The sequence below is a fragment of the Mycobacterium sp. genome (genome assembly GCF_039583785.1).
In the GTDB taxonomy this organism is placed as follows: Bacteria; Actinomycetota; Actinomycetes; order Mycobacteriales; family Mycobacteriaceae; genus Mycobacterium.
This window is the reverse complement of the sequence record NZ_JAVKSG010000002.1, coordinates 114,789-168,854: the sequence shown is the minus strand read 5'-3', so window position 1 is coordinate 168,854 and position 54,066 is coordinate 114,789. Positions and strand designations below refer to the sequence as shown.

Sequence of the window (54,066 nt, the reverse complement as noted above, 5' to 3'; positions counted from 1 at the left end):
TGGAGAATACGGCCGGTGGCGAGTACGCGATGGCCCGCCACTTCGACACCATCGCCCGGTTGTGGGATCACATCGGCGACGCCGGCGCCGGGTTCTGCCTGGACACCTGCCACGCCTGGGCGGCGGGGGAGGGACTCCTCGACGCGGTCGACCGGATCAGGGCCATCACCGGTCGCATCGACCTGGTGCACTGCAACGACTCCAAGGACTCGGCCGGCTCGGGGCGCGACCGGCACGCCAATTTCGGCACCGGGCAGATCGATCCCGAGTTGCTGGTGGCGGTGGTCAAGGCCGCCGATGCGCCGGTGATCTGTGAGACGGCCGAAGAGGGCCGCAAAGACGACATCGCTTTCCTGCGGGAGAAGACGAGCGCCTGACATGCGCCATCAGATCGCGATGCTGTTGGGCGTCGTGCTGGTTCTCGCGGGGTGTTCGGTCCTGCACCCGAAGCCACCGTCGGGCTTTGTCGTCGGCGCCAGCATCCACACCATCAGCGTCGGCGGTCAGGACCGGGTTTACCGGCTACACAAGCCGTCCGGTCTGCCGGCCTCGGCGAGTCTGGTGGTGGTGCTGCACGGCGGCTTCGGTAGCGCCGAGCAAGCCGAAAGAAGCTATGGCTGGGACCAATTGGCCGATTCGGCCAAATTCGTCGCGGTCTACCCCGACGGTGTGAAGCGGGCGTGGAACGTCAACGGCGGCGGCTGCTGCGGCAAACCGGCCCGTGAGCACATCGACGACGTCGCATTCATCAGCGCGGTCGTCGCCGACGTCGCCAAGCACATCGGCACCGACCCCTCGAGGGTGTATGCCACCGGCATGAGCAACGGCGGCATCATGTCGTACACGTTGGCCTGCGACACCACGCTGTTTGCGGCGATCGGCCCGGTGGCCGGCACGCAACTGGACCGGTGCACGTCGCCACATCCCCTCTCGGTGATGGCTGTTCACGGCACCGCCGATCCGGACATTCCCTACGGCGGCGGCCCCGGCCACGGCTTCGCGCACATCAATGGTCCGGCGATGCCGGAGTTGAATGCGTTGTGGCGCAAGGTCGATCAATGCCAGCCGCCCACCCAGACGACCGACGGCCGGGTCACCACCTCGATCGCCGCATGCGCCGACGGACGCGGCGTCGCCCTGGTCACTGTCGCTGACGGCGGACACCACTGGCCCGACTTCGCCACCGCCAAGCTCTGGGAGTTCTTCGCCGCCCACCACCCATGAGTATTACATCTCTTGTGCAGTTGCAGAAAAAATGTAATATTGTGGTCATGTCAGATACCCATGTCGTCAGTAACCAGGTGCCGCCGTTGGCGGAGCACAACCCAGCATCATCTCCGGTGCTCATCGAGGCGCTGATCCGTGAAGGCGGGCAGTGGGGCCTGGACGACGTGACCTTGGTCGGGGCGATCTCCGGCGCCAAGCAGGCCCAGCGCTGGGGCGAGCTGGCCCAGCGCAACCGGCCGATCCTGCGCACCCACGACCGCTACGGCAACCGGATCGACGAGGTCGAATACGATCCGGCCTACCACGAGCTGATGGCTGTGGCGGTCGAGCACGGACTGCATGCGGCGCCCTGGGCCGACGACCGCCGCGGCTCGCACGTGGTGCGCGCGGCCAAGACCAGCGTGTGGACCGCAGAACCCGGCCACATGTGCCCGATCTCGATGACCTACGCGGTCATCCCGGCGCTGCGCTGCAACCCGGAGCTGGCCGCCATCTACGAGCCGCTGCTCACCAGCCGCCAGTACGACCCCGAATTGAAGCTTGCGACAACAAAAGCCGGCATCACCGCCGGTATGTCGATGACCGAGAAGCAGGGTGGCTCCGACGTTCGCGCCGGTAACACCGAGGCCGTCCGCACCGGCGCCGGCACCTACCGGCTGACCGGCCACAAGTGGTTCACCTCGGCCCCGATGTGCGACATCTTCCTGGTGCTCGCCCAGGCGCCGGGTGGGCTGTCCTGCTTCTTGCTGCCCCGCATACTGCCCGACGGCAGCCTCAACCGGATGCGGTTGCAGCGCCTCAAGGACAAGCTCGGCAACAACGCCAACGCGTCCAGCGAGGTCGAGTACGACGGCGCCACCGCCTGGCTGGTCGGCGAGGAAGGCCGCGGCGTGCCGACCATCATCGAGATGGTCAATCTCACCCGCCTGGACTGCACGCTGGGCAGCGCCACCAGCATGCGAACCGGGCTCACTCAAGCCGTGCACCATGCCCAGCATCGCAAGGCGTTTGGCGAATATCTGATCGACCAGCCGCTGATGCGCAACGTGCTGGCCGACCTGGCCGTCGAGGCCGAGGCCGCCACCATGGTCGCGATGCGGATGGCCGGTGCCACCGACAACGCGGTGCGCGGCGACGAAACCGAGGCCCTGCTTCGCCGGATCGGGTTGGCCGCCGCCAAGTACTGGGTGTGCAAGCGCGCGACACCGCATGCCGCCGAAGCCATGGAATGCCTGGGCGGCAACGGATATGTCGAGGAGTCCGGCATGCCGCGGCTGTACCGCGAGGCCCCGCTGATGGGCATCTGGGAAGGCTCGGGCAACGTCAGCGCGTTGGACACGTTGCGTGCCATGGCAACTCGCCCCGAATGCATCGAGGTGCTGTTCGGCGAGCTGGCCAAGAGCGCGGGCCAGGACGCCCGGTTGGATCGCCACGTCGAGCAACTGCGTCCGCAACTGGGCGAGCCGGAGACAATCCAGTACCGGGCCCGCAAGGTCGCCGAGCACATCTGCCTGGCGCTGCAGGGTTCTTTGCTGGTGCGGCACGGGCACCCGGCCGTTGCCGAGGCGTTCCTGGCCACCCGGCTGGAAGGCCAGTGGGGCGGCGCTTTCGGGACCATGCCCACCGGGTTGGATCTCGCGCCGATCATCGAGCGTGCTCTGGTAAAGGGATGACTCACGCGATCCGACCGGTCGACTTCGACAACCTGAAAACGATGACCTATGAGGTCACCGACCGGGTTGCGCGAATTACCTTCAACCGGCCCGAGAAGGGCAACGCGATCATCGCCGACACCCCGCTGGAACTCTCTGCTCTGGTCGAACGCGCTGATCTGGATCCGGGCGTGCACGTCATCCTGGTCTCCGGTCGCGGGGAGGGATTCTGCGCCGGCTTCGACCTGAGCGCCTACGCCGATCGCACCGGCTCGGCGGGCGGCACGGGCGGCTATCACGGCACCGCGCTGGACGGTAAAACCCAGGCGGTCAACCACTTACCGGACCAGCCGTGGGATCCGATGATCGACTACCAGATGATGAGCCGCTTCGTGCGCGGCTTCTCCAGCCTGCTGCACGCCGACAAGCCCACGGTGGCCAAGATCCACGGCTACTGCGTGGCCGGCGGCACCGACATCGCGTTGCACGCCGATCAGGTGATCGCCGCCTCGGACACCAAGATCGGCTATCCGCCGACCCGCGTCTGGGGTGTGCCGGCGGCCGGCATGTGGGCCCACCGGCTGGGCGACCAGCGCGCGAAACGTCTTCTGCTGACCGGGGATTGCATCACCGGCGCGCAAGCCGCCGAATGGGGGCTGGCTGTCGAGGCGCCCGAACCGAAAGACCTCGACGAGCGTACCGAACGCCTGGTGGAGCGGATCGCGGCCGTCCCGGTCAACCAGCTGATGATGGTCAAGCTCGCGCTCAATTCCGCTCTGCTGCAACAGGGTGTGGCCACCAGCAGGATGGTCAGCACGGTGTTCGACGGCGTCGCCCGGCACACACCCGAGGGTCACGCGTTCGTCGCCGACGCGGTCGAGCACGGCTTCCGCGAGGCGGTCAAACACCGCGACGAACCGTTCGGTGACTACGGTCGGCGAGCGTCGCAGGTCTGACCTCATGCCGAAATCACTGGCCCGCATGACAGCTCGGTCGGTGGTGCTGAGCGTGCTGCTCGGCGCCCACCCGGCGTGGGCCAGCGCAGCCGATTTGATCCGGCTCACAGGAGACTTCGACATCAAAGAGGTCACGCTCCGGGTGGCGCTCACACGCATGGTCAGCGCCGGCGACCTGGTTCGTTCCGCCGACGGTTACCGGCTCTCCGATCGGCTGCTGGCCCGCCAGCGCCGACAGGACGATTCGATGCGGCCCCAGCTGAGGCCGTGGCAAGGGAGCTGGACGACATTGATCGTCACCAGCGTCGGGACCGATGCCCGCACCCGGGCAGTCCTGCGGACTACGCTGCACCACAAGCGTTTCGGCGAGCTTCGTGAAGGTGTCTGGATGCGGCCGGACAATCTCGAGCTCGACCTGGACTCTGATGTCCGCGAACGGGTGCGGATCGTGCAGGCCCACGACGAGGACCCCGCCGAGCTGGCCGGCCAATTGTGGGACCTGCCCGCTTGGGCGCACACCGGCCAGCGGCTCCTCGACGACATGGCCGCGGCGACCGACGTGCCCGACCGGTTCGTGACGGCCGCCGGGATGGTGCGCCACCTGCTGACCGATCCGGTGCTGCCCGACGAGTTGCTGCCGTCGACATGGCCGGGCCCGCGACTGCGGGCCGCCTACAACGACTTCGCCGCCGAACTGCTCGCGCGGCGCGACGACATCCGACTAGTGGAGGCGACATGAGCGATCCGGTACGGGTAGACCGACGCGGCCCGGTGACCACCGTCATTCTCAACCGGCCCGAGGCGCGCAATGCCGTCAACGGGCCCACCGCGGCGGCGCTGTTCGAAGCGTTCGAGGAATTCGACCGCGACGACTCCGCATCGGTGGCGGTGCTCTGGGGCGACCGCGGAACCTTCTGCGCTGGAGCCGATTTGAAGGCCTTCGGCACACCGGACGCCAACGCGGTGCACCGGACCGGCCCCGGACCGATGGGTCCGAGTCGAATGGTGCTGTCGAAACCGGTGATCGCCGCGGTCAGCGGCTACGCCGTCGCTGGAGGACTGGAACTCGCGTTGTGGTGCGACCTGCGGGTCGTCGAGGAGGATGCCGTGTTCGGGGTCTTCTGCCGGCGGTGGGGCGTTCCGCTGATCGACGGCGGCACGATCCGACTGCCGCGACTGATCGGGCAGAGTCGCGCGATGGACATGATCCTCACCGGGCGTGCGGTCGACGCGGCCGAAGCGCTGGCGATCGGGCTGGCCAATCGTGTTGTGCCCAAAGGTCAGGCGCGCCAAGCCGCCGAGATGTTGGCTGCCGAATTGGCCGCGCTGCCGCAGCAGTGCCTGCGGTCGGACCGGCTGTCGGCGCTGCATCAGTGGGGTCTGCCCGAATCCGAGGCGCTGGACTATGAATTCGCCAGCATCTCGCGGGTGGCCGCCGAAGCCAACGAAGGCGCCGGGCGTTTCGCCGCCGGCGCGGGACGCCACGGTGGGTCGGCTAAGGCATAGCCGGGCAGGTCTATCCGGCTTTGTTGATGGTGTTGCCGCCGCCCAGGTTCTCGACCTTTGGCTCGCCGGCCTTGTAGGTGATCGCGTTATGGGAGCCGACCACGTTGACGCTCTTGTCGATCTTGTCGACGGTGATCTTGTTGTCGCCGCCGCCGACGCTCACCGTGCCGCAGGTGCCTGTGACCGTCAGCGTGTTGTTGAACCCGCCCACGTTGAGCGACTTGCCGTCGCCGCAGTCGAGAGTGGTTGTGGTGCCGGTCGATACGTAGTTAATCGTGTTGCCGATATCGAACTGGGCGCCGGTGCTGCTGGTCGACGGAGCCGGCGTCGACGACGAGCCGCTCGAGGGAACCGTGCCGTTGGTACCGCTGTGTCCACAGCCGGCCAGCCCGAACGCCGCTACCGCAAACAGTGCGACACCGGTCAGCCGTCGAGAGTTGTGCGCGCGCATACTGCTAACTTCCCACGTGACTGATGCGATTGGTCATGCCGAGTTCGCGACCGCGGTCCCAGACGACCGGGTCGCCGTTCTTGAAGAAGACCGACTCGTTGGACCCGTACACGGTGATGTCGTGAATGACGTTGTCGGCGACGACGGTATGGCCCGAGCCCATCACCGATACCGCCCAGCACGTTCCCAGGGCGTTGACGGTGTTCCTGGTGCCGTCTACCAGCAGCGTGGCGCCGTTACAGTCGACCGTTTCCTCGACGCCCTCGCCGGTGATGTGGGTGTCGCCGTTCTTGGCGTGCCCGCTCGGCGCGCCGGCAGCGGAGGCGAAGGCGATCGCGACGGCGGCGGCCGCCACGGCGCGGCAGGGGGTCGACCATTGCATCGCGGGTTCCTCTCGCCATGGCGCGCGATCTGCTGGGCAAGAGCCTACGTGCTCGCGTCACCGGCAGACTAGAGTTCTTCGTTCCGGGGACCCGTAACTAGATTTCGTGGTCAACGCAACCGAAGGGCGACCGCCATGCCAGCTGAGCCTGAGTCAGCGCCCGGCCGCTCGGGCACCGGGGCGAGGCCCGGAACCCGCGGGGCCAGGCTCAGCCGCGAGGCCATCGTCAACGCCGCGCTCACCTTCCTGGACCGTGAGGGCTGGGACGCCCTGACCATCAACGCGCTGGCGACGCAGCTCGGGACCAAAGGCCCATCGTTGTACAACCATGTCGACAGCCTGGAAGACCTGCGCCGCACGGTGCGGATCCGGGTCATCGACGACATCATCGGGATGCTCAACCGGGTCGGCGAGGGCCGTGCGCGCGATGACGCCGTGTTGGTCATGGCCAGCGCCTACCGCAGCTACGCGCATCACCACCCCGGCCGTTATTCGGCCTTCACCCGGATGCCGCTGGGCGTCGGCGACGATCCCGAGTACACCGCCGCGACCCGGGCTGCCGCGACGCCGGTGATCGCGGTGCTGTCGTCGTACGGTCTCGACCTCGAGCAGGCGTTCTATGCGGCGCTCGAATTCTGGTCGGCCATGCACGGATTCGTGCTGCTGGAGATGACCGGCGTGATGGACGATATCGACACCGATACGGTGTTCTCGGACATGGTCCTGCGACTGGCCGCCGGCATGGAGTTGCGTAGCGGGTCCGGCGCCCGCGACGCCCCCTGACGTCGCGCGGTAGGTTGGACTATCGGAGGTCGACGTCGTCGCTTTGACCTGCCTTGCCAGCGGCGGGTATTGTGAAGGCTCGTGCCTGGCGGTTTTAGGCGCTCCACCTAAGACGCGTACGCCGGGCCAATTCGCATGCCAACTACGCAACGGATTGATTCCGCCGCGGGCGCGTGCGACACACCCGGACGCGGGGGACCGCGAAAGGGCATAACTGAACGACAGAGACTTAGAGCAGCACAGAGACCCTGAACACCAGAATCGAACAGCGACACAAGAACGAAGTAGGAAGCCGGTAGATGCCAACCATTCAGCAGCTGGTCCGCAAGGGTCGCCGTGACAAGGTCGCCAAGGTCAAAACCGCGGCCCTCAAGGGCAGCCCGCAGCGCCGCGGGGTCTGCACCCGCGTGTACACCACGACCCCGAAGAAGCCGAACTCGGCGCTTCGTAAGGTCGCGCGCGTCAAGCTGACTACCGGGATCGAGGTCACCGCCTATATCCCAGGTGAGGGTCACAACCTGCAGGAGCACTCGATGGTGCTGGTCCGCGGCGGTCGGGTGAAGGACCTGCCGGGTGTGCGGTACAAGATCATTCGCGGCTCGCTGGACACCCAGGGTGTCAAGTCCCGCAAGCAGGCTCGCAGCCGTTACGGCGCCAAGAAGGAGAAGAGCTAATGCCGCGCAAGGGGCCCGCGCCTAAGCGCCCGCTCGTCAACGACCCGGTCTACGGGTCGCAGCTGGTCACCCAGTTGGTCAACAAAGTCCTGCTGGACGGGAAGAAATCGCTGGCCGAACGCATTGTCTACGGTGCGCTGGAGCAGGCTCGCGACAAGACCGGCACCGATCCGGTGGTCACGCTCAAACGCGCCATGGATAACGTCAAGCCGGCCCTTGAGGTGCGCAGCCGCCGTGTCGGTGGTGCCACCTACCAGGTGCCGGTCGAGGTTCGTCCGGAGCGCTCGGTGACGCTGGCCCTGCGTTGGCTGGTCAGCTTCTCCAAGCAGCGTCGTGAGAAGACCATGATCGAGCGCCTGGCGAACGAGATCCTGGATGCCAGCAACGGCCTGGGTGCCGCCGTCAAGCGACGCGAGGACACCCACAAGATGGCCGAGGCAAACCGCGCGTTTGCGCACTACCGCTGGTGAGACCCCGGCGCAGTAGCCGGGGCGCTGAGACCGCGAACTAACCGAGTAATCGAAAGAGTGGGAAGACTTCTGTGGCACAGAAGGACGTGCTGACCGACCTGACCAAGGTCCGCAACATCGGCATCATGGCGCACATCGACGCCGGCAAGACGACGACCACCGAGCGCATCCTCTACTACACCGGTATCAGCTACAAGATCGGTGAGGTGCACGACGGCGCCGCCACCATGGACTGGATGGAGCAGGAGCAGGAGCGCGGGATCACCATCACCTCCGCGGCGACCACCTGCTTCTGGAACGACAACCAAATCAACATTATTGACACGCCTGGGCATGTTGATTTCACCGTCGAGGTGGAGCGCAGCCTGCGCGTGCTGGACGGCGCCGTTGCGGTGTTCGACGGTAAGGAAGGTGTCGAACCGCAGTCCGAGCAGGTCTGGCGGCAAGCCGACAAATACGACGTTCCCCGTATCTGCTTCGTCAACAAGATGGACAAGATCGGCGCCGACTTCTATTTCTCGGTGAAGACCATGGAAGACCGGCTGGGCGCCAACGTCATCCCGATCCAGCTGCCCGTCGGCTCCGAAGGTGACTTCGAGGGCGTCGTCGACTTGGTCGAGATGAACGCCAAGGTGTGGCGCGGCGAGACGAAGCTGGGCGAAACCTACGACACCATCGACATCCCGGCCGACCTGCAGGAAAAGGCCGACGAGTACCGCACCAAGCTGCTCGAGGCGGTGGCCGAGACCGACGAAGCGCTGCTGGAGAAGCACTTCGGCGGCGAGGAACTGACGATCGACGAGATCAAGGGTGCGCTGCGCAAGCTGACCATCGGCTCCGAGGCGTACCTGGTGCTGTGCGGTAGCGCGTTCAAGAACAAGGGCGTGCAGCCGATGCTGGACGCCGTCATCGACTATCTGCCCTCTCCTCTTGATGTTCCGCCCGCCGTGGGCCACGCCCCCGGCAAGGAAGACGTGGAGATCACCCGCAACCCGTCGACCGACGAGCCGTTCTCGGCGCTGGCGTTCAAGGTCGCCACCCATCCGTTCTTCGGCAAGCTGACCTACGTCCGGGTGTACTCGGGCAAGGTCGACTCCGGCAGCCAGGTCATCAACGCCACCAAGGGCAAGAAGGAGCGGCTGGGCAAGCTGTTCCAGATGCACGCCAACAAGGAGAACCCGGTCGAGACCGCGTCGGCGGGTCACATCTATGCGGTGATCGGGCTGAAGGACACCACCACCGGTGACACCCTGTGCGACCCCAACAACCAGGTCGTGCTGGAGTCGATGTCGTTCCCGGACCCGGTGATCGAGGTGGCGATCGAGCCCAAGACCAAGAGCGACCAGGAGAAGCTGAGCCTGTCGATCCAGAAGCTGGCCGAAGAGGACCCGACGTTCAAGGTTCACCAGGACAACGAGACCGGCCAGACCGTGATCGGCGGCATGGGCGAACTGCACCTGGACATCCTGGTGGACCGGATGCGCCGCGAGTTCAAGGTCGAGGCCAATGTCGGTAAGCCGCAGGTGGCCTACAAAGAGACCATCAAGCGCACGGTCGAAAAGGTCGAGTTCACCCACAAGAAGCAGACCGGTGGCTCGGGCCAGTTCGCCAAGGTCCTCGTCAGCCTCGAGCCGTTTACCGGCGAAGACGGCGCGACCTACGAGTTCGAGAACAAGGTCACCGGTGGCCGCATCCCTCGGGAGTACATCCCGTCGGTGGACGCCGGCGCCCAGGATGCCATGCAGTACGGCGTACTGGCGGGCTACCCGCTGGTGAACGTCAAGCTGACGCTGCTCGACGGCGCCTACCACGACGTCGACTCGTCGGAGATGGCGTTCAAGATCGCTGGTTCCCAGGTGATGAAAAAGGCTGCGGCGCAGGCCCAGCCGGTCATCCTGGAGCCCATCATGGCTGTCGAGGTCACCACGCCCGAGGACTACATGGGTGACGTGATCGGCGACCTGAACTCCCGCCGTGGCCAGATCCAGGCCATGGAGGAACGCAGCGGTGCGCGTGTGGTCAAAGCCCATGTGCCGCTGTCGGAGATGTTCGGCTACGTCGGCGACCTACGGTCGAAGACTCAGGGCCGGGCGAACTACTCCATGGTCTTCGACTCCTACGCCGAAGTTCCGGCGAACGTGTCGAAGGAGATCATCGCGAAGGCGACCGGCGAGTGAGAATGCTGCGAGGCGACGGCGAGTGAGCGGAAGCTCACGAGTGAGGAGCCGAGCAATCAGCCGGGGTCGTCGCGGAGTAACCTTGCCCGGTCACCACCGCGGCACAACGGAAATAACAACACTGCTTTAACGAGCACCAACAAGTCCAGGAGGACACAGAAGTGGCGAAGGCGAAGTTCGAGCGGACGAAGCCGCACGTCAACATCGGGACCATCGGTCACGTTGACCACGGCAAGACCACGCTGACCGCGGCGATCACCAAGGTTCTGCACGACAAGTACCCGTCTTTGAACGAGTCGCGTGCATTCGACCAGATCGACAACGCGCCCGAGGAGCGTCAGCGCGGTATCACCATCAACATCTCCCACGTGGAGTACCAGACCGAGAAGCGCCACTACGCGCACGTCGACGCCCCTGGCCACGCGGACTACATCAAGAACATGATCACCGGTGCCGCCCAGATGGACGGCGCGATCCTGGTGGTCGCCGCAACAGACGGCCCGATGCCGCAGACCCGCGAGCACGTGCTGCTGGCCCGTCAGGTCGGCGTGCCCTACATCCTGGTCGCGCTGAACAAGGCCGACATGGTCGACGACGAGGAGCTGCTGGAGCTTGTCGAGCTGGAGGTCCGCGAGCTGCTGGCCGCCCAGGAGTTCGACGAGGACGCCCCGGTCATCAAGGTGTCGGCACTGAAGGCACTCGAGGGCGACGAGAAGTGGGTCAAGTCCGTCGAGGAGCTGATGGACGCGGTCGACGAGTCGATCCCGGACCCGGTCCGCGAGACCGAGCTGCCGTTCCTGATGCCGGTCGAGGACGTGTTCACCATCACCGGTCGTGGCACCGTGGTGACCGGCCGTGTCGAGCGTGGCGTGATCAACGTCAACGAGGAAGTCGAGATCGTCGGCATCAAGCCGACCAGCACCAAGACCACGGTCACCGGTGTCGAGATGTTCCGCAAGCTGCTCGACCAGGGCCAAGCCGGCGACAACGTCGGCCTGCTGCTGCGCGGTATCAAGCGTGAGGACGTCGAGCGCGGCCAGGTCGTCGTGAAGCCCGGCACCACCACGCCGCACACCGACTTCGAGGGCAACGTCTACATTCTGTCCAAGGACGAGGGCGGCCGGCACACCCCGTTCTTCAACAACTACCGTCCGCAGTTCTACTTCCGCACCACCGACGTGACCGGTGTGGTGACGCTGCCGGAGGGCACCGAGATGGTGATGCCCGGTGACAACACCGAGATCTCGGTCAAGCTGATCCAGCCCGTCGCCATGGACGACGGTCTGCGGTTCGCGATCCGTGAGGGTGGCCGCACCGTCGGCGCCGGCCGGGTCACCAAGATCATCAAGTAGTTTGCACGCCCCGAAGCGGCGCTCACCCGAACGGGTGGGCGCCGTTTTCGCGTTGCGCGACGAATCGGTGCCCACCGCTGCCCGGTAAGCGGACGAGGGCACTCCCGCCGCATCGCTTCGCTCTGCATCGTCGGTGGGCGATTAGAACACGTTTCAGTTTCGCTGCTAGCCTGATCGGCAGTCGGCGAAAGGGACAGGCATGTCGGGAAGCTTGCAGGGACGGGTGGCCTTCATCACCGGTGCCGCGCGCGGCCAGGGGCGGGCGCATGCGGCGCGACTGGCCCACGAGGGAGCCGACATCATCGCCCTGGACATCTGCGCGCCGGTCTCTGACAGCATCACCTATCCCGCGGCGACGCCCGAGGATTTGGCGGAGACAGTCCGGGCCGTCGAAGCCGAGGGCCGCAAAATTCTGGCCCGCCAGGTCGACACTCGCGACGACGCGGCGCTACGCCAATTGGTCGCCGACGGCGTCGAAGGGTTCGGCCGACTCGACATTCTGATCGCCAACGCCGGAGTGCTCAGTTGGGGCCGGGTCTGGGAGCTCTCCGACGAGCAGTGGGACAGCGTGATCAGCGTGAACCTGACTGGCACCTTCCGCACCATGCGCGCCGTGCTGCCCGCGATGATCGAGGCCGGCAACGGCGGGGCCATCGTGGTGGTCAGCTCGTCGGCCGGGCTGAAGGCCACCCCGGGCAACGGGCACTACTCCGCGTCCAAGTACGGACTCACCGCACTGACCAATACATTGGCAATTGAGCTGGCGGAGTACGGTATTCGGGTCAACTCGATCCACCCCTACTCGGTTGCGACGCCGATGATCGAGCCCGAGCTGATGATGCAGGTCTTCGCCAAGCACCCACATTTCGTGCACAGTTTCGGGCCGATGCCGCTGCAGCCCCATGGTTTCATGGGACCCGCAGAGGTATCCGACGTCGTAGCCTGGCTCGTCAGTGATGGATCGGGCGCTCTGACCGGAGCGCAGATCCCGGTCGACAAAGGCGTGCTGAAGTACTAGCCCGCCAGCTCGGCCAGGGTCTCGGCCAACCGCTGGATGGCCCAATCGATTTCCGTCGTCGTGATGACCAGCGGCGGCGCGATGCGTATCGTCGACCGGTGGGTGTCCTTGACCAGGACGCCGCGCTCGGCCAGTCGCAGGCTCAACTGCTTGCCGGTTCCTAGTGCCGGGTCGATGTCGACACCGGCCCAGAGACCGCGTCCGCGCACGGCGAGCACGCCCTGGCCGATCAACGCCCGCAGCCGCCAGTGCAGCCGTTTTCCCAGACGCGCCGCGCGTTCCTGAAACTCGCCGCGCGCCAGCATCGACACCACGGTGCTGCCGATCGCCGCGGCAAACGGATTGCCGCCGAACGTCGATCCGTGCTCGCCGGGATGCAGCACCCCGAGAATGTCGCGGTCGGCCACCACGGCCGACAGCGGCACCACGCCGCCGCCCAGCGCCTTGCCGAGCAGGTAGATGTCGGGCACCACGCCCCAGTGGTCGCAGGCGAACGTGCGTCCGGTGCGGGCCAGGCCGGACTGGATCTCATCGGCGATCATGAGAATGTTTCGGGCCGTGCAGATTTCACGCACCGCGGGTAAGTAGTGATCCGGTGGCACGATAACGCCGGCCTCGCCTTGGATGGGCTCCAGCAGGACGGCGACGGTGTGCTCGTCGATCGCATCGGACAGCGCGTCGACGTCCCCGAACGGCACCGAACGAAAGCCCGGGGTGAACGGCCCGAAGCCGGTGCGCGCCGCCGGATCCGAGGAGAAGCTGACAATGCTGATGGTCCGGCCGTGAAAGTTGTTGTCGGCAACCACGATATTGGCTCGGTCGGCGGGTGCGCCCTTGACGTCCGCGCCCCATTTGCGGGCCACCTTGAGCGCGCTCTCGACCGCCTCGGCGCCGCTGTTCATCGGCAGCACCATGTCCTTGCCGCACAATGTCGCCAGCGCCCCGCAGAACCGGCCCAGGGGTTCGGCGTGAAAGGCGCGACTGACCAGTGTGACAAGGTCGAGCTGGGCGTGCGCGGTCGCGGTGATCTCCGGGTTGCGGTGTCCGAAGTTCACCGCCGAATACGCGGCGAGGCAGTCCAGGTAGCGGCGTCCTTCGACGTCGGTGATCCAACACCCCTCGGCGCTGGCGGCTACCACCGGCAGTGGCGCATAGTTGTGCGCGCATGAGCGCTCGTCGATCGCGATTGCTGACTCGGTCAGCGCGCCGTGACCGATGGCGGGGTCGGACGCTGCATCGTCGCCGGTGCGTGTCACGAATACACCTCCAGCGTACAACATTTGACCGATCCACCGCCCTTGAGCAGCTCGGGCATCTCGACACCGATCGGTTCGAAGCCTGCTTCGGCCAATTGCCGTGCGAAGCCGCCGGCCGCGGTCGGGTGTATGACGTGGCGGCCGTCCGAGACGGCATTCAGACCGAATGCGTATGCGTCGTCGGTGTCCACCAGGATCGCGTTGGGGAACAGTGTTTCCAAGTGCGCCCGAGAGACATAGCTGAACGCGGGCGGATAGTAGGCGATGGTGGTGTCGTCGAGCACGGTCAGCGCGGTGTCGAGGTGGTAGAAGCGCGGATCGATCAATTCCAGGCTGATGACCCGTCGGTCGAAGATCCCGGCGATTTCGCCGTGCGCCCGCAGGTCGGTGCGGAAACCGTATCCGGCCAGGATGTCGCCGCCCACCGGCAGCAGGTCTCCTTGGCCTTCGTTGACGTGGCGGGTCTGGCGAGGCGCGTAACCGTGCGCTGCCAGCCACCCGGCGTACGCAACTGACTCCTTTACGCGTTCAGCGTATTTGAAGCGCGCGACGGCGGCCGTACCGTCGATGATCAACCCGCCGTTGGCGGCGAAGACCATGTCCGGCAGACCGGGTACCGGATCCACCAGATCGACGGTGTGTCCCAGTCGACGGTACAGGTCGGGTAGATGCTGCCACTGAGCCAACGCGATGGCCGCGTCGACCGGACTCGTGGTGTCCATCCAGGGATTGATCGCGTAGTCGACCGCAAAGAACCGCGGCGGCGTCATCACGTAGCGCCGAACGGTGGCCCTGCGTTCGACGGTCTGACGCCCGGTTTCGGTTCCGGAATCCGCGAAGGTCGTCATAACTCAACGGTATGGGACCTCGTCGCACAACTCATCGCTGGCTGTTGCTTATGCACAACGTTTTCATTGCGTAAAATAGCATAATACGGTGATTTGTTACGCATGGAGGGGTGATGGACCGGTTGGATGACATCGACGAGCAAATTCTGGCCGAACTGGCTCAACACGCACGGGCGACATTCGCCGAAATTGGCGAGCGGGTGCGACTCTCGGCGCCGGCGGTCAAGCGGCGCGTCGATCGGATGCTGGAGCGCGGAGTGATCCGCGGATTCACCACCGTCATCGACCGCAATGCGGTGGGCTGGAAAACCGAGGCCTACGTCCAGGTGTTCTGCCACGGCCGAATCTCGCCGAGCGAATTGCGTCGCGCCTGGCTCGACATCCCCGAAGTCGCCAGCGCCGCAACGGTAACCGGAACCGCCGACGCCATCCTGCGAGTGCTGGCGCGCGACATGGCGCATCTCGAGGACGCCTTGGAGCGGATTCGTACCAGCGCTGCCGTTGAACGCAGTGAGTGCATCGTCGTGCTGTCGAACCTGATCGACCGGTCACGCGCGCAGGGGTGAGCACCTCCTCGCCACCGCAATCGTGTATGAACTCCAAATGACCACTAGCCCTGGCGCCAACGGAATCCTGATCGTCGGCGGAGGACTTGCCGCGACCCGGACCGCCGAGCAATTACGCCGGGCCGACTTCACCGGTCCGATCACCATCGTCAGCGACGAGGTCCACCTGCCCTACGATCGGCCCCCGCTGTCCAAAGAGGTGCTGCGCAGCGAGGTCGACGACGTGACGCTCAAGCCACGTGAGTTCTACGACGAGCGCAACATCACCTTGCGACTGGGCTCGGCGGCGGTCGGTATCGACACCGAGGCACAGATCGTGACGCTCGACGACGGGGCGACGCTCGGCTACGACGAACTGGTCATCGCCACCGGCCTAGTGCCGCGGCGCATCCCGGCTTTCCCCGATCTCGAGGGCATCCGGGTACTGCGCTCCTTCGACGAGAGTCTGGCCCTGCGCCGGCATGCGTCGGAAGCGCAGCGCGCCGTGGTGGTCGGCGCAGGATTCATCGGCTGCGAGGTGGCGGCCAGTCTGCGTGGATTGGGAGTCGACGTCGTGCTGGTCGAGCCGCAACCCGCGCCCCTGGCGGCGGTCCTCGGTGCGCAGATCGGCGGACTGGTGGCCCGCCTGCATCGTGCCGAGGGGGTCGACGTGCGTACCGATGTCGGGGTGGCCGAGGTGCGCGGTGACACGCACGTCGAGGCGGTGCTGTTGACCGATGGCACCGAGGTGAACGCCGACCTAGTGGTGGTGGGCATCGGGTCGCGGCCGGCGACGGACTGGTTGAAGGGCAGCGGTATCGAGGTCGACAATGGTGTCATCTGCGACGCCGCCGGCCGGACCAGCGCGCCGAACGTGTGGGCACTCGGCGACGTCGCGTCGTGGCGGGATTCGAACGGACACCAAGTACGCGTGGAACATTGGAGCAACGTCGCCGAGCAGGCCCGCGCCGTCGTACCCGCGATGCTCGGTCAGGAAGCGCCGTCCAGTGTGGTCGTCCCGTACTTCTGGAGCGATCAGTACGACGTCAAGGTCCAGTGCCTGGGTGAACCCGCGGCCACCGACACCGTGCACATCGTCGAGGACGACGGCCGTAAGTTCCTCGCCTACTACGAGCGTGACGGTGTGGTGGCCGGTGTCGTGGGTGGCGGCATGCCCGGCAAGGTCATGACGGCCCGAGCCAAAATCGCTGCCGCCGTGCCGATTTCCGAAGTACTCTGCTAACCGGCACCTGCCATCGGTCGTCGATCCGATCGGCGGCGTCGTTATTTCCACCTGACCGGCGGGCCGTGCGGCGAACAAGCGGCGAGCAGTCGATCATCCCCGCCGGGCCAGCAGCGGACACTCACCACGAACTCGATGTCGGCCCCGGGCGCCGGCCGGCGCGGTTCCAGCGTCAGGTGCGCGAACGGCGACGCGGGTGTGGCTCGCGCTCCGATCTTCTCGATGGTGGCCACGATGGTCGACCGCTCTGGCAGCGAAAGGTATTGCCACATAATTGAATGCCACAGCACGGTCAGCGCGCCGTCGGCGAGATCCAGCCCGGCTACGGCCGCGGTGGCGTTGCGGCGATGCAACGTCGCCGGCACCTGACGGGCCACGCTGATCGCGGCACGCAACCGGTCCAGCCGAGCCTGCTGGTCGGGCCAGACGTAGCTCAGCAACGTCAACTCGCCCGTGCTGGCGCTAGCGTCCAGCGGCGCGATGTCATAGCCGTGGCGTTCGACGATGGTCAGGTCGGCAGCGGGCGGCAGGTCACCGCGCCAGGCGTCGTCGATGGTTACCGGTGAATCGGCCGGGCCCCAGTCGCCTCCCGGATGGCGATAGCGGTAGTGGTCGGCACGCAGATTCAGCCCGGCGCTGCAACCGATCTCGAAAAGCCTTACCGGAAAACCGAATTGGTCGGTCAGCGTGAGGAGACCACCGACCAGTGCTGCGGAGCGGCCGACCTCGTTGGTCTGCGGCGGCTGCTCGAGGGCGGCGCGCAGGTACCCGGCGTAATCGGAGGCGGCCTGCAGAATGTCGGGCCACGCCGCCTCGGTGTTCCACTCGCCACCGACACTGGGATACCAGCGGCGCAGCGCCGGGGCGCACCCGTCGAGAGCCAACCGGTGCAAACCGCCCAGCAGTCGCAGCGGCAAAGCCATTCTGCCAGAATCGTTTTCGTGCCCCGCGAAGATACCGGCGAAGATGCCGTCAGCTTCGATATCGCTACCTATCAGGGGCAGCAGGTTGCCGTACATCGCCGAACCCATGGCGGCGCAGACCTGCCCCTGTACCTCGATGGTCTGCAGCAGTCGGCTCATGGCTCTAAATCCTTCAGCCCGGCCTGTACGACGTCAAAGGCATAGCCCAAAGCTTGCGGTAACGAGACCGATTCGTCATCCAGCCAATGCTCGTAGGCGCTCAGCGCCACGCCGAGCATCATCCAGGCGACCGTCTGGGGTCGCAGGTCGGTGGTCTCGACCCGGGTCCGATGTGCAACGAAATCTGCGATCACCGCACGCCATCCCGCGTACATCGTCATCGAATACGCTTGCAGCTCAGCCGTTTGCAGGATAACCCGCATCCGCTGCCGGTGTCGCGCGGTTTCGGATTCGTCGAATGTGTTGAACGACAGCAGCGCTGCCCGCAACGCATCGCCGAGTGGCATGTCCGGGTCGACGTCGCTCAGTAGGTTGCTCAGGTGTTGCAGGTGAGTGTCGAAGTCCCCCCACGGAATTGCGTTCTTCGACGCGTAGTACCGAAACACACTCCGGCGGGCGATGCCCGCCGCCTGCGCCACGTCGTCGACGCTCACTTCGGCGAATCCGCGCTCGGCGAACAGTCCGATCGCAACCTCGGAAATGTGCTCTGGCGTGGTGGACCGACGGCGGCCGACCCGTGGCTGCTGCTGCGCCATCGACCGCACCCTTCCATTCCGGCACTCGATGCCATATCCTGACTGAGATTTTGACCACATCGACGCGACTTGTCGAGCCCCAGCCGAATGAAAGGCCATCTCATGGAGCCGAACCAGCAAACTGAGACCGTCACCGACGCCGAGCTCGTTACCGAGACGCTGGTCGAAGAGGTGTCCATCGACGGGATGTGCGGGGTCTACTGATCGTGAGCGCCCCCACTAAGGGGCGCACCGAGTTCGATCCCCATCACGCGTGGCGCCTGCACCCGCAAGTCGCCGTGCGTCCCGAAAATTTCGGTGCGCTGCTATATCACTTCGGAACTCGCAAACTGTCGTTCCTGAAAAACCGCACCATCCTCGAGGTGGTGCAATCACTGGCCGATCATCCTGACGTCCGGGCCGCACTTCGCGCTGCCGGCGTCGAAGATTCACAGCAGGGGCCCTACTTGGACGCGCTCGCAGTGTTGGCCGGCTCCACGATGCTGGTACGCGCCGAGGCCGAGGAGACAGCATGACATCGACCGTGCCGCGGCTCATCGAGCAGTTCGAACGCGGACTTGACGCACCCATCTGCCTGACTTGGGAGCTCACCTACGCGTGCAACCTGGCGTGCGTGCACTGCCTGTCGTCGTCGGGCAAGCGCGATCCGCGCGAACTGTCCACCCAGCAGTGCAAGGACATCATCGATGAGCTGGAACGCATGCAGGTGTTTTACGTCAACATCGGCGGCGGGGAACCGACTGTGCGGCCCGATTTTTGGGAGCTGGTCGACTACGCGACCGCTCACCACGTCGGGGTTAAATTCTCCACCAACGGGGTGCGGATCACGCCCGAGGTGGCCGCGCGACTGACCGCCAGCGACTACGTCGATGTCCAGATCTCGCTCGACGGCGCCACCGCCGAGGTCAACGACGCGGTTCGTGGCCCGGGATCCTTCGCGATGGCCATCCGCGCGTGCGAGAACCTGGCCGTCGCCGGATTCTCCGACGCCAAGATCTCGGTGGTGGCGACCCGCCACAACGTCGATCAGCTCGACGAATTCGCTTCGCTGGCAAGCCGGTACGGCGCCACGCTGCGCATCACCCGGCTGCGGCCATCCGGTCGGGGCGCCGACGTCTGGGACGACCTGCATCCAACCGCCGACCAGCAGGTCCAGCTGTATGACTGGCTGGTCGCCAAGGGCGAGCGGGTGCTCACCGGCGACTCCTTCTTCCACCTCTCCGGGCTGGGTGAACCGGGTGCACTGGCCGGGCTGAACATGTGCGGCGCCGGGCGGGTGGTGTGTCTGATCGACCCGATCGGCGATGTGTACGCCTGCCCGTTCGCCATCCACGACCGTTTTCTGGCTGGAAACGTATTGTCCGATGGCGGTTTCGACCAGGTCTGGAAACACGCTCCGTTGTTCCGCGAGTTGCGCGAGCCGCAGTCCACGGGAGCCTGCGGAAGCTGCGGGCACTACGACAGCTGCCGGGGCGGCTGCATGGCGGCCAAATTCTTCACCGGTCTGCCGCTCGACGGCCCCGACCCGGAGTGCGTCCAGGGCTACGGCATGCCGGCGCTGGCGCGGGAGCGCGACAAGCCACGGCCGGCCGGTGATCACTCGCACGGCAGGCGCCAGAGCGGACCCGTGCCACTGACGGTGAGCATGCCACCGCAAAAGCTCTGCAACGAGAGCCCGGTCTGACCGTGGCTCGTGACGTCTGGTTCGAGACGGTCGCAATCGCGCAGGAACGCGCCAAGAAGCGACTGCCCAAGTCGTCCTATTCGGCGCTGGTGGCCGCCAGTGAAAAAGGGCTCACGGTTTCCGACAACGTCGAGGCGTTCGGCGAGCTGGGTTTCGCGCCCCACGTCGTCGGCGCGCTTGAAAACCGTGATCTGGCGACAACTGTCATGGCACAAGAGATTTCCATGCCGGTGATCATCTCGCCGACGGGTGTGCAGGCCGTCGACCCGGACGGTGAGGTGGCCGTGGCACGAGGCGCCGCGGCGCGCGGGACGGCGATGGGATTGTCCTCGTTCGCCAGCAAGCCGATCGAGGAAGTGATCGCCGCCAACCCGAAGGTGTTCTTCCAGGTCTACTGGTCCGGGGGACGCGACGTGATCGCGGCGCGCGTCGAGCGGGCCCGGCAGGCCGGTGCGGTCGGGCTGATCGTGACCACCGACTGGTCGTTCTCCCACGGCCGGGACTGGGGCAGCCCGAAGATCCCCGAGCAGATGAACCTGCGCACCATGCTGCGGTTGTCACCGGAGGTGATCAGCCGACCCGGGTGGCTGTGGCGATTCGGCAAGACACTGCGGCCACCGGATCTGCGAGTGCCCAACCTGGCCGGCCGGGGCGAGCCGGGTCCACCATTCTTCGCTGCTTACGGGGAGTGGATGGCGACGCCACCGCCGACGTGGGCGGACATCGCGTGGCTGCGCGAGCTGTGGGGCGGACCATTCATGCTCAAGGGCGTGATGCGCCTCGATGACGCGAAAAGAGCCGTGGATGCTGGTGTTTCGGCGATTTCGGTGTCGAACCACGGCGGCAACAACCTGGATGGGACGCCGGCGTCAATTCGCGCGCTTCCCGCCGTCGCCGAAGCGGTCGGCGATCAGGTCGAGGTTTTGCTGGACGGCGGCGTCCGGCGCGGCAGCGACGTTGTCAAGGCGCTCGCGCTGGGCGCCCGCGCTGTCATGATCGGACGCGCCTACCTGTGGGGTCTGGCCGCGGCCGGACAACCCGGTGTCGAGAACGTGCTCGACATCATGCAGGGCGGAATCGACTCGGCCTTGATGGGCCTCGGGCGCGCCTCGGTACACGACCTCAATCGCGACGACGTTCTGGTGCCGGACGGATTCACCCGAACGCTCGGTGCGAACTCCGGCTGAGCGCCGCCGCCGCGGACGCGAGACCAGCGGGTATGTTGATACTGACGTGGCAGTCGTGACAGTCGTGACAGATTTCGGTCAACGGTCGGCGAAAATAACTTTCTCGATAGCGCCAACAACCTATGCAGTACAGGTGAATTCGGCCTACCATCACCGGGTGGTAGTCCAGCCCGAACTCGGGGGCTCTACGTCGAGCCAGCTCCAGAGCATGCCAGTAGGGCTGGCGATACCTGTCGGCGCAACCGAGCAGCACGGGCCGCACCTGCCCTTGGACACCGACACTCGGATCGCAACAGCGGTTGCCGGTGCTGCCACAACAAACCTGTCCGGGGATCCGGACCTGATGTGGTTGGCGGCGCCGGCGATCGCGTACGGTGCCAGCGGCGAGCACCAGAGCTTCCCTGGAACGGTCTCGATCGGCACCGAGGCCCTGGCCACCCTGCTGGTGGAGTACGGCAGGTCGGCGACCTGCTGGGCGCAGCGCCTGCTCTTCGTCAACGGCCATGGCGGCAACATCGCGGCGCTGAACTGGGCGGTGGGCCTATTACGGCGTGAAGGCCGCGATGCGGCGTGGTGTCCGTGTACGGTGGCTGGCGGCGACGCTCACGCCGGACACTCCGAAACTTCAGTATTGCTCTATATTTCGCCGTCGGACGTTCGCACCGACCGGTGGTGCCCAGGCAACAGCGCGCCACTGACCGAATTGCTGCCATCGATGCGCAGCGGGGGCGTGGCCGCGGTCAGCGAGGTCGGCGTGTTGGGCGACCCGACCTCGGCCACCGCCGCCGACGGCGAGCGGATGCTGGCTGAGATGGTCGACGACTGCGTGGGCCGGATCCGGCGGTGGACACCCGCCGCCGACGGGATGCTCGAGTGAGCCCCGCTGCCGACGACGGCGTCGGCAGGTCCGGTGCGCTGGGGGTACCTCCCGCTTGCGGGGGAGAGTGGCGCCGATGACACAGGCGCGATTGCCGGACGGGTTTGCTGTGCAAGTCGACCGCCGAGTGCGGGTGCTCGGCCAGGGATCGGCTTTGCTGGGCGGATCGCCGACCCGGATACTGCGGCTGGCGCCCGCCGCCCAGGACATGCTCGCCGACGGCCGGCTCAAGGTCCGCGACGCGCCGAGTGCGGAGTTGGCCCGGACGCTGCTCGACGCAACCGTGGCGCATCCGCGTCCCGCGGGCGGCCCGTCGCATCGCGATGTGACTGTGGTAATTCCGGTGCGGGACAACGTATCTGGCTTAAAACGTCTGGTCGCCGCGCTACGTGGATTGCGCATCGTCATCGTGGACGACGGATCGTCGACGATGATCCGGCAGGAGGATTTCGCCGGTGCGCACCCCGACATCGAAATTCTGCGGCACATGCAGAGCAAGGGTCCGGCCGCGGCCCGCAACACCGGCCTTGCCGCCTGCAAGACCGACTACGTCGCGTTCCTCGACTCCGACGTCGTCCCTCGCCGCGGCTGGCTGGAAGCGCTGCTCGGGCATTTCTGCGACCCCACCGTGGCGCTGGTCGCCCCGCGAATCGTCGGACTCGCCCAGACCGACCACCTGGTCGGGCGCTACGAGGCGGTGCGTTCGTCGTTGGATCTCGGTCAGCGCGAAGCTCCGGTGATTCCCTACACCAGCGTTTCCTATGTCCCCAGTGCCGCAATCATCTGTCGCACTTCGACTTTGCGCGATATTTGTGGCTTCGACGAAACCATGCGATCGGGTGAAGACGTCGATCTGTGCTGGCGACTTGTCGAGGTCGGTGCCCGACTGCGTTACGAGCCGATTGCCCAAGTGGGACATGATCATCGGACTGAATTGCGGGATTGGGTTGCGCGCAAGGCATTTTACGGTGGTTCGGCCGCCCAGTTGTCGGTTCGGCATCCGGACAAAATCGCACCGTTGATGATCTCCGGCTGGGCGCTCAGCGCCTGGATCCTGATGGCGCTCGGGTCGAGCTTCGGCTACCTGGCGTCACTCTTCGTTGCTGGACTCACCGGCCGCCGGGTCGCTAAAAGCATGCGGGGCACCGAGACTCAGATGTCCGATGTCGTGACGGTGGCCGCCCGCAGCCTCTGGTCAGCCGCCCTGCAGCTGGCGTCGGCGATCTGCCGGCACTACTGGCCGGTGGCGTTGCTGGCGGCCCTGTTGTTCCGTTCGTGCCGACGGATCGTCGTGGTGGCCGCCATCCTCGACGGGGTGGTGGACTGGGCCAATCGCCGGCGAACCGCCGACGAAGACGCCCGGCCGATCGGGCTGCTGACGTACGTGGTGCTCAAGCGGATCGACGATCTCGCCTACGGGCTGGGCTTGTGGTACGGCGTGCTGCGGGAACGTAACGTCGGTCCGCTCAAGCCGCAGATTCGGGTCTGACTCCTGACCGCAGCTGCGCTGCACAGCGATGTGCTGGTCATCGGTGCGGGAAGCGCTGGATCCGTGGTTGCCAATCGGCTTTCGACCGATCCCAGCTGTTCGGTAACGGTGCTCGAGGCTGGGCTCGGCCTGAGCGATCCGGCATTGCGTGCCGAGACGGCCAACGGACTTCGATTGCCTATTGGCGCGGCGAGTCCGCTGGTGCAGCGGTATCAGACCCGGCTCACCGACCGCCCGGTCCGCCAGCTGGCGATCATCCGCGGGGCGACGGTCGGCGGATCCGGCGCCGTCAATGGGGGATATTTCTGCCGGGGTCTGCGCCGCGACTTCGACGGCTTCGGAATCCCGGGTTGGGGCTGGTCCGAGGTCGTCGAGCACTTTCGCGCGATCGAGACCGATCTGGATTTCACTGGGCCGGCGCACGGCGACTCGGGGCCCATCCTGGTCCGCCGCACGCGGGAAATGATCGGCAGCACAGCGACGTTCGTCGAGGCGGCACGGCAGTACGGGTTTGGCTGGCTGCCCGATCTCAACGACGATGTCGGCGCGGACACGCTGCCGCCCGGGGTTGGGGCGGTCCCGTTGAACATCGTCGACGGAACGCGCGTCGGGCCCGGGGCCGCGTACCTGCTACCCGCGCTGGAACGTGCCAACTTGTCGTTGCTGACCCAGACGCGCGCGCTGCGCCTGCGCGTGGCCGGCGGTCGGGCTGTCGGTGTGGACGTCATCGGGCCGGGCGGGCCGATCACCGTGACAGCGGATCGCATTGTGCTCTGCGCGGGCGCGATAGAGTCCGCGCATCTACTGATGCTTTCCGGTATCGGCGACGAGGCGATGCTGCGTGCTGCCGGGGTGGACGTGATCGTCCCGTTGCCGGTTGGCCTGGGCTGCAGCGATCACCCCGAATGGGTGCTGCCGACCACCTGGACGGTCGAAACCGGGCGGCCGGTGCTCGAAGTTGTGCTCAGTGCCGCGGACGACCTCGAGATACGCCCTTATACCGGTGGCTTCGTGGCGATGGTCGGGGACGGGACGCCGGGGTATCCGGACTGGCCGCATCTCGGGGTGGCGCTGATGCGGCCGCGAGCGCGCGGGCGCATCACGCTGCTCTCGGCCGACCCGATGGTGCCGCCCGTGATCGAGCACCACTACGACAGTGAGCCGGCCGATATCGCCGCGTTACAGTCAGGCTGCTTGCTGGCTCGTGAAATAGCCGGTTCGACAACAGAACTCGGCGATCCGGCATGGTCGACGTCACAGCATCTGTGCGGAAGCGCCCCGATGGGCCGCGCGGAGGATCCGGCAGCAGTCGTCGATCAGCAGTGCCGCGTGCACGGTGTCGACGGGCTGTGGGTGATCGACGGGTCGGTGCTGCCGGTGATCACCAGTCGCGGTCCGCATGCCACCATCGCCATGCTGGGCCATCGGGCCGCGGAGTTCGTCACCTGACGTGGGCACGATCCGCGTAGTCGCTTGTGTACGCTGTCGAGGTTGGACACGAGGAGGTGCTCCATATCGCCGATAAGACCGATCCGCGCCCGGCGCGTTCTCAAGCCCGGCTACTGGAGGCCGCCACCGCGCTGCTGCGCGCCGGGGGGCCCAGCGCGGTGACCGTCGATGCGGTGACGCGTGGCGCCAATGTTGCCCGTGCCACCCTGTATCGCCATTTCCCGAGTGGAAATGATTTGCTCGCAGCGGCTTTCAGCGGTCTGATCCCGCCGGCGCCGATGCCGTCCGACGACGGCGCCCTGCGCGACCGACTGATCGCGGTGGTGTCGGCATTCGGGCAGTCGATCGCCGAGAGCTCGGGCATGGTGATGGCGATGAGCTGGCTGGCACTCGGGCGTGACCTGGAGCAGTTGCCGGAATCGGCACGGACCCGCACGCCCGACAGTCCGGCGATCACTACGCTGCGCGAACGAATCGCCCAGCAGTACGCTGCGCCCTTCGATGCGATCTTCGACAGCCCGGACGCCGCCGAGCTGGGGGACATCGACCGCACCCGGGCGATTGCGCTGCTGATCGGCCCGGCGGTGCTGGGCCGGCTGTCCACTCTGCCCGACTTCGACTATCGCGAGTGCGCGCAAGCCGCCGTCGACGGCTTCCTGCATGTGCAGCGCGCACAGGCGAAACCGCTCAACGAAGCTGGTAGCGAATCGGCAGGTGCGTGACAACGCCGACGAACGTCGTCCAGATCAGCTTTGGGTTGCGGCTCAGCTCAATGGATGTCAACCGGGGTAGCAGCTCGGCGAAAAAGCTGTTGACCTCGATGCCTGCCAGCGCGGCACCCGGGCAGAAGCGCCCATTCTGACGGGCTTCCGATAATCCGTAGGCTGTCGTAACGTGTGGACGCGATCGCCTCGTCGGCGAGTCTGGGCCGTCGTGTTGATGACGGCCCTGCTGGTGGCGGCATGTGGGCAGGATGCCGGCGTCAAGCCGCACGCGGCGGAACCGGCCTACGCGGGCCCGCTGGATGCCGGTGTCGTGCGCACCGCGATGGGATCGGTGCGCGGCCAGATCGCCCTGGATTACCGTGTGTTCCAGAACATTCCGTACGCGGCGCCGCCGCTGGGACCCTTGCGGTGGCAGTTGCCGCGACCGGCCGCGCGATGGTCGGGAATGTTGGACGCCACCAAGGCAGGTCCGCAATGCATGCAGGACACCGGCCTGAAGCCGGGGGTGGGCAAGCCGACCAGTGAAAACTGCCTGACGCTCAATGTCTGGACTCCGCCGCGCGCCCAACATGGCGAGAAGCGCCCGGTGATGGTGTGGATCCACGGGGGAGGGTTCGTCAACGGCAGCGGCGACATCTACCACTCGCGCTGGTTGGCGGCCAGAGGCCAGATCGTCGTCGTCACGGTCAACTACCGGTTGGGCGCCCTTGGCTTCCTGGCGCATCCGGCGCTCGGTCCGCCCGGAACGGTCGGCAACTACGGGCTGGCCGACCAGCAGGCCGCGCTGCGCTGGGTTCGCGACAACATTGCCGCGTTCGGCGGCGACCCGAACAAGGTCACCATCGCCGGCGAATCCGCCGGCGGCATGTCGGTGTGCGACCACCTGATCGCGCCGGGGTCGGTTGGACTGTTCCGGGCGGCGATCATCCAGAGCGCGCCATGTCAGGCGCAGGCCGAGTTGACGTTCGGCCAACGGCAGAGTATCGACTACGCGATCGCGGCCGGCTGCCGCACTCCCGCGACCACCGCGCGGTGTCTGCGTGCCCTGCCGGCAACCAGGCTCGAGCGTCCACCCTGGTACAACTTCCTCGGCGACTCCGATGCGCTCTCCGGTCCGGTGACCGGAACGCCGATGCTTCCGGCCAATCCGCTGGCGGCATCCGCCGCCGACCGGACCGCGCACGTTCCGGTGCTGATCGGGGTCAACCACGACGAGTTCACCCTGTTCGCCGCCCTGCGGGCGGCGAAGGTTCATCGCGGAGTCAGCCCCGGCGAGTATTCGCATGTGCTCGCCGATATTTTCGGCGACAACAGTGCCCCGGTGCAGGCGCACTACCCACCGGATCGCTACGGCGGGGATGTGTCGCTGGCTTACTCTGCTGCGGCAACAGACGGTGTTTTCGCTTGCACTGCAGACAGATTCGCCGAATCGCTGAGCCGGCACGCTCCGGTCTACGGCTACGAATTCGATGATCCGCGCGCACCCGAGCCCGATTTCCTGCGGCGTGCGCCGTTCCCGGTCGGGGCCAGCCACTCCCTGGAGCTGCGATACCTGTTCAGCATGGGCGGAGCGCCGCCGCTGGATCAGGCGCAGCAGATCCTGTCCGACCAGATGATGAGCTACTGGAGCCACTTCGTCACCAACGGCGCTCCGAAGGCCGCCGGCCTGCCCGACTGGCCGGCCCAGGACGGCGACCCCGAGCACAACTTCTGGATGTCGTTGCGGCCCGGCGGAAGTCAGGTCAGCACCGACTTCGAGACCGAACACCAGTGCCCGTTCTGGGCAACGATGAGGGGCGAATCGTGAGCACTCCCGAGCCGGACGACTTTGCCGACGAGTGGGCAGCGGCCTGGAACCGCCGGGACGTCGAGGCGGTACTTGCGTACTTTCACGACGACGCCCTGTTCACCTCGCCGATCGCGGCCGACCTAGTTCCCGGCTCGGCAGGAGTCGTGCACGGCAAAGCGGCGTTGCGTGAATACTGGCGTGCTGCCCTGGCGGCCCTACCCAACTTTCACGTCGACGTCATCGGGGTGTACGGCGGCGCGTCGGTTCTCGTCATCAACTACCGCAACCAGAAGGACGGCCTGGTGTGTGAGGTACTCGAGTTCGACGGCGCACTGGTGCGTCGCGGCCACGGCACGTATCTGGCGCGCAGTTCGCGTTAGCCGACCGTCGGGACCCACGTGGTGGCCGCCGCTTTGGTCACCCGGCCTGCCACGCGGCATATGTGCAGGTCGAGCTCGTCAAGTCGAGATAACTTACTTTGAAGTAAGAACTTGTCGCCGGACTGTCTCACTGTGCGCCTGTCACGTGGTCGAGAGGATTTGGCCGATACCGCGATCTAGGGCATACTGTTCAGGTTGCCTCGAGCCGGGTTCGCGCCTGGCTGGGCATACGACCAGCGCCCACACGGGCGCGTCCGGTCCCAATTTGGAGCGTGACCAATTTCGGTCGCGGACCAGGCTGCGTGAGGGCGACACACCCGACCGCGGGGGCCGGTGGACCAAGACAGGTAAACAGCGGCGCAACAACCGGGCGCGCGCTTGATCGGTGTAGACCGTTCACGGCGATCGGCGATCGGCAGTAAACCGGGTCTCGACCTGGAGAGTGAGGAAGCGTGGCGGGACAAAAGATCCGCATCAGGCTCAAGGCCTACGACCACGAGGCCATTGACGCCTCGGCGCGCAAGATCGTCGAGACGGTTGTCCGTACCGGCGCCAGCGTGGTGGGCCCTGTGCCGCTGCCTACCGAGAAGAACGTGTACTGCGTCATCCGCTCACCGCACAAGTACAAAGACTCGCGTGAGCACTTCGAGATGCGCACCCACAAGCGCCTGATCGACATCCTTGACCCGACCCCGAAAACCGTTGACGCGCTGATGCGCATCGATCTGCCTGCCAGCGTCGACGTCAACATCCAGTAGGAGAGCTGCGAGCAATGGCGAGAAAGGGCATCCTGGGCACCAAGCTGGGCATGACGCAGGTGTTCGACGAGAACAACCGCGTCGTCCCCGTGACGGTGGTCAAGGCCGGGCCGAACGTGGTGACCCGCATCCGTACTCCGGAAGTCGACGGGTACAGCGCGGTGCAGTTGGCCTATGGCGAGATCAGTCCCCGCAAGATCAACAAGCCGCTGACGGGTCAGTACGCCGCCGCCGGGGTCAACCCCCGCAGGCATCTGGCCGAGTTCCGTCTCGATGACGAGGCCGCCGCGGCCGACTACCAGGTCGGTCAGCAGCTGACGGCCGAAATGTTCGTTGCCGGAACCTATGTCGACGTGACCGGCACGTCGAAGGGCAAGGGCTTCGCGGGAACCATGAAGCGGCACGGCTTCAAGGGGCAGGGCGCCAGCCACGGAGCGCAGGCGGTTCACCGCCGTCCCGGTTCCATCGGCGGTTGCGCCACCCCGGCGCGTGTCTTCAAGGGCACCCGGATGTCCGGCCGGATGGGGCATGACCGGGTGACCACCCAGAACCTGTTGGTGCACTTGGTCGATGCCGAGAACGGCGTGCTGCTGATCAAGGGCGCGGTGCCTGGCCGCACGGGCGGACTCGTCGTGGTCCGCAGCGCGATCAAACGAGGTGAGAAGTAATGGCTTCCGATAACGCCGCGAAAGCACTCAAGATCGACGTCAAGACGCCCGCCGGCAAAACCGAAGGCTCCGTTGAATTGCCGGCCGAGTTGTTCGATGCGCCTGCGAACATCGCTCTGATGCACCAGGTCGTCACGGCACAGCTGGCCGCGGCCCGCCAGGGAACGCACTCCACCAAGACTCGCGGCGAGGTCCGCGGTGGCGGCCGTAAGCCATACCGGCAGAAGGGAACTGGTCGCGCACGTCAGGGTTCGACGCGTGCGCCGCAGTTCACCGGCGGTGGCGTCGTGCATGGTCCGCAGCCCCGCGACTACAGCCAGCGCACCCCGAAGAAGATGATCGCCGCCGCGCTGCGCGGTGCGTTGTCGGACCGGGCTCGCAACGGCCGCATCCACGCGATCACCGAACTGGTGCCGGGTCAGACTCCGTCGACCAAGAGCGCCAAGGGTTTCCTGGCCACGCTGACCGACCGCAAGCAGGTGCTGGTGGTCATCGGACGTAGTGACCAGACCGGCGCCAAGAGCGTGCGCAACCTGCCCGGTGTGCACATCCTCTCGCCGGACCAGCTGAACACCTACGACGTGCTACACGCCGACGACGTGGTGTTCTCGGTGGAGGCGCTCAATGCTTACATCGCAGCGAACACCCATAGCGCCGAGGAGGTTTGCACCTGATGGCAACCGTCACTGACCCCCGCGACATCATCTTGGCCCCGGTCATCTCGGAGAAGTCCTACGGTCTGATCGACGACAACGTGTACACCTTCCTGGTGCACCCCGACTCGAACAAGACGCAGATCAAGATCGCGATCGAGAAGATCTTTTCGGTCAAGGTGGCCGCGGTGAACACCGCGAATCGGCAGGGCAAGCGCAAGCGCACCCGGAGTGGGTACGGACAACGGAAGAGCACCAAGCGCGCCATCGTGACGTTGGCTCCCGGCAGCAAGCCGATCGAACTGTTCGGCGCTACGGCGTAGCCAGGGCCGGCCGAGGATAGAGAGACTTAACAGACATGGGAATTCGCAAGTACAAGCCGACGACTCCGGGTCGTCGCGGTGCCAGCGTCTCCGATTTCGCCGAGATCACCCGCTCGACTCCGGAGAAGTCGCTCATCAAGCCGTTGCACGGTAAGGGTGGACGTAACGCGCACGGTCATATCACCACCCGCCACAAGGGTGGCGGGCACAAGCGGGCCTACCGGGTGATCGACTTCCGCCGCAACGACAAAGACGGCGTCAACGCGAAGGTCGCGCACATCGAGTACGACCCGAACCGCACCGCGAACATCGCGCTGCTTCATTTTCTTGACGGCGAGAAGCGTTACATCATTGCGCCGCAGGGACTTTCCCAAGGCGATGTGGTGGAGTCCGGTGCCAACGCCGACATCAAGCCGGGCAACAACCTGCCGCTGCGCAACATCCCGGCCGGTACGCTGGTGCACGCCGTGGAGCTGCGTCCGGGCGGTGGGGCCAAAATGGCTCGCTCGGCGGGATCCAGCATCCAGTTGCTGGGCAAGGAAGGCGCGTACGCCTCGCTGCGTATGCCCAGCGGTGAAATCCGTCGCGTCGACGTGCGCTGCCGTGCCACCGTCGGCGAGGTGGGCAACGCCGAGCAGGCCAACATCAACTGGGGTAAGGCCGGCCGGATGCGCTGGAAGGGCAAGCGCCCCACCGTCCGTGGTGTTGTGATGAACCCGGTGGACCACCCGCACGGTGGTGGTGAGGGTAAGACGTCCGGTGGTCGTCACCCGGTCAGCCCGTGGGGTAAGCCCGAAGGCCGTACCCGTAAGGGCAGCAAGCCCAGTGACAAGCTCATCGTCCGACGCCGGCGCACCGGCAAGAAGTCTCGCTAGCGGCAGCCAGGAGTAACAGATATGCCACGCAGCCTCAAAAAGGGTCCGTTCGTCGACGACCATCTGCTCAAGAAGGTCGACACGCAGAACGAGAAGAACACCAAGCAGGTCATCAAGACCTGGTCGCGCCGTTCGACCATCATTCCCGACTTCATCGGTCACACGTTCGCCGTCCATGACGGTCGCAAGCACGTGCCGGTGTTCGTCACCGAATCGATGGTGGGCCACAAACTGGGTGAGTTCGCACCGACGCGCACCTTCAAGGGACACATCAAAGACGACCGGAAGGCCAAGCGGCGATGAGCACGGCTACGGAATATCCTTCGGCGGTCGCCAAAGCGCGGTTCGTGCGGGTGTCGCCGACCAAGGCGCGCCGGGTGATCGACCTGGTTCGCGGCAAGTCGGTGGCCGAGGCGCTGGACATCCTGCGTTGGGCACCGCAGGCGGCCAGCGAGCCGGTGGCCAAGGTCATCGCGAGCGCTGCAGCCAACGCGCAGAACAACAATGGGCTCGACCCGGCGACTCTGGTGGTTGCCACCGTCTACGCCGACGGCGGCCCGACCGCCAAGCGGATCCGTCCGCGCGCCCAGGGCCGCGCGTTCCGGATCCGTAAGCGCACTAGCCACATCACCGTGATCGTGGAAAGCCGTCCGAGCAAGGACGGGCGGGGCTCGCAGTCCGCGAGCGCCACCCGCGCCCGTCGCGCGCAGGCCAGCAAGGCTGCCAGCACGGCGCCGGCCAAGAAGGCGCCGGCCAAGAAGGCGCCGGCCAAGAAGGCGGCCACCGAAAAGACATCTGAAGTGAAGGCATCCGCCGCGAAGTCCGCTGGGACTGAAGCGACTTCGGAAGCGAAGGAGGGCTCGGAGTAGTGGGCCAGAAAATCAATCCGCACGGTTTCCGGCTCGGCATCACGACCGAGTGGAAGTCGCGGTGGTACGCCGACAAGCAATACGCGGACTACATCAAGGAAGACGTGGCGATTCGCAAGCTGCTGTCGACCGGCCTGGAGCGCGCCGGTATTGCCGACGTGCAGATCGAGCGCACCCGTGACCGGGTTCGGGTGGATATCCACACTGCCCGTCCGGGCATCGTCATCGGTCGCCGTGGCACCGAGGCCGACCGGATCCGCGCCGACCTGGAGAAGCTGACCGGCAAGCAGGTCCAGCTGAACATCCTCGAGGTGAAAAACCCCGAGTCGACGGCACAGCTGGTGGCTCAAGGTGTGGCCGAGCAGCTGAGCAACCGGGTGGCGTTCCGCCGCGCGATGCGCAAGGCCATTCAGTCGGCCATGCGGCAAGCAGGCGTCAAGGGCATCCGGGTGCAGTGCTCCGGTCGTCTCGGGGGCGCTGAGATGAGTCGCTCGGAGTTCTACCGCGAAGGTCGGGTGCCGCTGCACACGCTGCGTGCCGACATCGATTACGGCCTGTATGAGGCCAAGACCACCTTCGGCCGGATCGGCGTGAAGGTCTGGATTTACAAGGGCGACATCGTCGGCGGCAAACGCGAGCTGGTGGCGCCGTCGGCTGGAGCCGAGCGTCCGCGCCGCGAACGTCCCTCGGGCACCCGCCCGCGCCGGAGCGGATCCGCGGGTACGACGGCTACCAGTACCGAGGCCGGCCGAAGCGCACTGAGTGCCGCTGAAGATACTGCGAGCGCGGCCGCGGCGCCGGCGGAGACGCCCGCCGTCGAGGCGCAGAGTACGGAGAGCTGAATCATGTTGATTCCCCGCAGAGTCAAGCACCGCAAGCAACACCACCCGCGTCAGCGCGGGATCGCCAGCGGTGGCACGTCGGTGAGCTTTGGCGACTACGGCATCCAGGCACTGGAGCACGCCTACGTCACCAACCGGCAGATCGAGTCCGCTCGTATCGCCATCAACCGGCACATCAAGCGTGGCGGCAAGGTGTGGATCAACATCTTCCCGGACCGGCCGCTGACCAAGAAGCCCGCCGAGACCCGGATGGGTTCGGGTAAGGGATCGCCGGAGTGGTGGATCGCCAACGTCAAGCCGGGTCGCGTGCTCTTCGAGCTCAGCTACCCCAACGAGCAGACCGCCCGGGAAGCGCTGACCCGTGCGATCCACAAGCTGCCGATCAAGGCACGCATCATCACCCGAGAGGATCAGTTCTGATGGCAGTGGGAACTTCGCCGGGCGAACTGCGCGAGCTCAACGACGAAGATCTGGTCGAGAAGTTGCGCGAATTCAAGGAAGAGCTGTTCAACTTGCGCTTCCAAATGGCGACCGGTCAGCTCGCCAACAACCGTCGGCTCCGCACGGTCCGTCAGGAAATCGCACGGATCTACACCGTGCTACGTGAACGCGAACTCGGCCTGGCAGCTGGGCCCAATGGTGAGGAGTCCTGATGGCTGAGGCGAAGAAGGCGGCCGCGAAAGACGCTAGTGCCAAGGGGCCCAAGCGCACTCCGCCCACCCCGAAGCCGCGCGGTCGTCGTAAGACCCGCATCGGCTACGTGGTGAGCGACAAGATGCAGAAGACCATTGTGGTCGAGCTGGAAGACCGTATGCGCCACCCGAAGTACGGCAAGATCATCCGGACCACCAAGAAGGTCAAGGCGCACGACGAGCACGGTGACGCCGGTACCGGCGACCGGGTGTCGTTGATGGAGACCCGTCCGCTGTCGGCCACGAAGCGCTGGCGGCTCGTCGAAATCCTGGAGAAGGCCAAGTAGTCAGCTGGTCCGTGCGGCGAAGGCCGCACGGTAGGCCGGGTCCACGCGGCGCACGGCGACGATGAACGCCAGTGCGATCAACGGTCCGACGATCCGGTAAACCGATGCGGGCAAACCGATGTCGGCGTGGTTCCATAGCTGCGGGCTGAGCGCGATTCCGGCACCGTCACAACTCTTCGCTAGACGCCACCCGCTGTTGGCGGATCGTTGGTCGCGGCGGTGTACTCTGCATCCGGAATCCTGGGGGCCACTGCGAGACGGAGGCCAGAATGGCAACCGAGTTCGACGGCAAGATCGAACTGGATATCCGTGATTCGGAACCAGATTGGGGGCCGTTCGCCGCTCCGACCGCGCCCGAGGGCGCGCCCAATGTGCTGTACCTGGTGTGGGACGACATCGGCATCGCGACCTGGGACTGCTTCGGTGGCCTGGTCGAGATGCCGGCGATGACGCGCATCGCCGAACACGGCGTGCGGTTGTCCCAGTTTCACACCACCGCCTTGTGCTCGCCGACCCGGGCCTCGCTGCTGACCGGCCGCAACGCCACCACCGTCGGCATGGCCACGATCGAGGAATTCACCGAAGGCTTTCCCAACTCCAATGGCCGCATCCCCTTCGAAACCGCCCTGCTCTCTGAGGTATTGGCCGAGCAGGGTTACAACACCTATTGCGTCGGCAAGTGGCATCTGACCCCACTCGAAGAGTCGAATCTGGCCGCGACCAAGCGGCACTGGCCGACGTCGCGCGGCTTCGAGCGCTTCTACGGCTTTCTGGGTGGTGAGACAGACCAGTGGTACCCGGACCTGGTGTACGACAACCACCCGGTGAACCCGCCCGATACCCCGGAGGACGGCTATCACCTGTCGAAAGACATCGCGGACAAGACAATTGAGTTCATCCGCGACGCCAAGGTGATCGCACCGGACAAACCATGGTTCAGCTACGTGTGCCCCGGCGCCGGCCACGCGCCGCATCATGTCTTCAAGGAGTGGGCGGACCGCTACGCCGGCAAGTTCGACATGGGCTACGAGCGCTACCGCGAGATCGTGCTGGAGCGGCAGAAGTCGATGGGCATCGTGCCGCAAGACACCGAACTCTCGCCGATCAACCCCTATCTCGACGTCAAGGGTCCCGACGGCCAGCCCTGGCCGTTGCAGGACACCGTGCGGCCCTGGGACTCGCTCAACGACGAAGAGAAACGACTCTTCAGTCGAATGGCGGAGGTGTTCGCCGGTTTTCTGAGCTACACCGACGCCCAGATCGGTCGTATCCTCGACTATCTCGAGGAATCGGGTCAGCTGGACAACACCCTGATTGTGGTGATCTCCGACAACGGAGCCAGCGGCGAGGGCGGGCCCAACGGGTCGGTCAACGAAGGCAAGTTCTTCAACGGCTACATCGACACCGTCGAAGAGAGCATGAAGTTGTTCGACCAGCTCGGCGGGCCGCAGACCTACAACCACTACCCGATCGGGTGGGCGATGGCCTTTAACACGCCCTACAAGCTTTACAAGAGATACGCCTCGCACGAAGGTGGGATCGCCGACACCGCAATGGTGTCCTGGCCCAGAGGAATTGCGGCGCACGGCGAGGTCCGGGACAACTACGTGAACGTGTGCGACGTGACACCGACGGTCTATGACCTGCTGGACATCCAGCCGCCGGACACCGTTCGAGGCATTCCGCAGAAGCCGCTCGACGGCGTGAGTTTCAAAGCTGCCCTGACAGGTTCGGCCCTGCCCGACTCGTCCTCCGACACCGGCAAAGAGACCCAGTTCTACACCATGCTGGGCACCCGCGGGATCTGGCACAACGGCTGGTTCGCCAACACCGTGCATGCCGCTACACCCGCCGGGTGGAGCCATTTCGATGCCGACCGCTGGGAGCTCTTCCACATCGAGGCCGACCGCAGCCAGTGCCACGACCTGGCCGACGAGCATCCCGACAAGCTGGACGAGCTCAAGGCGCTGTGGTTTTCCGAAGCCGCCAAGTACAACGGGCTGCCGTTGTCGGACCTCAACATTTTGGAAACCATGATGCGCTCGCGGCCTTTCCTGGGCGGCGAACGCACCAGTTACACCTACTACCCCGACTGTGCCGACGTCGGAATCGGCGCCGGCGCCGAGCTGCGCGGCCGCTCGTTCGCGGTGCTGGCCGACGTCACCATCGACCGCGCCGGTGCTGAAGGCGTGCTGTTCAAACAGGGCGGCGCGCACGGCGGTCACGTGCTGTTCGTCCAGGACGGCCGGCTGCACTACGTCTACAACTTCCTCGGCGAGCGTCAGCAGGAAGTCGCGTCGTCGCAGGCGGTGCCGCTGGGCCGGCACGTGTTCGGTGTTCGCTACACCCGCACCGGCACGGTGGAAAACAGCCACACGCCACTGGGGGAAGTGACGCTGTTCATCGACGATGCGACGGTCGGCACGCTGGCCGATGTGCAGTCACATCCGGGGACTTTCGGATTGGCCGGTGCCGGAATCACGGTCGGGCGAAATGGCGGTTCGGCGGTGTCCAGCCGTTACCAGCCGCCGTTCGTGCTCACCGGGGGCACGGTCTCGCAGGTCACCGTCGACCTCACCGGGCGGCCGTATCAAGATGTGGAAAAGGAATTGGCACTGGTCTTTTCGCGTGACTGAGCCGCCGCCCAGAGCGCTGTGGGCCGCTCTGGGTTCTGCTGCTCTGTTGGCGACGGCTCTGTCCGGATGCGTGCGGAACATCGACGGGGTTGCCGCGTGAAGCGGCGGTTCGGCGCCCGCCGCGCAGTGACCGGATTTCGCGGTCGTCATACCCTGAGTTGATGCCGACCGATCTTGTCGACCTGCCACCGGGGACATTCCGGATGGGCTCGACGAGCTTCTATCCCGAAGAAGCGCCGATCCATACGGTGAGCGTGCCCGCTTTCGCCATCGAGCGCCATCCGGTGACCAACGCCCAGTTCGCCGAATTCGTCACCGCTACAGGCTATGTCACGGTCGCCGAGCAGCCCATCGACCCGGCCCGCTACCCCGGCGCCGATCCGGCCGGACTTCAGCCCGGCGCAATGGTATTCCGCCCAACGCCGGGTCCGGTCGACTTGCGGGACTGGCGGCAATGGTGGGTCTGGGTGCCGGGCGCCAGTTGGCGCCACCCGTTCGGTCCGGGCAGCGACGTCGCCGACCGGGCGAATCATCCGGTGGTGCAAGTGGCCTATCCCGATGCGGCCGCATATGCGCGCTGGGCGGGCCGGCGACTGCCGACCGAGGCCGAATGGGAGTACGCCGCGCGCGGCAAAGCCGCCACGACGTACGCCTGGGGCGACGAGGAGAAGCCGAACGGGACGCCGATGGCCAACACCTGGCAGGGCCGCTTCCCCTACCACAACGACGGTTGGTCGGGCACCTCGCCGGTGGCAACGTTCCCGCCCAATGGATTCGGCCTCTTCGACATGATCGGCAATGTCTGGGAATGGACGACCACCGAGTTCTCCGCACACCACCAGCTCGAACAACCGCCCAAGAGTTGTTGCGCGCCAATAGGACCCGCAGACCCGACCGTCGCGCAGACCCTCAAGGGCGGCTCACACCTCTGCGCCCCGGAGTACTGTCACCGCTACCGGCCGGCGGCACGCTCGCCGCAGTCGCAGGACACCGCGACCACGCACATCGGATTCCGGTGTGTCAGCGATCTGCCGGCCGGATCAGCACGTTCCTAGGTGGCCCGCCGCCTCGAGGACGGCACCGATCTCGATTTCGGAATCTGTCGGTGGGACGATTTATCATCGAATCTATGTTCGATTATTGGTACGCGTCACGACCCACGCCGGAGTCGGTTGCGCTGCTGGACCAAATCTCGGAGGCAGGTCGAGCGGAGGCTCGGGCGGCCGCTGAGCGGTTGGTGGCTGTCGGTGAGTTGTTCGTGGTGCGGCTGCGGGATTCGGGAGAGCAGGCTGATTGGCCGATGGATACCTGGGAGGCGGTGGCCGCGCAGGTGGCCGCTGCGTTGCGGTGCAGCATGGCCATGGGCTCGAGTTATCTGCGGTATGCGATGGCGTTGCGGGATCGGTTACCGGAGGTGGGCAAGGCGTTTCGGGCCGGCGATATCGACTATCGCGCGTTTCAGACCGTGGTGTTTCGGACTGACTTGATTACCGATGCCGATGTGTTGGCCCGGGTGGATGCGCTTGTGGCGGTGCGGCTTTCGCGGCATCCGTCGTTGACGCGGGGTCGGCTCGCCGCCGAGGTTGATCGGGTGGTGGCCCGCGTTGACCGGGACGCGGTGCGGCGCGCGAAGGAGGCTATCAGGGATCGCTTTCTCGATGTCGACTTCGCCGAAACTGGCGTGGCGTTTGTGACCGGAAGGGTGCTGGCCACGGCCGGTCGCGCGTTGGACCGTCGGCTCGATGAGTTGGCGGCCACGGTGTGTGAGGCCGACCCGCGTAGCCGTGAGCAGCGCCGGGCCGACGCGTTGGGTGCGTTGAGTGCTGGTGCGGACCGGTTGGTGTGCGGCTGTGGATCTGCGGATTGCACGTCCGCGGGGCGGCCAGCTACAAGCAACGTGCTGATTCATGTGATCGCCGACCAAGCCAGCGTCGAGGGCCGTGGAGAGTCGCCGGGTGTGGTGGTGGGTGCTGAGGGCTTGATCTCGGCGGAGATGGTGGCCGAGCTGGCCAAGAGCGCGAGGATGCAGCCGTTGATGGCGCCGGTCGATGTGCCTGAGCCGCGCTATACCCCGTCTGCCAAACTTGCTGCGTTCGTGCGGTGCCGCGACTTGACCTGTCGTGCTCCGGGTTGTGATCGCCCGGCTACTGACTGCGATGTGGATCATACGGTCGCCTACCACGATGGTGGCTGGACACACGCGTCGAATTTGAAGGCGCTGTGTCGAAAACACCATCTGCTGAAGACTTTTGGGGGCTGGCGTGACACGCAGCTGCCCGATGGCACCGTGATTTGGCTTCTTCCTGACGGGCGCATTTATGTGACCACGCCGGGCAGTGTTTTGCTGTTTCCGAGTCTTTGCGTGCCGACCGGGGACCTGCCTCCGTCCGAACCGGACCGCGCCGACCCGGACCGCGCCGACCCGCACTGCGCTGATCGCACCGCGATGATGCCCAAACGCCGCCGCACCCGCGCCCAAAACCGCGCCGCTCGCATCGCCACCGAACGTCGACACAACCGCACGGCGCGAGAGTCGAAGCGGCGCTTGCCCGTCGTCGCCAACGACGAACCGCCGCCCTTCTGAGTTTTCGGCCGAGGGGCACCTGCCGGGGGCAATAGGATTTCTACCTGCGCGCTGATAACAACGAGCAGCTACCACCGTTGGCGTTCTCGGCGGCTTGCCGGCGCGGTCGAGGAAGCGGTCTACGCCATCCCGCCTGAGGTGCGCCGAATGCGACCACGTCGGCATGTCTGGTCGGTTGCCGAATATCTATGCCATTTCGCGATGTCTACATCGGCTACACCATCCGACTGCACCGCACCTGTGCGGAAGTTCGGCCCGCGCTTGAGCCGATGTTCAACGACCTGCGAGTGCGCCGAGTCCGCTATAACGACTGCGACCTACCAGCCACGCTCGATGAACTCTCTGCAGCTGTTGCGGGTTTCTGCGAGCATATTGCCCGTACGGAAGAACGGGACTGAGACCGCATCGCGACGCGTCTGCCCGGCGAGGAGCGCACCGCACGTCGGCTGGTCCTTCAGGCGATGCACGAAGGTATCCATCACCTCGGCGACATCCGGCCAATCGGCGGTACACGTGGCTAGACCAGGAATTTTGCTCTGAGCAGGTCTTCCCCTAGACTCGAGGGGTTGCCGTGGGCAGACCTCGGCTGGCATCTCGAGTATCACCGTCAGCCCTGCGTGCCTTTCGACGATGAAGACCAGGCAAGACGGGTCGGGTGGACCATGTCCGCCCTCGTGTCGGTGCGTGGGCGTGTTACGTGAACCAGGTCAGGAGATCGAGTGATTCAGCAGGAATCGCGGCTGAAAGTGGCCGACAACACGGGCGCCAAGGAAATCTTGTGCATCCGCGTGCTCGGCGGCTCGTCGCGACGGTATGCCGGCATCGGCGACGTCATCGTCGCGACGGTCAAAGACGCCATTCCCGGTGGCAACGTCAAGCGTGGCGACGTGGTGAAGGCCGTCGTCGTGCGCACCGTCAAGGAGCGCCGCCGGCCGGATGGCAGCTACATCAAGTTCGACGAGAACGCGGCCGTCATCATCAAGCCCGACAACGACCCGCGTGGTACCCGCATCTTCGGGCCGGTCGGCCGTGAACTGCGTGAGAAGCGCTTCATGAAGATCGTCTCGCTGGCTCCGGAGGTGCTGTAAATGAAGGTGCACAAGGGCGACACCGTCCTGGTCATCTCGGGTAAGGACAAGGGCGCCAAGGGCAAAGTGATCCAGGCTTACCCGGCCCGCAACAAGGTGCTCGTCCAGGGCGTCAACCGGATCAAGAAGCACACCGCGGTCTCGACCAACGAGCGCGGGGCTCAGTCGGGCGGGATCGTCACCCAGGAAGCCCCCATCCACGTCTCCAATGTGATGGTGGTCGACTCCGACGGCAACGCCGCCCGGATCGGCTACCGGGTTGACGAGGAGTCCGGCAAGCGGGTTCGCATCTCCAAGCGCAACGGCAAGGACATTCAGGCATGACGACGACCGAGAAAGTTCAGCCCAGGCTGAAGGTGCGCTACCGCAGCGAGATCCGCGACGCGCTGAACAAAGAATTCGGCTACGCCAACGTCATGCAGATCCCCGGCGTGGTGAAGGTGGTGGTCAACATGGGTGTCGGCGACGCCGCCCGCGACGCCAAGCTGATCAACGGCGCGGTCAACGACCTTGCGCTGATCACCGGACAGCGTCCGGAGATCCGCAAGGCCCGCAAGTCGATCGCCCAGTTCAAACTTCGCGAGGGCATGCCGATCGGCGCGCGGGTCACCCTGCGCGGCGACCGGATGTGGGAGTTCCTCGACCGGCTCACCTCGATCGCTCTGCCGCGTATCCGTGACTTCCGCGGACTGTCGCCCAAGCAGTTCGACGGTTTGGGCAACTACACATTCGGGCTCAACGAGCAGTCGGTGTTCCACGAGATCGACGTGGACAACATCGACCGGCCCCGTGGTATGGACATCACCGTCGTCACTTCGGCGACCAACGACGACGAGGGCCGGGCGCTGCTACGTAGCCTCGGCTTTCCGTTCAAGGAGAACTGATCTGATGGCGAAGAAAGCATTGATCATCAAGAGCCAGCGCAAGCCGAAGTTCGCGGTACGCGCCTACACCCGCTGCAACAAATGCGGCCGTCCGCATGCGGTGTTCCGCAAGTTCGGGCTGTGCAGGATCTGCCTGCGCGAAATGGCGCACGCGGGCGAGCTGCCCGGCGTGCAGAAGAGCAGCTGGTAACAGTGAAAACTCAGACCAACCCAGAACAGTTGCGCGGCAGGCCTTCCCGGAAAATAAACCGAGTGGGAACCGCCGTGAGGAAGGTACCAACGCTGTCATGACCGCGATGTCGACGATGCAGAGCGTAGCTATGAAGAGGAGGAGCGGGCGCATATGACGATGACGGATCCGATCGCAGACTTTTTGACGCGTCTGCGCAACGCCAACTCTGCCTACCACGACGAGGTGACGCTGCCGCATTCGAAGCTCAAGGCCAACATCGCCGAGATCCTCAAGCGGGAGGGTTACATCACCGACTACCACACCGCGGATGCTCGGGTGGGAAAGGCGCTGACCGTTCAGCTCAAATACGGGCCGAGCCGGGAGCGCAGCATCGCCGGCTTGCGTCGGGTGTCCAAGCCCGGTCTGCGGGTGTACGCCAAGTCGACCGGCCTGCCGCGCGTGCTCGGCGGACTGGGCGTGGCGATCATCTCGACCTCCTCGGGCCTGCTCACCGATCGTCAGGCAGCCAGACAGGGCGTGGGCGGCGAAGTCCTCGCGTTCGTGTGGTAGTGGGAACAGGACGGTAAAAAAACTATGTCGCGTATTGGTAAGCAACCGATCCAGATCCCGTCCGGGGTCGAGGTGTCCATCGACGGCCAGCAGGTCTCGGTGAAGGGTCCCAAGGGCACCCTGGACCTGAAGGTGTCCGAACCTATTACTTTGGCGCGCAACGACGATGGCGCCATCGTGGTCACCCGTCCGGACGACGACCGGCGCAACCGTTCGCTGCACGGGCTGTCCCGCACCCTGGTGTCCAACCTGGTCACCGGTGTCACGCAGGGCTACACGATCAAGATGGAGATCTACGGCGTCGGGTATCGCGTGCAGGCCAAGGGCAGCGACCTCGAGTTCGCCCTGGGGTACAGCCACCCGGTGCTGATCACGGCGCCTGACGGCGTGACGTTCGCGGTCGAGACGCCCACCAAGTTTTCGATCTCGGGGATCGACAAGCAAAAGGTCGGCCAGATTGCGGCCAACGTCCGTCGGCTCCGCAAGAACGACCCTTACAAGGGCAAGGGCATTCGCTACGAAGGCGAGCAGATCCGCCGCAAGGTCGGAAAGACAGGTAAGTAGTGATGGCGCAAACACAAGCTGGTACCGCGCAAAAGCCTCCTGCGCAGAGCGTGTCCGCCGTTCGGCGCAAGCAGCGGCTGCGTCGTCACGCGCGGCTGCGTAAGAAAATCTCGGGCACCGCCGAGCGACCGCGCCTGGTGGTGCACCGCTCGTCGCGGCACATCCACGTGCAATTGGTCAACGACCTGACCGGGACGACCGTGGCCGCCGCTTCGTCGATCGAGGCGGACGTGCGCGGCGTGGACGGCGACAAGAAGGCCCACAGCGTGCGGGTCGGCCAGTTGATCGCCGAGCGGGCCAAGGCCGCCGGAATCAACACGGTGGTGTTCGACCGTGGTGGCTACACCTACGGCGGGCGGCTCGCGGCACTCGCCGACGCCGCTCGCGAGGGCGGGTTGGAATTCTGATGACAAGCAACGACTTTGGAAGGACCGCATAATGGCGGAACAACCGGCTGGATCGGCCGGCGGGACGTCCGGCCCCTCGGGAGGCCGCGATTCTCGCTCCGACGGCCGCGACAACCGGGGCCGCCGCGATGGTGGCGGCCGCGGCGGTCGGGACCGTGACGGCGACAAGAGCAACTACCTGGAGCGGGTTGTCACGATCAACCGGGTCTCCAAGGTGGTCAAGGGTGGTCGGCGTTTCAGCTTCACCGCGTTGGTCATCGTCGGAGACGGCCACGGCATGGTCGGTGTCGGCTACGGCAAGGCCAAGGAAGTTCCGGCCGCGATCGCCAAGGGCGTCGAGGAAGCCCGCAAGGGGTTCTTCCGCGTCCCGCTGATCGGCGGAACCATCGTCCACCCGGTGCAGGGTGAAGCCGCCGCGGGCGTTGTCATGCTGCGTCCGGCCAGCCCCGGTACCGGTGTGATCGCCGGTGGTGCGGTCCGTGCGGTGCTGGAATGTGCCGGCGTGCGCGACATCCTCTCCAAGTCGCTGGGCAGCGACAACGCGATCAACGTCGTGCATGCGACGGTCGCCGCGCTCAAGATGATCCAGCGGCCCGAAGAGGTCGCCGCGCGACGTGGTCTGCCGCTGGAGGACGTGGCTCCGGCTGGCATGCTGCGCGCCCGCCGGGAAAGCGAGGCGCTGGTCGCCGGCGCCGCTCGTGAAGGAAGCGCGTAATCATGGCCGCACAAGAGACACAGCCGACGCAGCTGAAGATCACCCAGGTGCGCGGCACGATCGGCGCTCGTTGGAAGCAGCGGGAAAGCCTTCGCACACTGGGACTTCGGAAGATCCGGCAGTCCGTGGTGCGCGACGACAACCCGCAGACCCGTGGGCTGATCGCCACCGTCCAGCACCTCATTGAGGTCCAGCCGGCCGAGGGAGGTAGCGAATGACCATCAAACTGCATGACCTGCGCCCCGCGCCCGGGTCGAAGACCAAGCGCACCCGAGTGGGTCGCGGTGAAGGCTCCAAGGGTAAGACCGCGGGTCGAGGGACCAAGGGGACCAAGGCCCGCAAGAACGTGCCGGCCACCTTCGAGGGTGGGCAGATGCCGATTCACATGCGGCTGCCCAAGCTGAAGGGTTTCCGTAACCGGTTCCGCACCGAATACGAAGTCGTCAACGTCGGCGACCTCAATCGTCTGTTCCCCGAGGGCGGTTCGATCGGGCTGGACGAGCTGGTGGCCAACGGTGCGGTTCGCAAGAACACGCTGGTGAAGGTTCTCGGCGACGGAAAGCTGACCGTCAAGGTCGACGTCACCGCGCACAAATTCAGTGGCAGCGCGCGGGAAAAGATCACCGCGGCAGGCGGTTCGGCGACCGAGCTGTAAAACAACCGGCTATTTTTGCGGTCGTGCGCCCAGGACGTCACCGAACAAGGCCTGTCGCAACGCGAGTTCTCTTGGATCGCTGCACAGGTGAAAACCAGCCGGTCCCGGTGTCGGGGTAAGCGAAGCCGAACGAGCCGCCGAAACCGGGTGTGCCGAAAGCGTTGTCAGACGATCCGAACCGAAGCAGCTGCGCGGGTCTCGACAATCCCAGTGAATAGCCCGTGTCGACGTGCGGCACCCGGTCGCGACGGCGGCGCGCGAAATGCGTCTGCGACCTTGCGATAGCCGTCGTCGACGTTACCGCCGATCAACTCGGGCAACACCGCGACTTGGAGAACCGTTGAGTCGTGATACCGCGGTGGACTGGGGTGGATCGTGTGGTTTGGACATTGTGGGCAAGCCGATCCGGTTTAGATGGCGACCCCGCAGAGGAACAAGCAATCGGTGGATGGGTCCGGGCCAGGTTCGGGTGGATCGGCTGGCGGTGCAGGAGGCAGTGACGGGCGGTCAGGGGGCCGTTGTTGATCCGGATAGCTTGGCGTCGATGGCTCGCGTTGGGCTGGGGGCTGCGGTGGCGGCGAGGTGGCGGTCGGCGCCGGGCTAACCTCCGGAGGAGAAGTCAGGTCCGAAGGTGGCGGCGTCTCGACAGCGGTGGGGTTCGGGATCGCGGTGCGGGTGGGAAGCGGTGTCACGGCGGGCTTGCGCGGAACGGTGGGTTGGTCAACTGACAGTTGATCACCGATCGCGAAAGCCAGCGCGGCGAGGGCGATCGCCAACGCTGCGATGAAAATCCGACGCCGCCGAACACGTAATCGCGTGCTATCCGCCGCCGCGGAGTTCTCCAAAACAGCGAGTTCTGGCTGCGTGAAAATTTCGCGCGCGTCGGCCGGATCCAGGGCGGTGACGTTGTGCAGCCCGGCATCTTCCAGGGCGCCGATGAGCCCGTTCGTTAGGAGTTTATCGGCGCCATCGCACACCACGCCGACCGCGTGAACGCGGTATCCATGAGCAATCGCGATCGCTTCGGTCTGCAGCACGGTGTCGACCGTTTGCCGCAACTGCGATGCGTTTGCCGATGGGTCGTCCTGCATAGGTATTACTACGCGATCGAGCACAGCGCCTCGCGCACCGCTTCCTTGCATTACGACCAGTTCTGCGGTGCTCGGCGTTACCGATAGACCGAGCGTCACAACCGAGTCCGTCACGCCCCCGGCCCCGACCCCTGGAGAAGTGGCTGTTGGGAGATGTCTTCGACGAAGTGCGCCGACGGGGTGGTGAACAGCGCTCGAGCGGAAGAGATGTCCGTGACGGGGACGTTGCGTATAGCCGCGCGCCGTAAAGACCGTTGGAGCAACGGCACCGAAACCCCTCCTCCTGAGGCTTTGAGTACCCGGCAGCCATCCTAGCGGACAGCGTCGCGATAGGTAACGGTGCGAAGCGTTCGACAAGCATGTCAGCTCAATCGTGGAATGACGTCCGCGGCAGGACGTTCCATCTGCCCGCGATCCTTGCCGACGTCGCGGCCGACCGGGTTGAGCAGTATCGTCTCGGCGCCGGCATCGGTCACGGCCCGCAGGCCGGCAACGACGCCAGCGGTAGGCTCGTCGGATGTTCTCTTTCCTGCCCAACCCGCCGGGTATCGACGACGTTCGCGCATTGGCCCGCCGGGTAGACACCGCCCGCCACCACGGTGTGCCCAACGGTTGTGTGCTCGAGCTGGACCTGCGGCTGGCGCCGCCGGAAACCAGCGGTCTGGATCCGTTGGCGATCATCACCGGCGGCGGCCGGCCCTTGGTGCTGAGCGAAGCCGTGGCGGCGCTGCACCGGGCCGCCGAGGACTCCCGCGTCGCCGGCCTGATCGCACGTGTCCAGCTGCCGGCCGTCGCGGCGGGTCCGGTACAAGAATTGCGCGAGGCCATCGCGGCGTTCACCGCCGTGAAGCCGTCGCTGGCTTGGGCCGAGATGTATCCCGGCACGCTGTCGTATTACCTGGCGTCGGCGTTCGGCGAGGTGTGGATGCAGCCGTCGGGGACGGTCGGGTTGATCGGCTTTGCGACCAACGCCCTGTTCCTGCGGGACGCGCTGGACAAGGCCGGCATCGAGGCGCAGTTCGTCACCCGCGGCGAATACAAATCGGCGGCAAACCTTTTCACGCAGGACCGCTATACCGACGCGCACCGGGAGGCCGACACCCGGCTGCTGGAGAGCCTGCGCGGCCAGGTGTGGCAGGCGATCGCCGAATCGCGCGAGATCGGCCAGGACAGCCTCGACGGCCTGGCCGACCGCGCGCCGCTGCTGCGCGATACAGCCCTGGAGTCAGGGCTGATTGATCGGGTCGGCTTCCGCGACGAGGCATATGCCCGAATCGCTGAACTGGTTGGCGTTGAACGTGTCTCACCCGACGACGACGACGCCCCGCCTCGGCTTTTTCTGAGCCGCTATGCGCGGGCGACCGGTCCGGGTGGGCCATCGATTCCCGGGCGCGGACCCAAGTCGACGATCGCCGTCGTCACCGTCTCCGGTTCGATCGTCAGCGGCCGTGGTGGCTCGCGACTGCCGTTCGGCTCGTCCAACGCCGGCGGTGACACCATCTCGGCTGCTCTTCGCGAAGCGGCGCACGATGATTCGGTGTCGGCAATCGTGCTACGGGTCGACTCGCCGGGCGGCTCGGTCACCGCGTCGGAAACCATCTGGCGGGAGGTCAAAAAAGCCCGCGAGCGCGGCAAGCCGGTGGTGGCGTCGATGGGTGCGGTCGCCGCGTCCGGCGGCTATTACGTCTCGATGAACGCCGACGCGATCGTGGCCAACCCCGGCACGATCACCGGTTCGATCGGCGTGCTGACCGGCAAGCTGATCGCCCGGGATCTCAAGGACCGACTCGGTATCGGCTCAGATGCATTGCGCACCAACGCCAATGCCGACGCCTGGTCGATCAATGCGCCGTTCACGCCGGAGCAGCAGGCGCAGGTCGAGGCCGAGGCGGATTTGTGTTATACCGACTTCGTCGAGCGCGTCGCCGAGGGCCGCAACCTGAGTGTCGATGCGGTCGACGCGGTTGCCCGGGGTCGGGTGTGGACCGGCGCCGACGCCCTCGAGCACGGCCTGGTCGACGAGCTCGGCGGTCTGCGTGCCGCGGTGCGCAGGGCTAAAGTGCTGGCCGGCCTGGACGAACACGACAAGGTTCGGCTGGTCAGCTATCCGGGCTCCTCGGTGTGGGATTACCTACGGCCGCGATCGTCGTCCCAGCCGGCGGCTGCGCTGTCGGATGCGTTGGGCGCGTTGATCACTCAGTCGATGGTCGGCCTTGTCGAGCAGGCCCGGCGGTCGCTGACCGGTGCCAGCGTGCGGTGGGTGGGGCAGTCGCGCTTCTAGCCGTCGAGCGTTGCGCTGATGTAGATGATCTCGCCCAGCGGGTCGTCGTTCTCGGGTGCCGGAACGACGCGTCCGTTGTTGACGAACAGGTCCACCCGCGAGGTGTCGGTGACATCCCACGACTTGCCGCGCAAGTACTCCGCTACGTGGCTGCGTTGGCCGGCATAGATCAGCGACGGCATGTCGATGTCGACACCCTGTTCGCGCAGCGGGGCCGACATCTCGCGAGCCCGCTCTTCGTCGAAATCGAGGATCCCGGGCACATATTCGGTCGCTACCGTGCTACCCGGTGCGCTCAACGCGGTGATGTTGTCGAACAACCGATCCTGCGCTTCCGGTGGCAGATAGATCAGCAGTCCCTCGGCCAGCCAGGCCGTCGGCGCGCTGGTGTCCAGGCCCGCATCCCTGAGCGCGGCCGGCCAGTCGTAGCGCAAGTCGGTCGACACGGTTCGACGCGTCGCGGTCGGCTCGGCACCGAGGTCGGCGAGCGCGCGGGTCTTGAACTCGATCACCTGCGGCTGGTCGATTTCGTAGACGGTGGTGCCGTCGGGCCAGGGCAGCCGGTAGGCGCGGGCGTCCAGGCCGGCGGCCAGGATCACCACCTGTCGGACCCCGGCACCCGCCGCGTCCAGCAGGTAGTCGTCGAAGTACTTGGTGCGCAACCCCATTCCGTCGACGATCGCCTGCATCCGCTCCGGTGACGAGTCCGGGAACATCGAGACGTCGACGTCGCCGTCGATCATCTTGACGAAAAAGTCCAGCCCGACGGCCCGCACCAATGGCTCGGCGAACGGATCGTTGATCAGCGCTTGGGGGTCTTTGGTCGCCATCGCGCGACCCGCGGCGACCATGGTTGCGGTGGCACCCACGCTGGAAGCCAGGTCCCAGCTGTCATTATCGGTTCGGTCGGTACGGGTCATTTCAGCGTCGCGTTGACGTAGCTCAGTTCACCGAAGACCGCCATCGTCGACTCTTCGGGAAATTCGAAGCCGTTGCGGGCGTAAAGCTCTTTGGCGGGGTGCGCGTCGACCTGCCAGCCGTGTTCGGTGAGGTAGTCGACGACGACTGCGCGGTCGCCGACATAGAACAGATCCGCCGCGTCGAGGTCGAAACCCAAACTGCGCCAGCGCTCGCTGATCTGTTTGAGGCGGTCGCCGGTGAAAGCATTCGGGTCAGGGACGTGTTCGGTGGCCAGTTGGCTGCCTGGCGCGCTGAGCGCGGTGATGCTGTCGAACAGCCGGTCCTGAGCGTCGGCCGGAAGATAGGGAAGCAGGCCTTCGGCGCTCCAGGCCGTCGGCTGGTCGGTGTCGAAACCCTTGGCGCGCAGTGCGGCCGGCCAGTCGTCACGCAGGTCGATCGCGACGGTCCGCAGCTCTGCGGTCGGCGCGGCGCCGAGTTCGGCCAGGGCGCGGGTTTTGAACTCGATCACCTCGGGCTGGTCGATCTCGTAGACCACCACCCCGTCGCCCCAGGGCAGCCGGTAGCCGCGGGTGTCCAGACCCGACGCCAGGATCGCCGCCTGGCGTATCCCGGACCGGGTGGCGCCCGAGAAGAAGTCGTCGAAAAACCTGGTGCGAACCGCCATCTGCTCAGTGCGCGTCTTGCGGTTCAGCATCGGGTCGTCTTCGAGGCTTGGGTCACCGTCGAGGATGCGGACGAACGGCGCAAGGCCCACCGCGCGTACCAGCGGCTCGGCAAACGGGTCGTCGAGCAGCGGCTCGGGCCCGCGGGAGGCCATCGCGCGCGAGGCTGCCACCATCGTCGCGGTGGCCCCGACGCTGGAGGCGAGATCCCAGCTGTCGTCGTGGGTACGTGGCATCGAAGGCTCCTATTTCTTGTCGGTCAGCGTGCCGCTGACATAGCGGCGGTCGGCGAATGGCATGTCGTCCTCGAGAATCGGCGCAAGACCGTTGGCGGCGAACAATTCTGCGATGGTGCTGCCCCCCATCTCCCACCCGTGGTCGGACAGATACGGCGACGCCTCGTTGCGTTCGCCGAAGTAGACCAGCTGCGTCATGTCGAGATCGAGTCCATGCTTGCTCCACCGCTGTGACACGGTGCGCATGCGATCTTTGATCCGCTCTTCGTGGTCCTTGTCGCGGGTGGGCCCACTCTCGGTGGCGATCCGGCTACCCGGCGCGCTGAGCTCGGTGATGATGTCCAGCAACCGGTCCTGGGCATCCGGCGGCAGATAGCCCAGCAGGCCCTCGGCGCTCCACGCGCTGGGTTGGGCGGGGTCGAAACCCGCCGCCTGCAGTGCGGCCGGCCAGTCGTCGCGCAGGTCGACGGCGACCGCGCGACGGTGTGCGGTGGGCTGGGCACCGAGTTCGGCCAGGGTGCGCGACTTGAATGCGATGACTTGCGGCTGGTCGATCTCGTAGACGGTGGTGCCGTCCGGCCAGGGCAGCCGGTAGGCCCGCGCGTCCAGCCCGGACGCCAGGATCACCGCCTGCCTGATACCCGCCGTGGTCGCGTCGAGGAAGAACTCGTCGAAGAACTTCGTGCGGACCGCCATGTTGTCGGTCATCCGCTGCACGCCGGCCGGCGCACCGTCGTTGTCGTCCTCGAGATCGGTGGGGGACAGCTCGCCGGTGGCCAGCTTGGTGAACAGGTCGAGGCCGACAGCTCGAACCAGCGGCTCGGCGTACGGGTCGTTGATCAGCGGGCTGTCGGCCCTACTGGCCATCGCGCGGGCCGACGCGACCATCGTGGCGGTCGCGCCGACGCTTGATGCGAGGTCCCAGGTGTCGTCGTCGCTGCGTGCCATCGCGATCTCCTTTGCAGGAAGCCGGGTTGATACTTAGCTAGTATAACGAGCTTACCATGCCGCCGACGGGCCACGTGTGCACCCATATTGCCGAAACCCGGGTGGTAGCTGGCCATTCGCGCCACGCTGCGGCGCGCTCGGTGGCAGGAAAGCAGTGGCTAAACGTCGCCCGCGTGCCCCGCTTTTGATCTCGGCGACGCCGGCCAACCGCACGGCACGCGTTCCTGGCTAACGGATGGCATGTCTTAACATCCATGCATGCGCACTACGGTCGAGATCACGGATGCACAGCATCGCGCGCTCAGTGCAATTGCTCAGCGACGCGGCGTGCGTGGCTTCTCCTCGCTCGTCCAAGAGGCGCTGGATGCGTATCTGGCGAATTTGAACACCGACGAAGTCGACATCCGGCTGGGACTCGAAGGCATGCTCACCGACTCCGACGCGAAACAGCTACGTTCTCGCATCAACGACGTGAGAACGACGTGGCGGGCCCCGGCGAACCTGTGTCGTTACATCGGGTTGGCGCGAACGTAGTTGTAGACGACGGCGAAATTGGCGTTGACATGCTCGGGGATCGGCACCGGACCACCGAGTGCCCTTGCCCCCCATGCGATTTGAGCGGCTCGCTCCACGAGCGCGGTGACGTGTAGGACTTTGTCCGGTCGCGGGCCGACTGCCACCAAGCCGTGGTTGGCGATCAGCGCCGCGGCGCGGCCTTCCAGTGCTCTCACCGCATTCGTGCCGACTTCGGGTGTGGCCGATGCGGCGTATTCGCTGCAGCGGATGTCGCCGCCACAGTAGATCGCGAACTCGTCGATGCAGGCCGGAATCGGCTGGTGGGCGACCGCGAACATGGTGGCCCACACCGGGTGGCTGTGGATGACGCTGCCGACGTCGTCGAAGGCGTGATAGCAGGCCAGGTGCAGCTTCATCTCCGTCGACGGCGATCGGCCGTCGGTGGCCTGCAGCACCGCGCCGTCGGGGTCGACCACCACCAGGTCATCGAGCGTCATGTCCGCGTAGTCGACCGATGACGGCGTGATGACCAGGTTGCCGTCCTCGCGGCGGGCCGAGATGTTGCCCGCGGTGCCCTCGACCAGTCCGCGGCGCAGCATGTCCTTGGCCGCGGCCAGCACCGCGGTCGCTGGATGCTCGACGAATCTCATCAGGTGAGCACCTCCGGGTTGACGATATGGACCGGCGTCCGGCCCGACAGCAATGCGTCGAGGTCGTCGGCAACCATCTGGGCCTGGCGCGCCTCAGTGTTCCACGTCGCCCCGCCGATATGCGGCGTCAGCACCACATTGGGCATCGCGATCAGCGGGTGGTCGGTCGGCAGCCATTCCCCGACGAAGTGGTCGAGGCCCGCGGCGGCGACCTTGCCGCTGCGCAGCGCCTCGACCAGCGCGTCGGTGTCGTGCAGCTGCGCCCGGGCAGTGTTGAGGAAGACGGCGCCGTCGCGCATCGCCGCGAACTCCACGGCCCCGATCAGGCCGGCGGTATCGGCGGTCAGCGGTGCGTGCAACGAGACGATGTCGGCCGCACTGAGCAGCTCCGGCAGGCTGTGCTGGGCCTCGTCTTTGTAGGGGTCGTGGGCGATGACCCGCATGCCGAGCCCGGCCATCCGCCACCGGACCGCCTGCCCGATCGCGCCGAGGCCGATCAGCCCGACCGTCCGTCCGGCGAGCTCCCAGGCGCGGAAGCGCTGATAAGGAATGGTGCCGTCGCGGAACACCTCGCCGGCCCGCACGTCCGCGTCGGCGCCCAACACCTGCCGGGTGGCGGCGAACAGCAGCGCCAACGTCATCTCGGCGACCGCGTCGGCGTTGCGGGCCGGAGTGTTCAGCACCGGGATGCCGGCCGCGGTCGCCCCCGCGATGTCGACGTTGTCGGGGTCGCCGCGGGTGGATGCAATGGCCCGCAGCCCCAGATCGAATACCGGACCGCCGACCGAATCACTCTCCACCACAACGACATCCGCGCCTTCGTTGGAAATCCGGTCGGCCAGCTGCTCGGCGCTGAATATCCGCAGCGGAGTGTGGTCGATCCACGGGTCGTAGACCACGTCGGCCAGTCGGCGCAATTTCTCGAATCCCTCGCCGCGCAGCGGGGCCGTCACCAGAGCACGGGTCACGAGTGCCAATGCTGGCGTACGGTGACGCGGGTGGCAACAGACGTCACAATCGGCATCGACATCGGCACGACAGCCGTCAAGGCGGTGGCCGCCGACGCCGATGGCCGGGTGGTCGCGCGGGCACGCATTCCACACGAGCTGCGGGTGCCGGCGCCGGATCGGCTGGAGCACAACGCCGACGAAGCATGGCGACAGGGCCCGTTGACGGCGCTGAAGCAGTTGGCGTGCCCGGATGCGTCGGCAATCGCGGTGGCCGCGATGGTCCCCTCGTTGACCGCCGTCGACGCCGCGGGCATACCGATTACCCCGGGGCTGCTCTATGGCGATGGCCGCGGCCGTGTTCCCGGTGTTGGCACCGATGGGCCATTCCCGGTGCAGGAGCGCTACTGCCGGTTCCTCGAGCTGGCCTCGCTACGGTAGCTCGGCCGACACATACCGGATGTCGCCCAAACCCTCCAACGAGTCGGCGTCGGGAAACTCAAAACCATTGGCGGCGTATAGCTCTGGCGTGGTGCGCACGGTAGTCTGCCAACCGCACTCGGCCAGATACTCCACGGCGTCGTTGCGGTCGCCGTCGTAGACCAGCTCGGACCAGTTCAAGTTCAACCCGAGCCGGTGCCAACGTTCGCTGATCTGTTTGCCGCGCTTGGTAATTCGGTCATGGATGTCCGGGACGTAGCCGGTGCCGAGCTGGCTGCCGCTGAAGCTGAGTGTGGTGATGGTGTTGAACAGCCGGTCCTGCGCCTCGGGCGGCAGGTAGCCCAGTAGTCCCTCGGCGATCCACGCCGTCGGCCGCTCGGAGTTGAACCCGTTGGCGCTCAGGGCGCCCACCCAGTCGTCGCGCAGATCCACAGCTACCGCTGTGCGGTCGGCGGTCGGAGCCGCACCCAGATCGGCCAGCGTGCGGCTCTTGAACTCGATCACCTGAGGCTGGTCGACCTCGTAGACGGTGGTGCCCGCCGGCCACTGCAACCGGTAGGCGCGGGTGTCGAGCCCCGCGGCCAGGATGACGGCCTGGCGCACGCCCGCCGCCGCGGCGTCGGTGAAGAAGTTGTCGAAGAACCGGGTCCGGACCGCCATGCCCTCGGCCAGTCGGCGCGAAGTGAAGGCCCGATCGTCGTCGCCGAGTTCGATCTCGCCGTTCATCATCTTGATGAAGACCTCGACGCCGACCGCGTTCACCAACGGCTCGGCGAACGGGTCGTCGATCAGCGGGTCGGGCCCCTGCGACGCCATCGCGCGCCGAGCCGCCACCGCGGTGGCGGTGGCGCCCACGCTGGACGCCAGATCCCAGGTGTCCCCGTCGTGTCGATTATTCATGGCGATGTGCAGACCCCCTATCGGCGAGTTGCGATGATGGACGCGATGTTTCGGAATGCGCCGAGGTTTTCCTCCGCCGGGAAGACGCGGCCGTATTCACCGAACAGGTCACGGCGATTGCGGGTGACCACGTCCCATCCACGGTCGGTGAGGTAGTCGGCGACGTTGTTGCGTTCGCCCTCGTAGAACAAGCCGGACAGGTCGACGTCGCAGCCGATATTGGCCCACCGGTCGCTCATCGCCTTGCCGCGTTCGGCCATCGACGGACCGTTGTCCGGGTGAAATTCGGTCGCGATCTGGCTGCCCGCGGCGCTGAGCGCGGTGATGTGGTCGAACAGCCGGTCTTGCGCCTCCGGTGGCAGGTACATCAGCAGCCCCTCGGCGCTCCACGCCGACGGCTTGGTGTCGTCAAAACCACTCTCGCGCAACGCAG

The 54,066-nt window shown here is 66.0% G+C and carries 64 protein-coding genes and 3 pseudogenes (2 of these 67 running past the window's edge); 51 read left to right on the top strand and 16 right to left on the bottom strand.

Features of this window, described 5'->3' with window-relative positions; translation table 11 throughout:
- The 6 genes in view from ABDV69_RS02445 to ABDV69_RS02420 are tightly spaced (at most 47 nt apart) and all read left to right on the top strand, a layout consistent with a single transcriptional unit that may run on beyond the window.
- On the top strand, positions 1-377 hold the end of the coding sequence (locus ABDV69_RS02445) for a deoxyribonuclease IV (RefSeq protein ID WP_343571748.1). It extends 382 nt beyond the left edge of the window; 377 of the gene's 759 nt are visible here — the last part of the coding sequence; its start codon lies beyond the left edge, outside the window; its stop codon occupies positions 375-377.
- 1 nt (position 378) lies between these two features.
- Positions 379-1,224: a PHB depolymerase family esterase gene (locus tag ABDV69_RS02440; protein WP_343571747.1), complete on the top strand. Its 846-nt coding sequence runs from the start codon at positions 379-381 to the stop codon at positions 1,222-1,224.
- 47 nt (positions 1,225-1,271) lie between these two features.
- On the top strand, positions 1,272-2,900 hold the full coding sequence (locus tag ABDV69_RS02435; protein WP_343571746.1) for an acyl-CoA dehydrogenase family protein: 1,629 nt from the start codon (positions 1,272-1,274) through the stop codon (positions 2,898-2,900).
- A complete protein-coding gene (locus ABDV69_RS02430; protein WP_343571745.1) occupies positions 2,897-3,835 on the top strand; it encodes a crotonase/enoyl-CoA hydratase family protein in 939 nt (312 codons plus the stop codon). Before ABDV69_RS02435 ends, ABDV69_RS02430 begins: the two co-directional genes overlap by 4 nt.
- 16 nt (positions 3,836-3,851) lie before the next feature.
- On the top strand, positions 3,852-4,574 hold the full coding sequence (locus tag ABDV69_RS02425; RefSeq protein WP_343571817.1) for a PaaX family transcriptional regulator C-terminal domain-containing protein: 723 nt from the start codon (positions 3,852-3,854) through the stop codon (positions 4,572-4,574).
- Complete coding sequence (locus ABDV69_RS02420) at positions 4,571-5,341, top strand: crotonase/enoyl-CoA hydratase family protein (protein ID WP_343571744.1); 771 nt, start codon at positions 4,571-4,573, stop codon at positions 5,339-5,341. The genes ABDV69_RS02425 and ABDV69_RS02420 overlap by 4 nt, the downstream gene beginning before the upstream one ends.
- A 10-nt stretch (positions 5,342-5,351) precedes the next feature.
- On the opposite strand, the gene ABDV69_RS02415 is transcribed toward ABDV69_RS02420, so the two are convergent.
- Together ABDV69_RS02415 and ABDV69_RS02410 are read right to left on the bottom strand one after the other, a co-directional pair.
- Positions 5,352-5,792: a DUF3060 domain-containing protein gene (locus ABDV69_RS02415; protein ID WP_343571743.1), complete on the bottom strand. Its 441-nt coding sequence runs from the start codon at positions 5,790-5,792 to the stop codon at positions 5,352-5,354.
- 4 nt (positions 5,793-5,796) lie between these two features.
- Positions 5,797-6,174 carry a DUF3060 domain-containing protein gene (locus tag ABDV69_RS02410; RefSeq protein WP_343571742.1) on the bottom strand — a complete coding sequence of 126 codons (378 nt, stop codon included), beginning with the start codon at positions 6,172-6,174 and terminating at the stop codon, positions 5,797-5,799.
- 135 nt (positions 6,175-6,309) lie between these two features.
- On the opposite strand from ABDV69_RS02410, the gene ABDV69_RS02405 reads away from it, so the two are divergent.
- The 6 genes from ABDV69_RS02405 to ABDV69_RS02380 all read left to right on the top strand — a co-directional run bounded on the left by ABDV69_RS02405 (position 6,310) and on the right by ABDV69_RS02380 (position 12,648).
- Entirely contained in the window at positions 6,310-6,957 is a 648-nt protein-coding gene (locus tag ABDV69_RS02405; RefSeq protein WP_343571741.1) for a TetR/AcrR family transcriptional regulator, read from the top strand.
- A gap of 299 nt (positions 6,958-7,256) precedes the next feature.
- Entirely contained in the window at positions 7,257-7,631 is a 375-nt protein-coding gene (rpsL, locus tag ABDV69_RS02400; RefSeq protein ID WP_343571740.1) for a 30S ribosomal protein S12, read from the top strand.
- Positions 7,631-8,101 (top strand): 30S ribosomal protein S7, encoded by a 471-nt coding sequence (rpsG, locus tag ABDV69_RS02395; protein ID WP_343571739.1) that lies wholly within the window; start codon positions 7,631-7,633, stop codon positions 8,099-8,101. The genes rpsL and rpsG overlap by 1 nt, the downstream gene beginning before the upstream one ends.
- A 71-nt stretch (positions 8,102-8,172) precedes the next feature.
- Entirely contained in the window at positions 8,173-10,278 is a 2,106-nt protein-coding gene (gene fusA / locus ABDV69_RS02390; protein WP_343571738.1) for an elongation factor G, read from the top strand.
- A 161-nt stretch (positions 10,279-10,439) separates the two neighbouring features.
- Positions 10,440-11,630: an elongation factor Tu gene (gene tuf / locus ABDV69_RS02385; RefSeq protein WP_343571737.1), complete on the top strand. Its 1,191-nt coding sequence runs from the start codon at positions 10,440-10,442 to the stop codon at positions 11,628-11,630.
- 199 nt (positions 11,631-11,829) lie between these two features.
- On the top strand, positions 11,830-12,648 hold the full coding sequence (locus ABDV69_RS02380) for a mycofactocin-coupled SDR family oxidoreductase (RefSeq protein ID WP_343571736.1): 819 nt from the start codon (positions 11,830-11,832) through the stop codon (positions 12,646-12,648).
- On the opposite strand, the gene rocD is transcribed toward ABDV69_RS02380, so the two are convergent.
- Together rocD and ddaH are read right to left on the bottom strand one after the other, a co-directional pair.
- Positions 12,645-13,865 (bottom strand): ornithine--oxo-acid transaminase, encoded by a 1,221-nt coding sequence (gene rocD / locus ABDV69_RS02375; protein ID WP_343571816.1) that lies wholly within the window; start codon positions 13,863-13,865, stop codon positions 12,645-12,647. The genes ABDV69_RS02380 and rocD overlap by 4 nt on opposite strands.
- Positions 13,866-13,900: 35 nt before the next feature.
- Positions 13,901-14,752, bottom strand: a complete 852-nt coding sequence (ddaH, locus tag ABDV69_RS02370) for a dimethylargininase (protein WP_343571735.1) — start codon at positions 14,750-14,752, stop codon at positions 13,901-13,903.
- Positions 14,753-14,865: 113 nt separating this feature from the next.
- Between ddaH and ABDV69_RS02365 the strand changes: the two genes are divergently transcribed.
- The gene (locus ABDV69_RS02365) at positions 14,866-15,318 is read left to right on the top strand and encodes an Lrp/AsnC family transcriptional regulator (protein ID WP_343571734.1); all 453 of its coding nucleotides are present in this window, start codon (positions 14,866-14,868) and stop codon (positions 15,316-15,318) included.
- A 37-nt stretch (positions 15,319-15,355) separates the two neighbouring features.
- Positions 15,356-16,540: an FAD/NAD(P)-binding oxidoreductase gene (locus tag ABDV69_RS02360; protein ID WP_343571733.1), complete on the top strand. Its 1,185-nt coding sequence runs from the start codon at positions 15,356-15,358 to the stop codon at positions 16,538-16,540.
- A 41-nt stretch (positions 16,541-16,581) separates the two neighbouring features.
- Here ABDV69_RS02360 and ABDV69_RS02355 read toward each other — a convergent pair whose 3' ends face one another.
- Complete coding sequence (locus tag ABDV69_RS02355) at positions 16,582-17,622, bottom strand: DUF2332 family protein (protein ID WP_343571732.1); 1,041 nt, start codon at positions 17,620-17,622, stop codon at positions 16,582-16,584.
- On the bottom strand, positions 17,619-18,218 hold the full coding sequence (gene mftR / locus ABDV69_RS02350; RefSeq protein WP_343571731.1) for a mycofactocin system transcriptional regulator: 600 nt from the start codon (positions 18,216-18,218) through the stop codon (positions 17,619-17,621). The genes ABDV69_RS02355 and mftR overlap by 4 nt, the downstream gene beginning before the upstream one ends.
- Positions 18,219-18,320: 102 nt before the next feature.
- Between mftR and mftA the strand changes: the two genes are divergently transcribed.
- From mftA to ABDV69_RS02310, 8 genes are all read left to right on the top strand, one after another.
- Positions 18,321-18,422: a mycofactocin precursor MftA gene (gene mftA, locus ABDV69_RS02345; RefSeq protein ID WP_343571730.1), complete on the top strand. Its 102-nt coding sequence runs from the start codon at positions 18,321-18,323 to the stop codon at positions 18,420-18,422.
- 2 nt (positions 18,423-18,424) lie between these two features.
- Positions 18,425-18,733, top strand: a complete 309-nt coding sequence (gene mftB, locus ABDV69_RS02340) for a mycofactocin biosynthesis chaperone MftB (protein WP_343571729.1) — start codon at positions 18,425-18,427, stop codon at positions 18,731-18,733.
- Positions 18,730-19,902 carry a mycofactocin radical SAM maturase gene (gene mftC, locus ABDV69_RS02335; RefSeq protein ID WP_343571728.1) on the top strand — a complete coding sequence of 391 codons (1,173 nt, stop codon included), beginning with the start codon at positions 18,730-18,732 and terminating at the stop codon, positions 19,900-19,902. The genes mftB and mftC overlap by 4 nt, the downstream gene beginning before the upstream one ends.
- 2 nt (positions 19,903-19,904) lie before the next feature.
- A complete protein-coding gene (mftD, locus tag ABDV69_RS02330) occupies positions 19,905-21,089 on the top strand; it encodes a pre-mycofactocin synthase MftD (protein ID WP_343571727.1) in 1,185 nt (394 codons plus the stop codon).
- A gap of 133 nt (positions 21,090-21,222) precedes the next feature.
- Entirely contained in the window at positions 21,223-21,966 is a 744-nt protein-coding gene (gene mftE / locus ABDV69_RS02325) for a mycofactocin biosynthesis peptidyl-dipeptidase MftE (protein ID WP_343571726.1), read from the top strand.
- 76 nt (positions 21,967-22,042) lie between these two features.
- Entirely contained in the window at positions 22,043-23,455 is a 1,413-nt protein-coding gene (gene mftF / locus ABDV69_RS02320) for a mycofactocin biosynthesis glycosyltransferase MftF (RefSeq protein ID WP_343571725.1), read from the top strand.
- A gap of 3 nt (positions 23,456-23,458) precedes the next feature.
- Complete coding sequence (gene mftG, locus ABDV69_RS02315; RefSeq protein ID WP_343571815.1) at positions 23,459-24,904, top strand: mycofactocin system GMC family oxidoreductase MftG; 1,446 nt, start codon at positions 23,459-23,461, stop codon at positions 24,902-24,904.
- 113 nt (positions 24,905-25,017) lie between these two features.
- Entirely contained in the window at positions 25,018-25,626 is a 609-nt protein-coding gene (locus ABDV69_RS02310) for a helix-turn-helix domain-containing protein (protein ID WP_343571814.1), read from the top strand.
- Here ABDV69_RS02310 and ABDV69_RS02305 read toward each other — a convergent pair.
- Positions 25,592-25,753: pseudogene (locus tag ABDV69_RS02305) on the bottom strand (cytochrome P450); the annotation flags it as partial. The gene ABDV69_RS02310 and the pseudogene ABDV69_RS02305 sit on opposite strands and share 35 nt — an antisense overlap.
- A gap of 90 nt (positions 25,754-25,843) precedes the next feature.
- On the opposite strand from ABDV69_RS02305, the gene ABDV69_RS02300 reads away from it, so the two are divergent.
- From ABDV69_RS02300 to rplO, 26 genes are all read left to right on the top strand, one after another.
- A complete protein-coding gene (locus ABDV69_RS02300; protein WP_343571724.1) occupies positions 25,844-27,436 on the top strand; it encodes a carboxylesterase family protein in 1,593 nt (530 codons plus the stop codon).
- The gene (locus ABDV69_RS02295; protein WP_343571723.1) at positions 27,433-27,798 is read left to right on the top strand and encodes a nuclear transport factor 2 family protein; all 366 of its coding nucleotides are present in this window, start codon (positions 27,433-27,435) and stop codon (positions 27,796-27,798) included. Before ABDV69_RS02300 ends, ABDV69_RS02295 begins: the two co-directional genes overlap by 4 nt.
- Before the next feature lie 452 nt (positions 27,799-28,250).
- Positions 28,251-28,556 carry a 30S ribosomal protein S10 gene (gene rpsJ / locus ABDV69_RS02290; RefSeq protein ID WP_003873519.1) on the top strand — a complete coding sequence of 102 codons (306 nt, stop codon included), beginning with the start codon at positions 28,251-28,253 and terminating at the stop codon, positions 28,554-28,556.
- 14 nt (positions 28,557-28,570) lie between these two features.
- A complete protein-coding gene (rplC, locus tag ABDV69_RS02285) occupies positions 28,571-29,224 on the top strand; it encodes a 50S ribosomal protein L3 (RefSeq protein WP_343571722.1) in 654 nt (217 codons plus the stop codon).
- Entirely contained in the window at positions 29,224-29,898 is a 675-nt protein-coding gene (gene rplD / locus ABDV69_RS02280) for a 50S ribosomal protein L4 (RefSeq protein WP_343571721.1), read from the top strand. The genes rplC and rplD overlap by 1 nt, the downstream gene beginning before the upstream one ends.
- Positions 29,898-30,200, top strand: coding sequence for a 50S ribosomal protein L23 (rplW, locus tag ABDV69_RS02275; protein ID WP_343571720.1), 303 nt, complete (start codon positions 29,898-29,900; stop codon positions 30,198-30,200). Before rplD ends, rplW begins: the two co-directional genes overlap by 1 nt.
- A 35-nt stretch (positions 30,201-30,235) precedes the next feature.
- Complete coding sequence (gene rplB / locus ABDV69_RS02270) at positions 30,236-31,075, top strand: 50S ribosomal protein L2 (protein ID WP_343571719.1); 840 nt, start codon at positions 30,236-30,238, stop codon at positions 31,073-31,075.
- Positions 31,076-31,096: 21 nt separating this feature from the next.
- Positions 31,097-31,378, top strand: a complete 282-nt coding sequence (rpsS, locus tag ABDV69_RS02265) for a 30S ribosomal protein S19 (RefSeq protein ID WP_067340300.1) — start codon at positions 31,097-31,099, stop codon at positions 31,376-31,378.
- Positions 31,375-31,944 carry a 50S ribosomal protein L22 gene (gene rplV / locus ABDV69_RS02260; RefSeq protein WP_343571718.1) on the top strand — a complete coding sequence of 190 codons (570 nt, stop codon included), beginning with the start codon at positions 31,375-31,377 and terminating at the stop codon, positions 31,942-31,944. Before rpsS ends, rplV begins: the two co-directional genes overlap by 4 nt.
- The gene (rpsC, locus tag ABDV69_RS02255; protein WP_343571717.1) at positions 31,944-32,786 is read left to right on the top strand and encodes a 30S ribosomal protein S3; all 843 of its coding nucleotides are present in this window, start codon (positions 31,944-31,946) and stop codon (positions 32,784-32,786) included. Before rplV ends, rpsC begins: the two co-directional genes overlap by 1 nt.
- 3 nt (positions 32,787-32,789) lie before the next feature.
- A complete protein-coding gene (gene rplP / locus ABDV69_RS02250; protein ID WP_343571716.1) occupies positions 32,790-33,206 on the top strand; it encodes a 50S ribosomal protein L16 in 417 nt (138 codons plus the stop codon).
- Entirely contained in the window at positions 33,206-33,439 is a 234-nt protein-coding gene (rpmC, locus tag ABDV69_RS02245) for a 50S ribosomal protein L29 (protein WP_343571715.1), read from the top strand. The genes rplP and rpmC overlap by 1 nt, the downstream gene beginning before the upstream one ends.
- Positions 33,439-33,765 carry a 30S ribosomal protein S17 gene (rpsQ, locus tag ABDV69_RS02240; RefSeq protein ID WP_343571714.1) on the top strand — a complete coding sequence of 109 codons (327 nt, stop codon included), beginning with the start codon at positions 33,439-33,441 and terminating at the stop codon, positions 33,763-33,765. The genes rpmC and rpsQ overlap by 1 nt, the downstream gene beginning before the upstream one ends.
- Before the next feature lie 269 nt (positions 33,766-34,034).
- Positions 34,035-36,401, top strand: a complete 2,367-nt coding sequence (locus tag ABDV69_RS02235; protein ID WP_343571713.1) for an arylsulfatase — start codon at positions 34,035-34,037, stop codon at positions 36,399-36,401.
- Between the two features lie 161 nt (positions 36,402-36,562).
- Positions 36,563-37,456, top strand: a complete 894-nt coding sequence (locus ABDV69_RS02230) for a formylglycine-generating enzyme family protein (protein WP_343571712.1) — start codon at positions 36,563-36,565, stop codon at positions 37,454-37,456.
- 74 nt (positions 37,457-37,530) lie between these two features.
- Positions 37,531-38,985, top strand: a complete 1,455-nt coding sequence (locus ABDV69_RS02225; protein WP_343571711.1) for an HNH endonuclease signature motif containing protein — start codon at positions 37,531-37,533, stop codon at positions 38,983-38,985.
- Between the two features lie 719 nt (positions 38,986-39,704).
- A complete protein-coding gene (gene rplN, locus ABDV69_RS02220) occupies positions 39,705-40,073 on the top strand; it encodes a 50S ribosomal protein L14 (RefSeq protein WP_045373371.1) in 369 nt (122 codons plus the stop codon).
- Positions 40,074-40,397 (top strand): 50S ribosomal protein L24, encoded by a 324-nt coding sequence (rplX, locus tag ABDV69_RS02215; protein WP_343571710.1) that lies wholly within the window; start codon positions 40,074-40,076, stop codon positions 40,395-40,397.
- Positions 40,394-40,957 carry a 50S ribosomal protein L5 gene (gene rplE, locus ABDV69_RS02210; protein WP_343571709.1) on the top strand — a complete coding sequence of 188 codons (564 nt, stop codon included), beginning with the start codon at positions 40,394-40,396 and terminating at the stop codon, positions 40,955-40,957. The genes rplX and rplE overlap by 4 nt, the downstream gene beginning before the upstream one ends.
- Before the next feature lie 4 nt (positions 40,958-40,961).
- A complete protein-coding gene (locus ABDV69_RS02205; RefSeq protein WP_343571708.1) occupies positions 40,962-41,147 on the top strand; it encodes a type Z 30S ribosomal protein S14 in 186 nt (61 codons plus the stop codon).
- 153 nt (positions 41,148-41,300) lie between these two features.
- Complete coding sequence (gene rpsH / locus ABDV69_RS02200) at positions 41,301-41,699, top strand: 30S ribosomal protein S8 (protein WP_343571707.1); 399 nt, start codon at positions 41,301-41,303, stop codon at positions 41,697-41,699.
- Positions 41,700-41,723: 24 nt separating this feature from the next.
- A complete protein-coding gene (rplF, locus tag ABDV69_RS02195) occupies positions 41,724-42,263 on the top strand; it encodes a 50S ribosomal protein L6 (RefSeq protein WP_343571706.1) in 540 nt (179 codons plus the stop codon).
- Between the two features lie 2 nt (positions 42,264-42,265).
- Positions 42,266-42,670, top strand: coding sequence for a 50S ribosomal protein L18 (rplR, locus tag ABDV69_RS02190; RefSeq protein ID WP_343571705.1), 405 nt, complete (start codon positions 42,266-42,268; stop codon positions 42,668-42,670).
- Positions 42,671-42,701: 31 nt separating this feature from the next.
- Positions 42,702-43,385: a 30S ribosomal protein S5 gene (gene rpsE / locus ABDV69_RS02185; protein WP_343571704.1), complete on the top strand. Its 684-nt coding sequence runs from the start codon at positions 42,702-42,704 to the stop codon at positions 43,383-43,385.
- Positions 43,386-43,387: 2 nt separating this feature from the next.
- Positions 43,388-43,603 carry a 50S ribosomal protein L30 gene (gene rpmD, locus ABDV69_RS02180; RefSeq protein ID WP_343571703.1) on the top strand — a complete coding sequence of 72 codons (216 nt, stop codon included), beginning with the start codon at positions 43,388-43,390 and terminating at the stop codon, positions 43,601-43,603.
- Positions 43,600-44,040, top strand: coding sequence for a 50S ribosomal protein L15 (rplO, locus tag ABDV69_RS02175; RefSeq protein ID WP_343571702.1), 441 nt, complete (start codon positions 43,600-43,602; stop codon positions 44,038-44,040). The genes rpmD and rplO overlap by 4 nt, the downstream gene beginning before the upstream one ends.
- 410 nt (positions 44,041-44,450) lie before the next feature.
- Here the strand turns inward: rplO and ABDV69_RS02170 are convergent, their stop codons facing one another.
- On the bottom strand, positions 44,451-45,131 hold the full coding sequence (locus ABDV69_RS02170; RefSeq protein ID WP_343571701.1) for a hypothetical protein: 681 nt from the start codon (positions 45,129-45,131) through the stop codon (positions 44,451-44,453).
- A gap of 362 nt (positions 45,132-45,493) precedes the next feature.
- Positions 45,494-45,628, bottom strand: a pseudogene (locus ABDV69_RS02165) (LLM class F420-dependent oxidoreductase); the annotation flags it as partial.
- A gap of 20 nt (positions 45,629-45,648) precedes the next feature.
- On the opposite strand from ABDV69_RS02165, the gene sppA reads away from it, so the two are divergent.
- Positions 45,649-47,412 carry a signal peptide peptidase SppA gene (gene sppA / locus ABDV69_RS02160; protein WP_343571700.1) on the top strand — a complete coding sequence of 588 codons (1,764 nt, stop codon included), beginning with the start codon at positions 45,649-45,651 and terminating at the stop codon, positions 47,410-47,412.
- Here sppA and ABDV69_RS02155 read toward each other — a convergent pair.
- Genes ABDV69_RS02155 through ABDV69_RS02145 form a run of 3 tightly spaced genes read right to left on the bottom strand, consistent with a single transcriptional unit; the run spans position 47,409 to position 50,179 of the window.
- Positions 47,409-48,332: a class I SAM-dependent methyltransferase gene (locus tag ABDV69_RS02155; RefSeq protein ID WP_343571699.1), complete on the bottom strand. Its 924-nt coding sequence runs from the start codon at positions 48,330-48,332 to the stop codon at positions 47,409-47,411. The genes sppA and ABDV69_RS02155 overlap by 4 nt on opposite strands.
- The gene (locus ABDV69_RS02150; protein ID WP_343571698.1) at positions 48,329-49,231 is read right to left on the bottom strand and encodes a class I SAM-dependent methyltransferase; all 903 of its coding nucleotides are present in this window, start codon (positions 49,229-49,231) and stop codon (positions 48,329-48,331) included. Before ABDV69_RS02150 ends, ABDV69_RS02155 begins: the two co-directional genes overlap by 4 nt.
- Before the next feature lie 9 nt (positions 49,232-49,240).
- Positions 49,241-50,179: a class I SAM-dependent methyltransferase gene (locus ABDV69_RS02145; protein ID WP_343571697.1), complete on the bottom strand. Its 939-nt coding sequence runs from the start codon at positions 50,177-50,179 to the stop codon at positions 49,241-49,243.
- Positions 50,180-50,437: 258 nt separating this feature from the next.
- Between ABDV69_RS02145 and ABDV69_RS02140 the strand changes: the two genes are divergently transcribed.
- A complete protein-coding gene (locus ABDV69_RS02140; RefSeq protein WP_343571696.1) occupies positions 50,438-50,713 on the top strand; it encodes a hypothetical protein in 276 nt (91 codons plus the stop codon).
- Here ABDV69_RS02140 and ABDV69_RS02135 read toward each other — a convergent pair.
- Together ABDV69_RS02135 and ABDV69_RS02130 are read right to left on the bottom strand one after the other, a co-directional pair.
- On the bottom strand, positions 50,689-51,345 hold the full coding sequence (locus tag ABDV69_RS02135) for an L-fuculose-phosphate aldolase (RefSeq protein WP_343571695.1): 657 nt from the start codon (positions 51,343-51,345) through the stop codon (positions 50,689-50,691). The genes ABDV69_RS02140 and ABDV69_RS02135 overlap by 25 nt on opposite strands.
- Complete coding sequence (locus ABDV69_RS02130) at positions 51,345-52,322, bottom strand: NAD(P)-dependent oxidoreductase (RefSeq protein ID WP_343571694.1); 978 nt, start codon at positions 52,320-52,322, stop codon at positions 51,345-51,347. The genes ABDV69_RS02135 and ABDV69_RS02130 overlap by 1 nt, the downstream gene beginning before the upstream one ends.
- A gap of 21 nt (positions 52,323-52,343) precedes the next feature.
- On the opposite strand from ABDV69_RS02130, the pseudogene ABDV69_RS02125 reads away from it, so the two are divergent.
- Positions 52,344-52,658: pseudogene (locus tag ABDV69_RS02125) on the top strand (FGGY family carbohydrate kinase); the annotation flags it as partial.
- Between the two features lie 66 nt (positions 52,659-52,724).
- Here the strand turns inward: ABDV69_RS02125 and ABDV69_RS02120 are convergent.
- Together ABDV69_RS02120 and ABDV69_RS02115 are read right to left on the bottom strand one after the other, a co-directional pair.
- Positions 52,725-53,633 carry a class I SAM-dependent methyltransferase gene (locus ABDV69_RS02120; RefSeq protein WP_343571693.1) on the bottom strand — a complete coding sequence of 303 codons (909 nt, stop codon included), beginning with the start codon at positions 53,631-53,633 and terminating at the stop codon, positions 52,725-52,727.
- A gap of 17 nt (positions 53,634-53,650) precedes the next feature.
- Positions 53,651-54,066: the 3' end of a class I SAM-dependent methyltransferase gene (locus ABDV69_RS02115; RefSeq protein ID WP_343571692.1), read on the bottom strand. 496 nt of this gene lie beyond the right edge of the window; 416 of the gene's 912 nt are visible here — the last part of the coding sequence; the start codon falls outside the window, past its right edge — the gene reads right to left on this strand; its stop codon occupies positions 53,651-53,653.

Excerpts from the sequence above, each read along its gene's own strand:
- rplW (WP_343571720.1), top strand. The coding sequence starts at position 29,898 with ATGGCAACCGTCACTGACCCCCGCGACATCATCTTGGCCCCGGTCATC.
- ABDV69_RS02405 (WP_343571741.1), top strand. The coding sequence starts at position 6,310 with ATGCCAGCTGAGCCTGAGTCAGCGCCCGGCCGCTCGGGCACCGGGGCG.
- rplC (WP_343571722.1), top strand. The coding sequence starts at position 28,571 with ATGGCGAGAAAGGGCATCCTGGGCACCAAGCTGGGCATGACGCAGGTG.
- rplV (WP_343571718.1), top strand. The coding sequence starts at position 31,375 with ATGAGCACGGCTACGGAATATCCTTCGGCGGTCGCCAAAGCGCGGTTC.
- rplD (WP_343571721.1), top strand. The coding sequence starts at position 29,224 with ATGGCTTCCGATAACGCCGCGAAAGCACTCAAGATCGACGTCAAGACG.
- ABDV69_RS02435 (WP_343571746.1), top strand. The coding sequence starts at position 1,272 with ATGTCAGATACCCATGTCGTCAGTAACCAGGTGCCGCCGTTGGCGGAG.
- sppA (WP_343571700.1), top strand. The coding sequence starts at position 45,649 with ATGTTCTCTTTCCTGCCCAACCCGCCGGGTATCGACGACGTTCGCGCA.
- rpmD (WP_343571703.1), top strand. The coding sequence starts at position 43,388 with ATGGCCGCACAAGAGACACAGCCGACGCAGCTGAAGATCACCCAGGTG.
- rplR (WP_343571705.1), top strand. The coding sequence starts at position 42,266 with ATGGCGCAAACACAAGCTGGTACCGCGCAAAAGCCTCCTGCGCAGAGC.
- ABDV69_RS02430 (WP_343571745.1), top strand. The coding sequence starts at position 2,897 with ATGACTCACGCGATCCGACCGGTCGACTTCGACAACCTGAAAACGATG.
- rpsQ (WP_343571714.1), top strand. The coding sequence starts at position 33,439 with ATGGCTGAGGCGAAGAAGGCGGCCGCGAAAGACGCTAGTGCCAAGGGG.
- ABDV69_RS02365 (WP_343571734.1), top strand. The coding sequence starts at position 14,866 with ATGGACCGGTTGGATGACATCGACGAGCAAATTCTGGCCGAACTGGCT.
- rpsE (WP_343571704.1), top strand. The coding sequence starts at position 42,702 with ATGGCGGAACAACCGGCTGGATCGGCCGGCGGGACGTCCGGCCCCTCG.
- ABDV69_RS02155 (WP_343571699.1), bottom strand. The coding sequence starts at position 48,332 with ATGACCCGTACCGACCGAACCGATAATGACAGCTGGGACCTGGCTTCC.
- rpmC (WP_343571715.1), top strand. The coding sequence starts at position 33,206 with ATGGCAGTGGGAACTTCGCCGGGCGAACTGCGCGAGCTCAACGACGAA.
- rplX (WP_343571710.1), top strand. The coding sequence starts at position 40,074 with ATGAAGGTGCACAAGGGCGACACCGTCCTGGTCATCTCGGGTAAGGAC.
- ABDV69_RS02300 (WP_343571724.1), top strand. The coding sequence starts at position 25,844 with ATGACGGCCCTGCTGGTGGCGGCATGTGGGCAGGATGCCGGCGTCAAG.
- mftF (WP_343571725.1), top strand. The coding sequence starts at position 22,043 with ATGACACAGGCGCGATTGCCGGACGGGTTTGCTGTGCAAGTCGACCGC.
- rplB (WP_343571719.1), top strand. The coding sequence starts at position 30,236 with ATGGGAATTCGCAAGTACAAGCCGACGACTCCGGGTCGTCGCGGTGCC.
- ABDV69_RS02235 (WP_343571713.1), top strand. The coding sequence starts at position 34,035 with ATGGCAACCGAGTTCGACGGCAAGATCGAACTGGATATCCGTGATTCG.
- mftA (WP_343571730.1), top strand. The coding sequence starts at position 18,321 with ATGGAGCCGAACCAGCAAACTGAGACCGTCACCGACGCCGAGCTCGTT.
- ABDV69_RS02415 (WP_343571743.1), bottom strand. The coding sequence starts at position 5,792 with ATGCGCGCGCACAACTCTCGACGGCTGACCGGTGTCGCACTGTTTGCG.
- rpsG (WP_343571739.1), top strand. The coding sequence starts at position 7,631 with ATGCCGCGCAAGGGGCCCGCGCCTAAGCGCCCGCTCGTCAACGACCCG.
- ABDV69_RS02225 (WP_343571711.1), top strand. The coding sequence starts at position 37,531 with ATGTTCGATTATTGGTACGCGTCACGACCCACGCCGGAGTCGGTTGCG.
- ABDV69_RS02205 (WP_343571708.1), top strand. The coding sequence starts at position 40,962 with ATGGCGAAGAAAGCATTGATCATCAAGAGCCAGCGCAAGCCGAAGTTC.
- ABDV69_RS02380 (WP_343571736.1), top strand. The coding sequence starts at position 11,830 with ATGTCGGGAAGCTTGCAGGGACGGGTGGCCTTCATCACCGGTGCCGCG.
- rplE (WP_343571709.1), top strand. The coding sequence starts at position 40,394 with ATGACGACGACCGAGAAAGTTCAGCCCAGGCTGAAGGTGCGCTACCGC.
- rplF (WP_343571706.1), top strand. The coding sequence starts at position 41,724 with ATGTCGCGTATTGGTAAGCAACCGATCCAGATCCCGTCCGGGGTCGAG.
- ABDV69_RS02230 (WP_343571712.1), top strand. The coding sequence starts at position 36,563 with ATGCCGACCGATCTTGTCGACCTGCCACCGGGGACATTCCGGATGGGC.
- ABDV69_RS02135 (WP_343571695.1), bottom strand. The coding sequence starts at position 51,345 with ATGAGATTCGTCGAGCATCCAGCGACCGCGGTGCTGGCCGCGGCCAAG.
- ABDV69_RS02120 (WP_343571693.1), bottom strand. The coding sequence starts at position 53,633 with ATGAATAATCGACACGACGGGGACACCTGGGATCTGGCGTCCAGCGTG.
- ABDV69_RS02140 (WP_343571696.1), top strand. The coding sequence starts at position 50,438 with ATGCGCACTACGGTCGAGATCACGGATGCACAGCATCGCGCGCTCAGT.
- ABDV69_RS02170 (WP_343571701.1), bottom strand. The coding sequence starts at position 45,131 with ATGCAGGACGACCCATCGGCAAACGCATCGCAGTTGCGGCAAACGGTC.
- rpsS (WP_067340300.1), top strand. The coding sequence starts at position 31,097 with ATGCCACGCAGCCTCAAAAAGGGTCCGTTCGTCGACGACCATCTGCTC.
- ABDV69_RS02440 (WP_343571747.1), top strand. The coding sequence starts at position 379 with ATGCGCCATCAGATCGCGATGCTGTTGGGCGTCGTGCTGGTTCTCGCG.
- mftC (WP_343571728.1), top strand. The coding sequence starts at position 18,730 with ATGACATCGACCGTGCCGCGGCTCATCGAGCAGTTCGAACGCGGACTT.
- rpsL (WP_343571740.1), top strand. The coding sequence starts at position 7,257 with ATGCCAACCATTCAGCAGCTGGTCCGCAAGGGTCGCCGTGACAAGGTC.
- ABDV69_RS02360 (WP_343571733.1), top strand. The coding sequence starts at position 15,356 with ATGACCACTAGCCCTGGCGCCAACGGAATCCTGATCGTCGGCGGAGGA.
- ABDV69_RS02145 (WP_343571697.1), bottom strand. The coding sequence starts at position 50,179 with ATGGCACGCAGCGACGACGACACCTGGGACCTCGCATCAAGCGTCGGC.
- mftR (WP_343571731.1), bottom strand. The coding sequence starts at position 18,218 with ATGGCGCAGCAGCAGCCACGGGTCGGCCGCCGTCGGTCCACCACGCCA.
- rpsH (WP_343571707.1), top strand. The coding sequence starts at position 41,301 with ATGACGATGACGGATCCGATCGCAGACTTTTTGACGCGTCTGCGCAAC.
- rplP (WP_343571716.1), top strand. The coding sequence starts at position 32,790 with ATGTTGATTCCCCGCAGAGTCAAGCACCGCAAGCAACACCACCCGCGT.
- rplO (WP_343571702.1), top strand. The coding sequence starts at position 43,600 with ATGACCATCAAACTGCATGACCTGCGCCCCGCGCCCGGGTCGAAGACC.
- ABDV69_RS02355 (WP_343571732.1), bottom strand. The coding sequence starts at position 17,622 with ATGAGCCGACTGCTGCAGACCATCGAGGTACAGGGGCAGGTCTGCGCC.
- ABDV69_RS02410 (WP_343571742.1), bottom strand. The coding sequence starts at position 6,174 with ATGCAATGGTCGACCCCCTGCCGCGCCGTGGCGGCCGCCGCCGTCGCG.
- ddaH (WP_343571735.1), bottom strand. The coding sequence starts at position 14,752 with ATGACGACCTTCGCGGATTCCGGAACCGAAACCGGGCGTCAGACCGTC.
- ABDV69_RS02420 (WP_343571744.1), top strand. The coding sequence starts at position 4,571 with ATGAGCGATCCGGTACGGGTAGACCGACGCGGCCCGGTGACCACCGTC.
- ABDV69_RS02150 (WP_343571698.1), bottom strand. The coding sequence starts at position 49,231 with ATGCCACGTACCCACGACGACAGCTGGGATCTCGCCTCCAGCGTCGGG.